The 54,997-nt window shown below is 61.8% G+C and carries 58 protein-coding genes and 1 pseudogene (1 of these 59 cut by a window edge); 32 read left to right on the top strand and 27 right to left on the bottom strand.

The window, feature by feature from the left end:
* Positions 1-455: 455 nt before the first annotated feature.
* The 3 genes from AMM41_RS18980 to AMM41_RS18990 are packed head-to-tail and all read right to left on the bottom strand — an operon-like array spanning position 456 to position 3,048.
* Positions 456-1,268: an enoyl-CoA hydratase gene (locus AMM41_RS18980; protein WP_089963217.1), complete on the bottom strand. Its 813-nt coding sequence runs from the start codon at positions 1,266-1,268 to the stop codon at positions 456-458.
* A 33-nt stretch (positions 1,269-1,301) separates the two neighbouring features.
* A complete protein-coding gene (locus AMM41_RS18985; protein WP_089963097.1) occupies positions 1,302-1,799 on the bottom strand; it encodes a nuclear transport factor 2 family protein in 498 nt (165 codons plus the stop codon).
* Positions 1,800-1,824: 25 nt separating this feature from the next.
* On the bottom strand, positions 1,825-3,048 hold the full coding sequence (locus AMM41_RS18990; RefSeq protein ID WP_194944874.1) for an MFS transporter: 1,224 nt from the start codon (positions 3,046-3,048) through the stop codon (positions 1,825-1,827).
* Positions 3,049-3,269: 221 nt separating this feature from the next.
* Here AMM41_RS18990 and AMM41_RS18995 point away from each other — a divergent pair, with 221 nt between their 5' ends.
* The 5 genes from AMM41_RS18995 (at position 3,270) to AMM41_RS19015 (ending at position 7,867) form a co-directional block, all read left to right on the top strand.
* On the top strand, positions 3,270-5,375 hold the full coding sequence (locus AMM41_RS18995; RefSeq protein WP_089963102.1) for an alpha/beta hydrolase domain-containing protein: 2,106 nt from the start codon (positions 3,270-3,272) through the stop codon (positions 5,373-5,375).
* Between the two features lie 373 nt (positions 5,376-5,748).
* A complete protein-coding gene (locus AMM41_RS19000) occupies positions 5,749-6,360 on the top strand; it encodes a DUF4377 domain-containing protein (RefSeq protein WP_089963104.1) in 612 nt (203 codons plus the stop codon).
* Positions 6,357-6,833, top strand: coding sequence for a hypothetical protein (locus AMM41_RS19005; RefSeq protein WP_089963106.1), 477 nt, complete (start codon positions 6,357-6,359; stop codon positions 6,831-6,833). The genes AMM41_RS19000 and AMM41_RS19005 overlap by 4 nt, the downstream gene beginning before the upstream one ends.
* A 99-nt stretch (positions 6,834-6,932) precedes the next feature.
* Positions 6,933-7,478, top strand: a complete 546-nt coding sequence (locus AMM41_RS19010) for a DUF1003 domain-containing protein (protein WP_089963109.1) — start codon at positions 6,933-6,935, stop codon at positions 7,476-7,478.
* Between the two features lie 89 nt (positions 7,479-7,567).
* Positions 7,568-7,867 (top strand): helix-turn-helix domain-containing protein, encoded by a 300-nt coding sequence (locus tag AMM41_RS19015; RefSeq protein WP_089963111.1) that lies wholly within the window; start codon positions 7,568-7,570, stop codon positions 7,865-7,867.
* Positions 7,868-7,926: 59 nt separating this feature from the next.
* Here the strand turns inward: AMM41_RS19015 and AMM41_RS22010 are convergent, their stop codons facing one another.
* Positions 7,927-8,127: a DUF3418 domain-containing protein gene (locus tag AMM41_RS22010; protein ID WP_228769362.1), complete on the bottom strand. Its 201-nt coding sequence runs from the start codon at positions 8,125-8,127 to the stop codon at positions 7,927-7,929.
* Between the two features lie 95 nt (positions 8,128-8,222).
* On the opposite strand from AMM41_RS22010, the gene AMM41_RS19025 reads away from it, so the two are divergent.
* Genes AMM41_RS19025 through AMM41_RS22500 form a run of 3 tightly spaced genes read left to right on the top strand, consistent with a single transcriptional unit; the run spans position 8,223 to position 10,158 of the window.
* The gene (locus AMM41_RS19025) at positions 8,223-9,845 is read left to right on the top strand and encodes a Fic family protein (RefSeq protein ID WP_089963113.1); all 1,623 of its coding nucleotides are present in this window, start codon (positions 8,223-8,225) and stop codon (positions 9,843-9,845) included.
* A gap of 6 nt (positions 9,846-9,851) precedes the next feature.
* Complete coding sequence (locus tag AMM41_RS22495; RefSeq protein WP_368664978.1) at positions 9,852-9,974, top strand: hypothetical protein; 123 nt, start codon at positions 9,852-9,854, stop codon at positions 9,972-9,974.
* Between the two features lie 37 nt (positions 9,975-10,011).
* On the top strand, positions 10,012-10,158 hold the full coding sequence (locus AMM41_RS22500; protein ID WP_368664979.1) for a helix-turn-helix domain-containing protein: 147 nt from the start codon (positions 10,012-10,014) through the stop codon (positions 10,156-10,158).
* Positions 10,159-10,282: 124 nt separating this feature from the next.
* On the opposite strand, the gene AMM41_RS19035 is transcribed toward AMM41_RS22500, so the two are convergent.
* From AMM41_RS19035 to AMM41_RS19055, 5 genes are read right to left on the bottom strand one after another with little or no spacing between them, the layout of a single operon-like run.
* Complete coding sequence (locus AMM41_RS19035) at positions 10,283-10,591, bottom strand: HigA family addiction module antitoxin (protein ID WP_089963221.1); 309 nt, start codon at positions 10,589-10,591, stop codon at positions 10,283-10,285.
* 12 nt (positions 10,592-10,603) lie between these two features.
* Complete coding sequence (locus tag AMM41_RS19040) at positions 10,604-10,885, bottom strand: type II toxin-antitoxin system RelE/ParE family toxin (protein ID WP_089963116.1); 282 nt, start codon at positions 10,883-10,885, stop codon at positions 10,604-10,606.
* Positions 10,886-10,945: 60 nt separating this feature from the next.
* Entirely contained in the window at positions 10,946-14,941 is a 3,996-nt protein-coding gene (gene hrpA, locus AMM41_RS19045; protein ID WP_089963120.1) for an ATP-dependent RNA helicase HrpA, read from the bottom strand.
* Between the two features lie 38 nt (positions 14,942-14,979).
* Positions 14,980-15,471: a GNAT family N-acetyltransferase gene (locus AMM41_RS19050; RefSeq protein WP_194944875.1), complete on the bottom strand. Its 492-nt coding sequence runs from the start codon at positions 15,469-15,471 to the stop codon at positions 14,980-14,982.
* The gene (locus AMM41_RS19055) at positions 15,464-15,736 is read right to left on the bottom strand and encodes a type II toxin-antitoxin system TacA family antitoxin (RefSeq protein ID WP_089963125.1); all 273 of its coding nucleotides are present in this window, start codon (positions 15,734-15,736) and stop codon (positions 15,464-15,466) included. Before AMM41_RS19055 ends, AMM41_RS19050 begins: the two co-directional genes overlap by 8 nt.
* Before the next feature lie 160 nt (positions 15,737-15,896).
* Here AMM41_RS19055 and AMM41_RS19060 point away from each other — a divergent pair, with 160 nt between their 5' ends.
* From AMM41_RS19060 to argA, 3 genes are read left to right on the top strand one after another with little or no spacing between them, the layout of a single operon-like run.
* Entirely contained in the window at positions 15,897-16,163 is a 267-nt protein-coding gene (locus tag AMM41_RS19060) for a hypothetical protein (protein ID WP_089963128.1), read from the top strand.
* Positions 16,160-16,597, top strand: coding sequence for a TA system VapC family ribonuclease toxin (locus tag AMM41_RS19065; RefSeq protein ID WP_089963131.1), 438 nt, complete (start codon positions 16,160-16,162; stop codon positions 16,595-16,597). The genes AMM41_RS19060 and AMM41_RS19065 overlap by 4 nt, the downstream gene beginning before the upstream one ends.
* Positions 16,598-16,603: 6 nt before the next feature.
* On the top strand, positions 16,604-17,950 hold the full coding sequence (gene argA / locus AMM41_RS19070) for an amino-acid N-acetyltransferase (protein WP_089963133.1): 1,347 nt from the start codon (positions 16,604-16,606) through the stop codon (positions 17,948-17,950).
* Positions 17,951-18,015: 65 nt separating this feature from the next.
* On the opposite strand, the gene AMM41_RS19075 is transcribed toward argA, so the two are convergent.
* Together AMM41_RS19075 and AMM41_RS19080 are read right to left on the bottom strand one after the other, a co-directional pair.
* Positions 18,016-18,672, bottom strand: a complete 657-nt coding sequence (locus AMM41_RS19075) for a DinB/UmuC family translesion DNA polymerase (protein WP_228769363.1) — start codon at positions 18,670-18,672, stop codon at positions 18,016-18,018.
* 139 nt (positions 18,673-18,811) lie between these two features.
* A pseudogene (locus AMM41_RS19080) lies at positions 18,812-18,985 on the bottom strand (addiction module antidote protein); the annotation flags it as partial.
* Between the two features lie 86 nt (positions 18,986-19,071).
* Between AMM41_RS19080 and AMM41_RS19085 the strand changes: the two are divergent.
* The 6 genes from AMM41_RS19085 (at position 19,072) to AMM41_RS19105 (ending at position 22,294) form a co-directional block, all read left to right on the top strand.
* Positions 19,072-20,316 (top strand): ATP-binding protein, encoded by a 1,245-nt coding sequence (locus tag AMM41_RS19085; RefSeq protein ID WP_089963136.1) that lies wholly within the window; start codon positions 19,072-19,074, stop codon positions 20,314-20,316.
* An 83-nt stretch (positions 20,317-20,399) separates the two neighbouring features.
* Positions 20,400-20,621, top strand: a complete 222-nt coding sequence (locus AMM41_RS19090; protein ID WP_194944876.1) for a hypothetical protein — start codon at positions 20,400-20,402, stop codon at positions 20,619-20,621.
* Entirely contained in the window at positions 20,591-20,719 is a 129-nt protein-coding gene (locus tag AMM41_RS22395; protein WP_255350451.1) for a hypothetical protein, read from the top strand. Before AMM41_RS19090 ends, AMM41_RS22395 begins: the two co-directional genes overlap by 31 nt.
* Before the next feature lie 155 nt (positions 20,720-20,874).
* Positions 20,875-21,402, top strand: coding sequence for an SOUL family heme-binding protein (locus AMM41_RS19095; protein WP_194944877.1), 528 nt, complete (start codon positions 20,875-20,877; stop codon positions 21,400-21,402).
* 87 nt (positions 21,403-21,489) lie between these two features.
* Complete coding sequence (locus AMM41_RS19100; protein ID WP_228769364.1) at positions 21,490-21,846, top strand: HNH endonuclease signature motif containing protein; 357 nt, start codon at positions 21,490-21,492, stop codon at positions 21,844-21,846.
* A gap of 40 nt (positions 21,847-21,886) precedes the next feature.
* Complete coding sequence (locus AMM41_RS19105) at positions 21,887-22,294, top strand: dihydroneopterin aldolase (RefSeq protein ID WP_228769365.1); 408 nt, start codon at positions 21,887-21,889, stop codon at positions 22,292-22,294.
* Positions 22,295-22,300: 6 nt separating this feature from the next.
* On the opposite strand, the gene AMM41_RS19110 is transcribed toward AMM41_RS19105, so the two are convergent.
* The 5 genes from AMM41_RS19110 to AMM41_RS19130 form a co-directional block, all read right to left on the bottom strand.
* On the bottom strand, positions 22,301-22,876 hold the full coding sequence (locus AMM41_RS19110) for a pyridoxamine 5'-phosphate oxidase family protein (protein WP_089963229.1): 576 nt from the start codon (positions 22,874-22,876) through the stop codon (positions 22,301-22,303).
* Positions 22,877-22,944: 68 nt separating this feature from the next.
* Positions 22,945-23,820, bottom strand: a complete 876-nt coding sequence (cho, locus tag AMM41_RS19115; RefSeq protein ID WP_089963141.1) for an excinuclease Cho — start codon at positions 23,818-23,820, stop codon at positions 22,945-22,947.
* Positions 23,821-23,840: 20 nt separating this feature from the next.
* The gene (locus AMM41_RS19120; protein ID WP_089963144.1) at positions 23,841-24,272 is read right to left on the bottom strand and encodes a LexA family protein; all 432 of its coding nucleotides are present in this window, start codon (positions 24,270-24,272) and stop codon (positions 23,841-23,843) included.
* A gap of 257 nt (positions 24,273-24,529) precedes the next feature.
* Positions 24,530-25,345: a 2-keto-4-pentenoate hydratase gene (locus AMM41_RS19125; RefSeq protein ID WP_089963147.1), complete on the bottom strand. Its 816-nt coding sequence runs from the start codon at positions 25,343-25,345 to the stop codon at positions 24,530-24,532.
* A gap of 117 nt (positions 25,346-25,462) precedes the next feature.
* Positions 25,463-26,356, bottom strand: coding sequence for an MBL fold metallo-hydrolase (locus AMM41_RS19130; protein WP_089963150.1), 894 nt, complete (start codon positions 26,354-26,356; stop codon positions 25,463-25,465).
* 96 nt (positions 26,357-26,452) lie between these two features.
* On the opposite strand from AMM41_RS19130, the gene AMM41_RS19135 reads away from it, so the two are divergent.
* From AMM41_RS19135 to AMM41_RS19145, 3 genes are all read left to right on the top strand, one after another.
* Positions 26,453-27,130 (top strand): transglutaminase domain-containing protein, encoded by a 678-nt coding sequence (locus AMM41_RS19135; protein WP_089963152.1) that lies wholly within the window; start codon positions 26,453-26,455, stop codon positions 27,128-27,130.
* Complete coding sequence (locus tag AMM41_RS19140; RefSeq protein WP_089963155.1) at positions 27,127-27,426, top strand: hypothetical protein; 300 nt, start codon at positions 27,127-27,129, stop codon at positions 27,424-27,426. Before AMM41_RS19135 ends, AMM41_RS19140 begins: the two co-directional genes overlap by 4 nt.
* 84 nt (positions 27,427-27,510) lie before the next feature.
* Positions 27,511-28,389, top strand: coding sequence for a dienelactone hydrolase family protein (locus AMM41_RS19145; RefSeq protein ID WP_158273318.1), 879 nt, complete (start codon positions 27,511-27,513; stop codon positions 28,387-28,389).
* On the opposite strand, the gene AMM41_RS19150 is transcribed toward AMM41_RS19145, so the two are convergent.
* From AMM41_RS19150 to AMM41_RS19160, 3 genes are read right to left on the bottom strand one after another with little or no spacing between them, the layout of a single operon-like run.
* Positions 28,355-29,590 (bottom strand): C45 family autoproteolytic acyltransferase/hydolase, encoded by a 1,236-nt coding sequence (locus AMM41_RS19150; RefSeq protein WP_158273317.1) that lies wholly within the window; start codon positions 29,588-29,590, stop codon positions 28,355-28,357. The genes AMM41_RS19145 and AMM41_RS19150 overlap by 35 nt on opposite strands.
* Before the next feature lie 51 nt (positions 29,591-29,641).
* Positions 29,642-29,965, bottom strand: a complete 324-nt coding sequence (locus AMM41_RS19155; protein WP_089963163.1) for a type II toxin-antitoxin system RelE/ParE family toxin — start codon at positions 29,963-29,965, stop codon at positions 29,642-29,644.
* Positions 29,962-30,402 carry an antitoxin PaaA2 family protein gene (locus AMM41_RS19160; protein WP_089963165.1) on the bottom strand — a complete coding sequence of 147 codons (441 nt, stop codon included), beginning with the start codon at positions 30,400-30,402 and terminating at the stop codon, positions 29,962-29,964. Before AMM41_RS19160 ends, AMM41_RS19155 begins: the two co-directional genes overlap by 4 nt.
* 179 nt (positions 30,403-30,581) lie before the next feature.
* Between AMM41_RS19160 and AMM41_RS19165 the strand changes: the two genes are divergently transcribed.
* The 3 genes from AMM41_RS19165 (at position 30,582) to AMM41_RS19175 (ending at position 34,237) form a co-directional block, all read left to right on the top strand.
* Entirely contained in the window at positions 30,582-32,084 is a 1,503-nt protein-coding gene (locus AMM41_RS19165) for a M81 family metallopeptidase (RefSeq protein WP_089963168.1), read from the top strand.
* A gap of 228 nt (positions 32,085-32,312) precedes the next feature.
* The gene (locus tag AMM41_RS19170) at positions 32,313-33,281 is read left to right on the top strand and encodes a 4-hydroxythreonine-4-phosphate dehydrogenase PdxA (protein WP_089963170.1); all 969 of its coding nucleotides are present in this window, start codon (positions 32,313-32,315) and stop codon (positions 33,279-33,281) included.
* Positions 33,278-34,237: a Bug family tripartite tricarboxylate transporter substrate binding protein gene (locus AMM41_RS19175; protein ID WP_089963173.1), complete on the top strand. Its 960-nt coding sequence runs from the start codon at positions 33,278-33,280 to the stop codon at positions 34,235-34,237. The genes AMM41_RS19170 and AMM41_RS19175 overlap by 4 nt, the downstream gene beginning before the upstream one ends.
* Here AMM41_RS19175 and AMM41_RS19180 read toward each other — a convergent pair.
* The 5 genes from AMM41_RS19180 to AMM41_RS19200 are packed head-to-tail and all read right to left on the bottom strand — an operon-like array spanning position 34,224 to position 41,317.
* Positions 34,224-35,897 (bottom strand): FAD-dependent oxidoreductase, encoded by a 1,674-nt coding sequence (locus tag AMM41_RS19180; RefSeq protein ID WP_089963175.1) that lies wholly within the window; start codon positions 35,895-35,897, stop codon positions 34,224-34,226. The two genes, AMM41_RS19175 and AMM41_RS19180, sit on opposite strands and share 14 nt — an antisense overlap.
* Positions 35,894-37,090 (bottom strand): FAD-dependent monooxygenase, encoded by a 1,197-nt coding sequence (locus AMM41_RS19185; protein ID WP_089963178.1) that lies wholly within the window; start codon positions 37,088-37,090, stop codon positions 35,894-35,896. The genes AMM41_RS19180 and AMM41_RS19185 overlap by 4 nt, the downstream gene beginning before the upstream one ends.
* Positions 37,087-38,088, bottom strand: a complete 1,002-nt coding sequence (locus AMM41_RS19190) for a Bug family tripartite tricarboxylate transporter substrate binding protein (RefSeq protein ID WP_089963181.1) — start codon at positions 38,086-38,088, stop codon at positions 37,087-37,089. Before AMM41_RS19190 ends, AMM41_RS19185 begins: the two co-directional genes overlap by 4 nt.
* Before the next feature lie 31 nt (positions 38,089-38,119).
* A complete protein-coding gene (locus AMM41_RS19195) occupies positions 38,120-39,862 on the bottom strand; it encodes a thiamine pyrophosphate-requiring protein (protein WP_089963183.1) in 1,743 nt (580 codons plus the stop codon).
* Positions 39,863-39,871: 9 nt separating this feature from the next.
* Entirely contained in the window at positions 39,872-41,317 is a 1,446-nt protein-coding gene (locus AMM41_RS19200; protein ID WP_089963231.1) for an aldehyde dehydrogenase family protein, read from the bottom strand.
* Positions 41,318-41,517: 200 nt separating this feature from the next.
* Between AMM41_RS19200 and AMM41_RS19205 the strand changes: the two genes are divergently transcribed.
* A complete protein-coding gene (locus tag AMM41_RS19205) occupies positions 41,518-41,976 on the top strand; it encodes a MarR family winged helix-turn-helix transcriptional regulator (RefSeq protein WP_089963185.1) in 459 nt (152 codons plus the stop codon).
* A gap of 28 nt (positions 41,977-42,004) precedes the next feature.
* On the opposite strand, the gene AMM41_RS19210 is transcribed toward AMM41_RS19205, so the two are convergent.
* The 3 genes from AMM41_RS19210 to tsaD all read right to left on the bottom strand — a co-directional run bounded on the left by AMM41_RS19210 (position 42,005) and on the right by tsaD (position 45,308).
* On the bottom strand, positions 42,005-42,616 hold the full coding sequence (locus AMM41_RS19210) for a hypothetical protein (protein ID WP_089963188.1): 612 nt from the start codon (positions 42,614-42,616) through the stop codon (positions 42,005-42,007).
* A gap of 233 nt (positions 42,617-42,849) precedes the next feature.
* Complete coding sequence (locus tag AMM41_RS19215; protein WP_089963190.1) at positions 42,850-44,130, bottom strand: branched-chain amino acid ABC transporter substrate-binding protein; 1,281 nt, start codon at positions 44,128-44,130, stop codon at positions 42,850-42,852.
* A 128-nt stretch (positions 44,131-44,258) separates the two neighbouring features.
* Positions 44,259-45,308: a tRNA (adenosine(37)-N6)-threonylcarbamoyltransferase complex transferase subunit TsaD gene (gene tsaD, locus AMM41_RS19220; RefSeq protein WP_089963193.1), complete on the bottom strand. Its 1,050-nt coding sequence runs from the start codon at positions 45,306-45,308 to the stop codon at positions 44,259-44,261.
* Between the two features lie 176 nt (positions 45,309-45,484).
* Between tsaD and AMM41_RS19225 the strand changes: the two genes are divergently transcribed.
* The 8 genes from AMM41_RS19225 to AMM41_RS19260 form a co-directional block, all read left to right on the top strand.
* The gene (locus tag AMM41_RS19225) at positions 45,485-46,174 is read left to right on the top strand and encodes a substrate-binding domain-containing protein (RefSeq protein WP_089963195.1); all 690 of its coding nucleotides are present in this window, start codon (positions 45,485-45,487) and stop codon (positions 46,172-46,174) included.
* An 88-nt stretch (positions 46,175-46,262) separates the two neighbouring features.
* Positions 46,263-46,889 carry an ANTAR domain-containing response regulator gene (locus tag AMM41_RS19230; RefSeq protein ID WP_089963196.1) on the top strand — a complete coding sequence of 209 codons (627 nt, stop codon included), beginning with the start codon at positions 46,263-46,265 and terminating at the stop codon, positions 46,887-46,889.
* Between the two features lie 430 nt (positions 46,890-47,319).
* Positions 47,320-48,564, top strand: a complete 1,245-nt coding sequence (locus AMM41_RS19235; protein WP_089963199.1) for a CmpA/NrtA family ABC transporter substrate-binding protein — start codon at positions 47,320-47,322, stop codon at positions 48,562-48,564.
* A gap of 11 nt (positions 48,565-48,575) precedes the next feature.
* Positions 48,576-49,484, top strand: coding sequence for a nitrate ABC transporter permease (gene ntrB / locus AMM41_RS19240; RefSeq protein WP_089963201.1), 909 nt, complete (start codon positions 48,576-48,578; stop codon positions 49,482-49,484).
* A complete protein-coding gene (locus AMM41_RS19245) occupies positions 49,481-50,287 on the top strand; it encodes an ABC transporter ATP-binding protein (protein ID WP_089963203.1) in 807 nt (268 codons plus the stop codon). Before ntrB ends, AMM41_RS19245 begins: the two co-directional genes overlap by 4 nt.
* A 10-nt stretch (positions 50,288-50,297) precedes the next feature.
* The gene (nirB, locus tag AMM41_RS19250) at positions 50,298-52,778 is read left to right on the top strand and encodes a nitrite reductase large subunit NirB (protein WP_304438338.1); all 2,481 of its coding nucleotides are present in this window, start codon (positions 50,298-50,300) and stop codon (positions 52,776-52,778) included.
* Positions 52,779-52,883: 105 nt separating this feature from the next.
* Positions 52,884-53,273 carry a nitrite reductase small subunit NirD gene (nirD, locus tag AMM41_RS19255; protein WP_089963207.1) on the top strand — a complete coding sequence of 130 codons (390 nt, stop codon included), beginning with the start codon at positions 52,884-52,886 and terminating at the stop codon, positions 53,271-53,273.
* Positions 53,274-53,382: 109 nt separating this feature from the next.
* Positions 53,383-54,997: the 5' portion of a nitrate reductase gene (locus AMM41_RS19260; RefSeq protein ID WP_089963233.1), read on the top strand. It continues 1,232 nt past the right edge of the window; 1,615 of the gene's 2,847 nt are visible here — the first part of the coding sequence; it begins with the start codon at positions 53,383-53,385; its stop codon lies off the right edge, out of view.

Genomic DNA, 54,997 nt, shown 5'->3' on the forward strand with positions numbered 1-54,997 from the left:
CCAAAACAACGCATGCGATGTGTTTCAGGCTTCGCCTTCTCCCAGCCAGCTCGCCGCCACTCCCTGCCGAATCGAGTTCGCTTTACTGCGCACCGCCAGTTCGCCTCCGGTTGCTCTCCACCCCGCTTCGCAGCGACGCAGTTACCTTCGACTACGGGGCCTTGGCTTACCCCGACATGGACTCTCACCATGCTGTGTACGCGCCTTCACGGGCGCACTAGGAGCCCCGCCCCCGGGGCGATGCTGGGTGGTCTGCGAGGCTTTTCGCGACGAGGGCGTCGCTCCTACAGGGGAAATGTCAGACCACAGAGGTTGGCCATGCATGTTGTAGGAGCCCCGCCCTCGGGGCGATTCTTGGTGGTCTGCGAGGCTTTTCGCGACGAGGGCGTCGCTCCTACAGGGGAAATGTCAGACCACAGGGGCCATTCAGTCTTTTGTGTGCCAGCCCCACCCACTCATTGGCCGGTAAATTGCGGTGCGCGCTTTTCCATGAAATGCGCCACGCCTTCGCGGAAGTCGTCGCTCGCAAAACTGAGGGCCATCTCGGCGTTGGCCTGGCGGGTGTTTTCTGCCAGCGTCTGAAACGGCGCATCGTACTGCTGGCGCTTGATGACGGCCATTGAGCGCGGCGACACGTTGTCCACCAAATCACGCGCATAGGCGTAGGTTGCGGCGGCCAAAGCATCGGGCGCAAACACCTTGTTGACCAAACCCATGGCCTGCGCCTCAGGGGCCAGCACCTTGCGGGCCGTCAGCAGCAAATCCATCGCGTTGGCGTGGCCCACGATGCGGGGCAGCATCCAGCTCAGACCATGCTCTGCAATCAAGCCGCGCCTTGAAAACGCGGTGGTGAACACCGCGTTGTCGGCCGCAAATCGGATGTCGCAATACAGGGCGTGCACCAGCCCAATGCCTGCGGTTGCACCGTTCAACATGCCGATCACCGGCTTGGGGATCGCCGGGTAAAACCCATATCGCGTCTGGTAGTCCAGCCGCTGGTTCACATCAAAAGGTTTTGTCCAGGTGGTGGCCGTGATGTCGCTCGGGTCCAGGCCCTTGAGCAAGTCCATGTCGGCCCCCGCGCAAAAGCCCCGCCCTGCCCCCGTGAGCACGATAGCCCGCACGTCCTCGTCTGCGGCGGCGGTGTCCATGGCTTCGCGCACCTCGCGCTCCATCACAGCGGTCCAAGCGTTGAGCTTGTCCGGGCGGTTCAAGGTGATGGTTGCGATGCGGTGCTCCACGTTGTAAAGAATGTCTTGGTAACTCATGGCAAGGCCTTTCAAAAAAACAATCAACCATTCCTACACGGTGCGCTTGCCCCGCGCCAGAAAAGCTTGAGTGGCGGGCTGGTCCAGCAGCTGCTGGCTCCAGCGCTTGAGCACCTTTTCCAGGCGTGGCGCGGCCACCCCCAGCTGCACCATGGCCACGCCACCATTGACCGATTCGCTGTAATCGCAAATCAGCCCGTCACGCAGCTCAAAGCGGCTGATGCCGTCGATCACCACCTGCCGCCCCGCAAACTCGGGCACCTTCGAGGTGAAGCTCGACAAAGACCGCGCATAGGCCAGCTGCCCGTTGCACACGGGCTCGAACATCTCCCAGCGGTAATCGGGCCCGGCATCGCGGTGGAACAGCTCGTTCATCATGTGGGCAATGTCGGCGCGGCCCGTGTGGTCGCCGTAGATGTAGTCGTGGTACACGCCGTCGGGCGTGAAGCACTGCGCAAAGGCATCACCATCGCCCGCCTCCGCTGCGGCTGAAAACCGCTTCAACAACGCTTCAAATTCGCTTGCTTGCATGGTGTTGTCTCCTCTGTTTTTAAAATCAATCGGGCAAAGGGTCGGGCAAGCGCTTGAGCGTGCGCACCTTGGATGCGGTGATGATGACCGCTTGCAGCCCAAAGCCCAGCACCACACACCACAGGCTCACCGAGGCCGGAAAATACACCCCCAACAAGCCCCCCAGCGCCGCGCCCAAAGGCCGTGCGCCGGTGCTCGCCACGATGATGATGGATGTGACCCGCCCAATCATGGCGCGTGGCGTGACGGTCTGGCGCAAGGTGGTCGAAGTGATGACCCACAGGATGGGACCCGCACCGTACAAGAAATAAGACAAAGCGGCCACCCAACCCTGGGGCCAAAACAGCGTCAAGGCCATGGTGAGCGCGGCCAGCACCGAAAAATAAGGCCCCACCAAAATCGCCTGTCCAAAGGGCAATGCCGCCACCACGCGTGGTGCCAACAAAGACCCCACGATCATGCCCACGCCGTAACACGCCAGCGTCACCCCCACACCACTCGCGTCCAGCCCCAAATCGTTGATGGCATAGGGCACGTAAGCCGCTTGCAGCATGAACCACGAGATGTTCCAAGCAACCGAGCAAAACACCATGGGCCTGAGCAAATCGCTTTGCCAAACCCACTTGGCCCCGTCTTGCAACTCCAACAAAGGGTGACGTGCGGGCATGGTCGGCCGCGCGGGTTCGGTGATGCCACGCAGGAACAACACCGCAGCCACCGACAACATGCCCGACAGCACAAACGCCGCCGACGCCCCGGTCCACGCAATCAAGGCCCCGGCCAAGGCAGGACCTGCTGCAAACGCCGCGCTGCGTGCCAGCTCCAGCCGACCGTTGGCTTGCGCCAAGCCATCGACCTCGACCAAAGCAGGCACCAGCGAAGGTGCGGCCACACTGAACGCCACCGTCCCCACCGCCGCCATGAAGCCGATGATGGCCAAAGCTGCAATCGACACATGCCCCGTGACGATCAGCGCCAGCAGCAGCAACAAAGCCAGGGCCCGCAGCGTCTCGGCCAGCGCCATCAAACGGGTGCGCGAGGTGCGGTCAGCCAGCAGGCCCAGCGGCATGGACAGCAGTAAAAAAGGCAGCGATTGAATCGATGCCAACAAGCCGATTTCGCCCGGCCCCGCCTTGAGCAGCAACACCGCCACGATGGGTACGGCGGCCAGGCTCAGCTGCTCGGCCGACTGTGCCAACAAGTTGGACCAGGCCAGACGGCGAAAAGAGGCAGAGAGCGCTTGGGACATCGATAACCTTTCAATGCAAGGCATCCTAAATCGTCTTGGGTCCAGAACGAGTCACGTTGGCTCAGGGCAACCACCTCGGACCCCCACGCCCGCTGTCACCCATGCGGCTTGAGCGGGCCGTTCTGGCGGACCTCTGCGGGTCTTCACCCTTGAAGCGCCACCCACATTCCTGTTGAATCTATGGACTGGCTTCCAAGCCCGTCCACACGACAGGAACACCCATGCAACTGAACCTCCAACACGGCCTGTGGGCCGCTGCCCTGCTCACTTTGGCCAGCCAAAACGCCCAGGCCCGAGTCACCCGCATCGTGATCGACGACACCCGGCCAGTGGCTTCAGCCCCCGGCAAGCCTACGGGTATGGCTTACGAGCAAGTCGCAGGCCGCGCCTTTGGCGAACTCGACCCCAAGCTCCCGCAAAACGCCATCATCCAAGACATTGACCTGGCCAAGGACGCCGACGGCAAGGTCCGCTACATGGCATCGTTTGTGATCTACAAACCCGTGAACCTCAAAGACGCCAGCGGTCTGATGTGGCACGACGTGCCCAACCGGGGCCGGGTGTTTCCCTATGCCGAACAAGAGTTAGCCAACGGCGACATTGGGCTGGCCAGCGCGTGGCAGGGTGACAACGCAGGCGCCACAACGGTCAAGCCCAAAGCCAGCATCGACGGCTTGCAGTTCTTGCAAGTGCCCGTGGCCAAAAACCCCGACGGCTCCAAAGTCAGCGGCCAGGTGTTCGGGCGCATCGTCAACCGCTCAGGTCCAGCCTCGCAGCCGCTCATGGTGCAGACCAACCCCGTGCCCTACAAACCCGCCAGCCTTGACACCACCCAAGCCACGCTGATCTCACGCGGGCGCGAAAACATGAACGGCGAAGTCTTTGACGAACAAGCCATCGCCCCGACCGACTGGGCCTGGGCCAAGTGCGATGCGCAAAACCCCTTTCCCGGCACACCCGACCCCACACAGATTTGCCTGAAAAACGGCTTTGACGCCAAGCGACTCTACCAAGTGGTGTTCACGGCCCAAGACCCCTATGTGCTGGGCATTGGCTTTGCCGCTTGGCGCGATGTGGGCACCTTTTTCAAGCATGCACAAGCCGATGACATGGGCACGCCCAACCCGGTGGCCCGCACCGTGACGCACAGCATTGCGCGGGGCGTGTCCCAATCAGGCAACTACCTGCGCGGCTGGCTGCATCTGGGTTTCAACCAGGACGAAATGGGCCAACAAGTGCACCAAGGCCTGTGGCCCATCATTGCCGGCCGCCGCATTGCGCTGAACTTTCGCTGGGCGCAACCCGACGGCGTGCTGGAGCTGTACCAAGCTGGCAGCGAAGGCCCACAGTGGTGGCTGCCGCACCCTGACCCGGTGCGCGGCACACCCGCAGCCGGCATCTTGGACCGCTGCACCCAAACGCGCACTTGCCCCAAAATCATGGAGCACTTTGGCTCAGCCGAAGTCTGGGCTTTGAAGCTCACCCCCGAATGGATCGGCACCGACGCCAAGCAAGACCTGCCGCTACCGCCCAACGTCAAGCGCTACTACATCGCCAGCAGCCACCACGGCGGTGGTGCAGGCGGCTTTGACACCAGCTTGCCGGGCGTAGGCCTGCCCAAAGCAGGCCCCATGTGTCCTGGCAACAACTTTGGTCAAGGCATCTTGCCTGCCAACCCGGTGCCCCACAAAGAGACCGTCAACGCCCTGCGCGTGCACTTTCGCAACTGGGTCATGAAAGGCACAGAACCTCCCGCCAGCCAATTTCCCACCTTGGCCAAAAACCAATTGGCCATTGCAGAAAAAACAGCTTTGGGCTACCCCAACTTGCCCGGTTTGCGACCCTCCGTGCCCGAGCGCGACTTCATCATGCCCGTGCACGATTACGACTGGGGTCCCGGCTTTAAAGCGGTCGACGGTTCGGGGGTTCCGAGCCATGCACCACCCAAAATCAAACAAGTGCTGACCATGTACGCCCCCAAGGTCGATGCCGATGGCAACGAAGTCGGTGGTCTGCCGGTCGTGCTGCTGGATGCCCCGCTGGGAACCTATCTGGGCTGGAACGTGACCGCAGATGGCGCACGGCCCTTCCACAAAGGCGAGATTTGCAACTATGTGGGCGGCATGGTGCCTTTTGCAAAAACAGCCGCCGAACGCCAAGCCAATGGCGACACACGCTTGTCTTTGCAAGAGCGCTATGGCTCACACGACGGCTATGTTCAAGCCGTGGTCAAAGCCACTGAACGCGCCATGAAAGCCGGCTTTCTTTTGAAGGACGATGCCGATGCGTTGATCGAAGCCGCAGCCAAAAGCGCGGTGCTGCGCTGACCTGATTCGCAAGAGCCCACGGAGTCAGGGACCGTTTTTGGCCCCTGAGGCAAGGGTTGTGGGCTCATGCGGGTTGACCTTGGCGGGGATGCCACCCACACCCTCGAAGTACGCTGCAACTTTCATGGGGGCTGGTGGATGGACCTGGCAAAGGCATACCCACATTTTCAAGTGGTTACACAAATCTCCATCACAAAACCACAACATCAACATCAACGGTGCACCAGCTCTCTAAACCACTAAATTCATGATGTCGCTTTTCGTAAACTGAGCAGGAGCTTGCGCACCGAGGGCAGGCTCAGGTCAACCCAAGCGCTGGAACAGTCTGGTGCCCCGGGATCAAACCCATGCCCTTGCTCAAATTTCAAAAGCCATGACAGAACACCCAACGGTTCGACGGCATTCAGTCCAGATCTTGGCCGCGCTCGGCTGGCTGTGCACGGCCACAAGCATGGCCCAAGTTTGTACCCGCGAATTCGCACCCGTGTGTGGCCAAGTGACGGGTGAAACGACGACCCAAACCTACCCCAACCGTTGCATGCTCAAAGCTGCCCAAGCCCAACATCTGTTTGACGGCGAGTGCACCCACACCACGCCCCAAGCGCCGCCCCAAGCGCCGCCCTCTATCCCCCCAACACTCCCGGGCAGCACCGTCGATGCACACGGCTGCATCCCCTCTGCGGGCTACCTGTGGAACCCCGAACTGGCCCGTTGCATTCGCCCATGGATGACCAGCGTTGTCACGCTGCAAGTGGCAGCACAGCGGCGCAGTTGTACCGCCCTGGTCGAGATGCAATGTCTGCAAGTGCGCGAAATCGAATCCGGTGTCCCTCCCCAAAAATGGCAAGCACTTTTGACAGAAATTGAAGGCTTCCAACACATCCCCGGCAAGCGCTACACACTCCGTGTGCGCAAAGACCGCGTCGAGACGCCCCCTGCAGACGCACCCGACACACGTTACACACTCGTGAAGGTTCTGCCATGAAAACCCGTCTTCTCAAATGGGTCGTGGTGCTGATCTGCCTGGCCACAGCGGTGCTCAGTGTTTATGTATTTCGTCTCAAAGAATTCATGGCCATAGACCGTTGCATGGACGCGGGCGGAGCTTATGAAAAATCTTGGAAAGTTTGTGACAAAAGCCTCACCGAAACCCCTGACACGCGATTTTCTGGCCCCGTGTTTGCAGGCATGCTGGATGGTCAAAAAATCAGCCTGCAACTGCGTGACGACCAAATGGGCTACCGCATGATCGACAACGGACTGCGCGTGGTGGGCGACATGAACACCGAGCGAGGCTTCCAAAACGATGACAACGCTGTGGTTTATGTCCTCAATTGGACCCAAGATGAGGCGCAGCAAATTCGATTTCTGCGTGTGCTGGCCCATGGTGAAGAAGTGCTTCGAAGAATTGGACCTGACCAGCAACTGCAAACAGGTGCAGCACTTCGTGCCAAATAGTCGGCCAAATCAAGGCCCTTGAACGCTCAGGGCAACGCCCACCCCATGAGAGACCTCAGATCAGCTGTTAACCTGAATGAAACAGCCCCGAAGGTCATCATGACAAACACCCGCAGCATCACCCCCCACAGCGCCGAGGAAACCCGCCAACTTGAACTGCTGCGCCAACACCGCAAGGCCCATCGACAAAAAAACGAGTTGACCACGGCGCTGGCCGTTGAGGCCATTGCCCTCCCAAGCCAAGCCACACGGGGCGAACGCCTGGCCGACATCGTGGCCAGCACCGTGGGTTCGTGGCGATTCATCGTCCTGCAAAGCACAGCCATCGTGTTTTGGATCACAAGCAACGCACTGACGGGCACACACGCGTGGGACCCTTTCCCCTTCATCCTGCTCAATTTGTTGCTCTCGTTTCAAGCAGCCTACACGGCACCGGCCATCATGATGAGCCAAAACCGACAATCCGAAATGGACCGTCGCCACGCCCAAAGTGATTACGCCATCAACGTCAAAGCCGAACTCGAAATCGAACTCCTGCACCAAAAAATTGACCTCTTGAAAGCACAGGAACTTCTGGAACTCACTCAAGCTGTGCGCGAACTCTCCTCCCAAGTGAAAGTTCTCACTCAAAAATACGACCGTTGAGCCTCAAGCCATCTGTGGCGATCGGATCGGTCGAATCAAGGTCTGCCAACGGGAGACCAACGACACGACTGAAAATTGAACCAGAAAAAATGGTCGACCAACCCATTGGACGGATCAACGTGGCCCAAGTGGATGCCACCACAGAAACGCAAATTACCCTACAAACAGCGCAAGACGAAGCGCTGGCCATGCAAGACGCAGCCAAGTCTGCACGCCGGGTGCGCCGCCGTTTGGGGTTCAGCCAAGCCGAATTTGCCATCCGGATTGACGTGTCACTCGAAACCATCCGCAATGGGGAACAAGGCAAACGCAGCCCCACGGGCGCGGCCAAGGCATTGCTCAAAGTCTTGGACAAAGCGCCCGAAGCTGCGCTGGCGGCATTGCATTGAACCAAAGACCTCGCACGCGACATCATCGATGCCCTCAGTGTGTCCAAGGCATTGACAACTCAATGATTCAACTGTCCCCAAGCCTTCTCCAGCCGCTTGATGCTCACCGGCTGCGGGGTGCGCAGTTCTTGCGCGAAAAAGCTCACGCGCAGCTCTTCCAGTAGCCAGCGGAACTCCAGCATGCGGGCGTCTTGCGCGCCTTTGCGTTCGGCCACCGGGCGCCAGTAGCGTTGTTCTTGAGGTTTGGGTTGGGTGCTCATGGCCAAGAACCTGAAGCTCAGACTAAAAAATATTGTTTTCACACGAATTTTTGATTTATATAGCAAAATACAAAATCCACTAACGAAACCACACCATGCCCCCCACTCTTTTAGGCTTTCAGCGTCTGGCGCAAATGCACGGCATCTCGCTGGTGCAGCCGCTGCGCACACGCAGCCAAGTGGGGTCATCGCGCCAGCGCACCGTGGTGGAAGGGCACGAGCTGCAGACCTGGCCTGCACGCTACCAACCGGCCGACAGTTTTCGGGGGCATTTTGAATTTGGGCTCAAACACGAGCGCCTGAACCTGGAGTTTTTATCGCGCCTCTTTGCCCGCCTGCCTGCAACCGAAGTGGCCGCGTGGATCGCCGAAGAGCCCACGGGCGGCTATGCACGGCGCGCTGCTTTTTTCTATGAATGGTTGACCGGCCAGCCGCTGGATGTGCCCAACACTGCCGCCAATGTGGGTTATGTGAACGCCATCGACAGCACCCAATACCTGGCCGCCCAACGCCCCGACCGGGTGCGGCGCTGGCGGGTCAACAACAACTTGCCGGGGGTGCGCGACTTCTGCCCCATGGTGTACCTGGGGCACGAGGATGCGCGTGACTGGCTTTACAACGTGGCCGAGGGTGTGCGGCAACTCGACGACGCCTATGGCCCCGAGCTGCTCTTGCGCAGCGCCGCATGGCTGACCTTCAAGGAGTCTCGCGCCAGCTTTGCCATCGAGCACGAGGGCGACCAACAAGACCGCGTGCGCCGCTTTGCCGCCGCCATAGGTGAGTTCAGCGGGCGCATGGCACAGCCCTTGTTGCACGATGGGCTGCACACTTTGCAAAAAGCGGTGTTGGGCGAACGCGCCTTGCGGCTGGGCATCAGGCGCTCGCCTGTGTTTGTGGGGCAAAGCACGTTTTTGGCGCAGGTGGTGCATTACATCGCCCCGTCCGAGGCGCTGGTGAACCCGATGCTCAGCGCACTGGCGCAGCTGGAAGAGCGCACACGCGGTGCAGATCCGGTGGTGCGTGCGGCGGCTGTGGCGTTTGCCTTTGTTTACCTGCACCCTCTGGTGGATGGCAATGGCCGCATCCACCGCTTTTTGATCAACCATTTGCTGGCCGCAGACCAGGCCGTGCCCGCCAACATCGTGGTGCCGGTATCGGCCACCATTGCAGGCACTGCCAGAGGGCGAGCCAACTACGGCCAAGTGCTGGAGGGGTTTTCAAGGCCGTTCATGCAGGCGCATGCGGGCGACTACCGCTTTGGCACGCAGCGCACCTGCCCCGATGGAGTGGTGACGAATTTTGAATTTTCGGCGACCGACGAAGCCCAGCACGCTTGGCGCTTCATCGATTTGACCGAACACGCACATTACTTGAGCGGCGTGTTGCGCCAAACAGTCGAAAACGAAATGGCCCAAGAAGCCCAAGCCCTGGGCCGCAACGACGCCGCACGCGCCGCCATCAAGCAAGTGCTGGAACTGCCCAACGACGAAGCCGACTTGATCATCCGATCGCTCAGTCAAAGCGATTGGACCGTGAGCAACAAACTGCGCAAAACACTGCCCGAAATTTTTGACGAAGCAGGCGAGCATCACGCATTGCATGCGCAAATCGTGGCGGGGGTGCGTGAGGCGCTGGAAAGCGGGCGGGGTGGCGACAAATCCACACAATCGGACGACACTGCCCGCGCCATTGCATTGAGCCAAACCCGCACGGAGTGATTGAACATGACGCTAAAAATCAAAGCGCCCGACCTGCCCGACTTCGACATGGCCGAATACTTCAAGACAGACGAGGACGTGGCCAATGACCTGACCCTGGTGCTGGAAAAAAAGACCCCACCGAGTTGACCCACGCGCTGGGCACCATCGTTCGCGCACGCGGTGCATGACCGAAGTAGCCCGCGCCTCAGGCCTGACCCGCGAAGCCCTCTACAAAGCCCTGCGCCTCACATCGCACCCGCGCTTTGACACGATTGCCCATGTGTGCACCGCACTTGGGTTGAAGCTGGTGGGGCAGCCAATGCAGGCTTGAGTTGCGACTTAGCGAACACCAATGCCCCTTGCGCAAAGTCATCGGCGGTTCGCCCCTGTTGTATTGCCGGACACAGCACGATTCAGATTGACGAATAAGTCGGTCTCAGGTTTCAAGGACTCACTCATGCCACCGACAACAGGCGCACATCTTTCAAACTGTCTTTCATTTGAATCTGCGCCACTTTCAGGTCATAAGCAGATTGAAGGTTGAGCCAATATTGCGGCGTTTGCCCCAGCGCACGGCCAAGGCGAAGAGCCAACTCGGCCGTGACCGAGCGATCGCCTTTAAGTAAATGCGACACACGCATGGCGGATACCCCAATCGCTTCGGCGAATGCAGCCTGCGTCATGGCCAGATCTTCCAGCGTCTCACGCAAAAACTCACCGGGGTGAATAGCTGGCAGGCCATCCACAGGATTTTTGGCAGTCATCTTCATCACTCCTCAGTGGTAGTCCACAATTTCAACGTCATGCGCATGCCCATGCTCAAACCGAAAACACAAACGCCAACGGTCATTGACACGGATGCTCCATTTGCCAGCCAAATCCCCGGCCAACGCCTCCAAGCGGTTGGAAGGCGGCATGCGCAAGTCATCCACTTCAACTGCTGCGTGAAGCTGAGCAAGGCGCATCACCGCCCGCTTGAGGATCTCCGGTGGCAGACGGCGCGATTTGCCCGTCGCAAACAGTCGCTCGGTTTCGTCGCTGGCAAAGCTTTCGATCATGTGCCGATCATAAACAATTTGTTTATTTAGAGCAATGCATGAGGAAACTCAAAAGCCCCCTCAATGACTCAACTGCCCCCAAGCCTTCTCCAGCCGCTTGATGCTCACCGGCTGCGGGGTGCGCAGCTCTTGCGCGAAGAAGCTCACGCGCAGCTCTTCCAGTAGCCAGCGAAACTCCAGCATGCGGGCATCTTGCGCGCCTTTGCGTTCGGCCACCAGGCGCCAGTAGCGTTGTTCTTGGGGTTTGAGCTCGGTCAGGCGCTGGGCGTCGCGGGCGGGGTCGGCGCGGTATTTGTCCAGGCGCTGGGTGATGGCCTTGAGGTAGCGGGCGTAATGCTGCAGCTGCGGCCACGGGGTGGCGGCCATGAAGTTTTTGGGCATCAGGCGTTGCAATTGCTGCGTGCAGTCTGCCGTCGCGTCGGGGGCGTTTTTGGTGTCCTTGATCTTGCGGGTGGCCGCGCCAAACTCCAGCAAGATGGTGCCCGCCAGTCGGGCCACTTCGTTGGCAATCAGCGTCAGGCGTCCCCTGCCCTCTTCGATGCGGCGCTTGAAGGTGATTTCGTCATTGGGCAGCGGGTCGAGCAAGAAGGCGCGGTCCAGGGCCACATCAATGATCTGGGTTTTCAGCTCATCGGCGGTGCCCAGCGGCATGTAGGCCACGGCCATTTTTTGCAGGTCGGGGATGTTTTTCTCAAGGTACTTGAGCGCGTCTTTGATTTGCAGCGCAAACAGGCGGCGCAAGCCAGCGCGGTTTTTGCTGGCGGCCACGTCGGGTTCGTCAAAGACTTCGATGGTCACGGCGTCTTGCACGTCCACCAGCGCGGGAAAGCCGATCAGGGTCTGGCCGCCTTTGCTGATTTCCATCAACTCGGGCAGTTCGCCGAAGGTCCAGGCGGTGTAGCGCTGGGGGGCCAGGGGCTTGGGCGCGGCTGGCTTTTCACCGCGCGCTGACGTGTTGCGTCCACCCGCTTCACGCGGAGGCAAATGGGGGTCTGACCCCGATTGTTTTGCATCCCCGCTTTTGGGCGCTTCAGACATTGCGGCAGGCGCTGCAGCGACTTTGAGCTGCGCCAGCGCCTGGAATGCGCCTCGCGCTTTGGCCCCCAGCTCGCCTTTGAGTGCGCCCAGGTTGCGGCCCATGCCCAGTTGGCGGCCGTGTTCGTCCACCACCAGCAAGTTCATGAACAGGTGCGGGCTGAGCATCTCGTGTTTGAAGTCGGTGCGCTTGATGTCCAGGCTGGTTTCGTCGCGGGCTTTTTTGAGCAGCACGTCGGTGAGCGAGCCGCTGCCAAACAGCTCGGGCACCGACAGCTCGGCGGCCAAGCGCGTGGCCGATTCGGGCAGCGGCACAAAGCGGCTGCGCGGGCGCTGCGGCAGGCTTTTGAGCAGGGCCTGAATTTTGTCTTTGAGCAAGCCGGGCACCAGCCATTCACAGCGGTCTTCGCTGACTTGGTTGAGCACAAACAGCGGCACCGTCACCGTGACGCCATCGCGGGCGTCGCCCGGTTGGTGCAGATACACCGCCGTGCAATCGGTGCCGCCCAATCGAATCTGTTTGGGGAAAGCCTGCGTGGTGATGCCTGCGGCTTCGTGGCGCATCAGCTCTTCGCGGGTCAGCATCAAAAGGCGTGGCTGCTTGGCGCTCTCATGCCGGTACCAGTCTTCCAGCAGGCGGCCACTGCACACCTCAGGCGGGATTTGCTGGTCGTAAAAGGCGTAGATCAGTTCGTCGTCCACCAGCACGTCTTGGCGGCGCGACTTGTGTTCCAGCTCTTCGACCTTGGCGATCATTTTGTGGTTGGCGGCCAAAAACGGCAGCTTGGTCTCCCACTGGTCGCCCACCAGGGCTTCGCGGATGAAGATGTCGCGTGCACCGTGCAGGTCCACCCGGCTGTAGGCCGTGCGCCGCCCGCTGTAGACCACCAAGCCATACAGCGTGGCGCGCTCCAGCGCCACCACTTCGGCCGATTTCTTTTCCCAATGCGGGTCGAGCACTTGTTTGCGCAGCAGGTGTGCACCGACCTGCTCCAGCCACTGCGGCTCAATGGCGGCTATGCCCCGACCAAACAGACGCGTGGTTTCCACCAGTTCGGCCACCACGATCCAGCGGCCGGGCTTTTTGCTCAGGTGTGCGCCGGGGTGTTTGTGAAACTTGATGCCGCGCGCGCCCAGATAGGCCTCTTCGTCTTCGAGTTTGTAGCCCACGTTGCCCAGCAGGCCTGCCAGCATGGACAGGTGCAACTGCTCATAAGTGGCAGGCTGCGTGTTGATGCGCCACTTGTGTTCGGCCACCACGGTGAGCAACTGGGTGTGTGTGTCGCGCCACTCGCGCACACGGCGAATGTTGATGAAGTTCTGGCGCAGCAGCTGCTCGTATTGGCGGTTGCTGAGCTTGTGCTGCGGCGCTTCTTGCGCGGGCCTGCCTTTAATTGGGGTCAGATCCCGATTGTTTTGTCCCGGTTGAGCTGGCGAATTTAATTGGGATCTGACCCCGATTGTTTTAGTGGGTCCACCTCGGGCGTCGTGAATCCATTTCCACAGCTTGAGGTAACCGGTGAACTCGCTTTTGTCGTCGTCAAACTTGGCGTGCTGTTGGTCGGCCTGGGCTTGCGCGTCCATGGGGCGGTCACGCACGTCTTGCACGCTCATGGCGCTGGCAATGACCAACACTTCATCGAGCGCGTTGCGGCCACGCGCCTCCAAAATCATGCGGCCCACACGCGGGTCCAGCGGCAGGCGGGCCAGCTCTTGGCCAATGGGGGTGAGTTCGTTGTCGTCATCCACCGCGCCCAGCTCGGCCAGCAATTGGTAGCCGTCAGTGATGGCGCGTTTGGACGGCGCTTCGATGAACGGAAAGTCTTCCACCACGCCCAGGTGCAGCGACTTCATGCGCAAAATCACGCCCGCCAAAGACGAACGCAAGATTTCCGGGTCAGTAAAGCGCGGGCGGCCTGCAAAGTCTTTGTCGTCGTACAGGCGAATGCAGATGCCGTTGGCCACGCGGCCACAGCGGCCCGCACGCTGGTTGGCCGCAGCCTGGCTGATGGGCTCGACCAGCAGCTGCTCGACCTTGCTGCGCAGGCTGTAGCGCTTGACCCGCGCCGTGCCGGCGTCGATCACATAACAGATGCCGGGCACCGTGAGCGAGGTTTCGGCCACGTTGGTGGCCAGCACGATGCGGCGGCCGTTCGATGCTTCAAAAATCTGGTCTTGCTCGGCTTGCGACAGGCGGGCAAACAGGGGCAGCACTTCGGCACCCCGCGTGAGCGGCTGGTGCGCCAGGTGTTTGCGCAGGTGGTCGGCGGCTTCGCGGATCTCGCGCTCACCGGGCAAAAAGATCAGGATGTCGCCCCCTGCCCCGCCCTGCCAGAGTTCGTCCACCGCATCGGCCATGGCCTCGTTCAGGCCGTAGTCACGCGACTCTTCAAACGGGCGGTAGCGCTGCTCCACCGGGAAGGTGCGCCCCGACACCATGATGACCGGGGCCGGGCCATGGCGAGACGCAAAGTGTTTGGCAAAACGGTCGGCGTCGATGGTGGCCGAGGTGACCACGATTTTGAGGTCCGGCCTGCGCGGCAGGATCTGGCGCAGGTAGCCCAGCAAGAAGTCGATGTTCAGGCTGCGTTCGTGCGCCTCATCGATGATGATGGTGTCGTAGGCCTGCAGCAGCGGGTCGGTCTGCGTTTCGGCCAACAAGATGCCGTCGGTCATGAGCTTGACCGAGGCGTTTTTGGAGAGTCGATCCTGAAACCGCACCTTGAAGCCCACCACCTCGCCCAGCGGCGTCTTCAACTCCTCGGCAATGCGCTTGGCCACCGAGCTGGCCGCAATCCGCCGGGGCTGGGTGTGGCCGATCATCCGCGCCCGCTCGCCCGGCTTGGCGTTGAGCTTGCCACGCCCCAGCATCAGCGCAATCTTGGGCAGCTGCGTGGTCTTGCCCGAGCCGGTTTCACCGCAGACGATGATGACCTGGTGCTGGTCCATGGCGGCCATGATTTCGTCACGGCGGGCCGAGACGGGCAGGCCTTCGGGGAAGTCGATTTGGAGTTCAGACATGGGTCAAGTGAAAAGGTAATGGCGCGAACAAGCAGTGCTTACAAAGTACGACCCAAAGGCAGATACAGCGTCATGGGCTTGTCGGCACAAAGCGTGAAGCCGTAATGCAGGTAAAAATTTTGCGCAGCTGTGTCTTTGGCGTCCACCAGCATGGCGAAGGCCGCCACATGCTGTCGCGCTTGCAGGCAACGCTGCACCGCCAGGCCCACCAGCACCTGGCCCAATCCCCGCCCACGAAAGCGCAGATCGACCGCCAACCGCCCCAGTCTGAAACAGGGCACGGGGTATGCGGGCAAGGTTTTACGGGTTTCGGCGGGCAGCGCTTCATGGGCCACATGGGCCGCGCTCAGGCTGTAATAGCCGAGGATGGTTTGCGGAGTTTCGCTCTCGACCAGCACGCGCACGGTGCTGATGCCTTTTTTCTGGTGCTGCGCGGCCAAGCGGTGCACGTAGTCGTTCAGCGGCGGCACGCCGCAGTCAAAAGATGAACGGTCGTGGCGCTGGGCTTCGAGCAGTTGCTCTTCAAGCACGCTTGACCTTTGCCGCATCGGCCAAGGCACCCTGCAAGGCGGCATTTGGCGCGAAGTCGCCATTCAGCGCGGCCGCAAAGGCCTGAAAGTCCCGGTCGCTCAAGGTGATGCGCGACTCGCGCTCCAGCAATTCCAGCGCCTTGTCTTTGGCCGCCGCCCGCATGAAGGCCGACATGGTGGTGCCCATGAGCGCCGCCGCACGCGAGACCACGTCTTTTTCAGCGGCGTCCATTTTCAGGTCCAATCGGGCAGCAGAGGCGGTCATGGTACGGTCCTTTGAAGCGGGGTGTGAGGGGCTTATGGGTCAATTGGTACGGAATTTTACCGTATGGATTTGTTACCCCAGGGGCATATTTTGTTGTGAAAAAAGTTCACGTAAACACGTGCTACACTGATTTACGTGTTTTTCTAGAAAGAGATTTTTCATGAGCAACATCACCCTATCCATTGACGATAACCTGATTAAGCAAGCTCGCATCAAAGCCATCCAAGAAGGCACATCGCTGAGCGCAAAGATGCGCGAACTGCTGTCCTGGTATGTCCGGCAAGATACACCCGCTGCCCCCATCGTGATTCCCAAACTGCCTGTCTCCAAAGCTCGGGGCGGCCTGCAACCGGGCATTGACCCGGGCAGCAATCGCTCTATGTATGACGCAATGGACGCGGACATGGTCCTGACTCGGCTGTCATGACGCCTGATGTCAACGTGCTGGTGGCCGCTTACCGGCCCGACCACCCGCACCACTTGCCGGCCCGCGCCTGGCTGGACGATGCCGTTGTGCAAGCAGCCAACGGACGCACCAGCCTGATGCTGCTGGGCATGGTGGTGACAGGTTTGATACGGATCACCACCCACCCCAAAATTTTTCAACAAACAGATCCTTTACAAGACGTGACCGACTTTGTGGACAGCCTGCTCAGCTGCCCGAGCGTGCAATTTCAGTCACAGGGCACGACCTGGCCCAACCTCAGGCAAGTCTGTCTGGAGCAACAAGTCAGCGGCAACTTGGTCACCGATGCTTGGATCGCCTCAACGGTGATGCAATCCGGTGAGACACTCTGCACATTCGACCGCGATTTTTTGCGTCTGCTGCCCTCCAGCCAACTTCTTTTGCTCAAGCCCTGATTGCCCATGTCCACAGTCTTCAACTTCACCTTCGTGCCCTGGTTCCGGTCCGTGGCGCCTTACATCCACATGCACCGGGGCAAGACCTTTGTGGTGGGCATTGCGGGCGAGGCGATTGCGGCGGGCAAGCTGCACAACCTGGCGCAAGACTTGGCGCTGATCCAGAGCATGGGCGTCAAGATCGTGCTCGTGCACGGCTTTCGCCCGCAGGTGAATGAACAGCTGGCGGCCAAGGGCCACACGCCCAAATATTCGCACGGCATCCGCCTCACCGACAGCGTGGCGCTCGATTGCGCCCAAGAGGCGGCGGGCCAGCTGCGTTACGAGATCGAAGCGGCGTTCAGCCAGGGCCTGCCCAACACGCCCATGGCGGGCTCCACAGTGCGGGTGATTTCGGGCAACTTCATCACGGCTCGGCCGGTGGGCATTGTGGACGGCGTGGACTTCATGCACTCGGGTCTGGTGCGCAAGGTGGACGTGCAGGGCATCACCAACACACTGGACATGGGCGCGATGGTCCTGCTCTCGCCCTTTGGTTTTTCACCCACAGGCGAGGCTTTTAACCTGACCATGGAAGAAGTCGCCACCAGCGTGGCCACCGAGTTGCAGGCCGACAAGCTGATCTTTTTGACCGAGGTGCCGGGCATTCGCATCGAGCCGCACGCGCCGGCCAGCGACGACAACCCGATTGACACCGAACTGCCACTCGCCGCCGCCAAGCAATTGCTGGCCTCGTTGCCCAACCCGACCGAGCCCACCGACATCGGTTTTTACCTGCAGCACTGCGTCAAAGCCTGCGAAGAGGGTGTGGAGCGCAGCCACATCCTGCCGTTTGCGGTTGATGGCGCGTTGCTGCTGGAAATTTATGTGCACGACGGCATCGGCACCATGGTCATCGACGAAAAGCTCGAAGAACTGCGCGAAGCCACCTCAGACGACGTGGGCGGCATCTTGCAGCTGATTGAGCCGTTTGAAAAAGATGGCACGCTGGTCAAGCGCGACCGCACCGAAATCGAACGCGACATTGACCACTACACCATCATCGACCACGACGGCGTTATCTTTGCCTGCGCGGCGCTCTACCCCTATCCCGAAGCCAAAACCGCCGAGATGGCGGCGCTGACGGTGTCGCCCCAGTCGCAAGGCCAGGGCGATGGCGAAAAGGTGCTCAAACGCATCGAGCAACGCGCCCGCGCCATGGGCCTCAAAAGCATCTTTGTGCTGACCACACGCACCATGCACTGGTTCATCAAGCGCGGCTTTGCCCAGGTGGACCCCGACTGGCTGCCCGAAGCGCGCAAACGCAAATACAACTGGGACCGCAAGAGCCAGGTGTTGGTGAAAAAGCTCTGAGCTAAGCAGGCCTCCGTCACGGCCCAAGGGGGTCACTGTGGCATGGCCTCCCTCATGACCAGGCTTCATGACCAAGCATTGGGCAGGCCCAGCCAATCCGTGGTGTAAGCCGACGTCTTGCGCTCCTGCTTCATCCCCCAAACCGGCAGTGCGCCAATGCCGCCCGCACTGGCCAGCTTGAGCGTCCCTCGCCCATAGCGCTGGTTCAGCTGGTCCATGGCCAGCATCAGGCGCACGCGGTTTTCGGGCATGGTCTCGTCAAAGTCCAGTGTCAGTTGTTCGCGGGTGGCCGGTTGCAGGTCCATCAGCATCACGCCAGCTTTCGCGTATTTGAAGCCGGGTTTGTACAGGCGTTTGACGATGGCGTTGGCCGCCTGGGTGATGTGGGCGCTGTCGCTGGTGGGGCTGGGCAGGGGGATGCTTGCGCTGCGGCTGTATTGCGGGTCTTGTTGCCGGAAGGGGCTGGTGCGGATGAAGGCCATGATTTGGCCGGTGTGGCTGCCTTGCTTGCGCAGTTTTTCTGCGGCGCGGCAGGCAAATTCGGTGATGGCTTCTTGCAGTTCGATCAGCTCGGTCACCGGGTGGCCAAAGCTGCGGGTGCAGGCGATTTGTTGTTTGGCCGGGGGTTCGTCTTCGAACTCGATGCAGGGGGTGCCGTTCAGTTCGCGCACGGTTTTTTCCAGCACCACCGACCAGCCCGCTTTGGCTGCGGCCGGGCTCATGCGTTGCAGGTCGAGCGCGGTGCTGCAGTCCGAACCTTGACGAATGTTTGAAGCCGAATGCTCAGGCCCACATGCATGACCGCGCTTGTGGCCATGTTGACCAAAATATGGGCCTGCAATCGGGTACTTGGTTAGCGGTTTAAACCACCACCCGTTGTGCCACCAGCTTCACGCCCAAGGGCTTGCTAACTCGGGCCACGGTGTCAAAACGAGGGCTGGCGTCCGGGCGAAGCGCCTTGTACAAGGCTTCGCGGCCAATACCAGCGTCTTTTGCGATCTGCGGCATACCACGCGCTTGGGCAATTTCGCCCAAATTGACGGCACAAATTTCCCAAATTTACGAAATGATATTCCCAAATATTTGCACAAATAATCCCAAAATTACGATAGCATCAGGCCATGGCTAACCTTGAAATTTTCCCGCGACTTATCGCGCCGCACCTCCTTGAAGCCATGCGCGACACGCCAGTGGTTCTTTTGGCTGGTCCACGACAGGCAGGCAAGACGACACTGGTCAAGGAGATCGCTGGCAACAGCGGCGAATTTCGTTATCTGACCCTGGATGACGCGCTCACCCTTTTGTCGGCCCAAGAAGACCCGGTGGGCATGATACGCAGCTTGGACCGTGCGGTGATCGACGAGATTCAACGCGCCCCAGGTTTGTTGCTGGCGATCAAAAAAAGCGTGGACGAAGACCGTCGTCCAGGGCGTTTTCTACTCACAGGCTCAGCCAACTTGATGGCCCTGCCCACGGTGGCCGATTCTTTGGCGGGGCGCATGGAGACTTTGTCACTCCTGCCTTTGTCACAAAGCGAAATCGCAGGGCAGTCTGCCAACTGGTTAGACCGTGTGTTTGCTGACCACCTGCCTCAAGCGGGCTCATCTGCCCGAGACGATGACCTGATTGGCCGTGTGCTGCGCGGCGGCTACCCAGAGGCGTTGACGCGATCCACCGACAGGCGTCGCACAACTTGGGCGCGTCAATACCTCGCGGCCATCGTGGAGCGCGATGTCCGCGACATCGCCAACATCGACAAACTGGACCAACTGCCGCGTTTTTTGCGTGCCCTGGCTCAGATGGCCGGACAAATGTGCAACTACTCTCAACTCGGCGGCCAAGTGGGCATCGACCACAAAACCGCCGCCAAATATCTCGGCATCTTTGAGCAAATGTATTTGCTCAAACGCGTGGATGTATGGGCGCGCAATCGCCTCAAGTGCATGGTCAAAATGCCCAAACTTCAATTCATCGATGCAGGTCTGCTGGCCACCCTTTTGGACTTGACCGCTGAAGAAACCCAAAAAGACAAAACACGCTTTGGCCATGTGCTGGAAACCTTTGTCTATGCAGAATTGCTCAAGCACGCCAGCACCGCCGAGGGTGACTACCAACTGCTGTACTACCGGGATGCCGACCAGGTGGAAGTCGATGTGGTGATTGAAAACGCCGCAGGCCAGGTGGTCGGGGTTGAAATCAAGTCATCGGCCACCGTCAAAGAAAGCGACCTGCGTGGCCTGCGAAAACTCGCCGGACTGGCGGGGGCTGATTTCAAAATGGGCGTGCTGCTTTATGACGGCGACGAAACCCTGCCGCTGGGCGACAACATCTGGGCGGCCCCGTTGTCGACACTTTGGGGCAAGTGATATTTCGCACACACCCGACACGAATCCGCCGAATCACCTCAATCCCAACTTGGCCAAATGCGCAGCGCCCGCGCAAGCACGCCGTGGACAGCGCCGCCATCGACCGCTCCATCCTCAACTACGCCATCTTGAACGGCGCACTGGCGTTGCTGCCCCAGTCCTGGGCGTCGATGGCCATCATTGCGCTGCCAATCAAAATGGTCTACCGCGTGGGCCTGGCCCATGGCGTGTCGCTCGACCAAGGCCACATCAAGGAGTTCATTGCCGCTGCGACTTGCTGCGCCAAACCTACCAAGGCCTGTTGAGCAGCGGCAAAACCCTGCAACAGCAGCACTTGGGCGACATCCAGGCCCGGGCGTCCACCCTGGATGCGGGCGAGGTGATGCGCATGGTCAGGGGCTGATCAAGCGTCCGCAGGCGTGCGCCAGCGGACCGAGGTGCAGGCCTGAATTTGCTGTAATGGCGTCACACGCCACATGAAAGACCCTGATGCGCTGGCTTTTTTCCCTCTTGCCCTCCCTCTTGTTGCCCGTCTTGTTCCTTTTTTCTGGAGCCGCCATGGCCGTTGAAGAACCGCGTTACACCGTGCTCGTCTCTGACCCGCCTTTTGAGGTGCGCCGCTACGCCGCCTTCACTGTGGCGCAAACGCAAATCCAGGGGGACTTCGATGCAGCCAGCCGCAGCGGCTTTCGGCGCATTGCTTCTTACATCTTTGGCGACAACCTGCAAGCCGGGCTGGGTGCGCAGCGCAAAATTTCCATGACCGCGCCCGTGACCGTGGTGCCAGACGACCAGGGTTGGCGCGTGCATTTTGTGATGCCGTCGGCCGAGAGCGTGCAGACCCTGCCCCAGCCGCTCAACCCGCAAATCCAGCTGCGCCCCGTGCCCGAGCACGAAACGGTGGCGGTGCGCTTCAGCGGCTTCACCACACAAGCGAGCATTCAGGAGCAGACCGAGCGCCTGCGGGTTTGGGCGCAGGCTCGCCAACTCAAGCTCAGCCCCACCGCCCAAATCGCCCGATACGACGACCCTTTCACCCTGCCTTGGAATCGGCGCAACGAGATCTTGATTGACCTGATGCCCTGAAAGCAAGCGGGATCAATCGCCCTGTGCGGCCTGTGCCGTTGTCGGTCTGTTGTAGCCTTGGGCGATGGTTCAAACAGTCTTGTTGCCGTGACAGGGCGCATTCGCAAAAAACTCATTCAAGCCCAGCTTGAAGCCCTGCCCGCACCGCGCAGCGACGCCGTACTGTGTCCGCTGTGCGAGCGGCCCATTCCGCCCAGCCAACAAGACGCACACCATCTGGTGCCCAAGTCCCACGGGGGCGCACAGACCGTGGTGCTGCACCGCATTTGCCACCGCCAAATCCATGCGCTGTTCACCGAGACCGAATTGGCCCGCACCTACCCCACGGTCGAGGCCCTGAAGCAACCCGAAGAGATGGCTCGCTTCATCCGCTGGGTACAAACCAAGCCCGACGCATTTTTTGAAAAAAGCCGCAAGAGTCAGCGGCTCAAAAGCAAGCGCTGAGCCCCAGAACACCAACCCACGAACTTGCCCCTCAACACCCATGACCATGCCAACCTCGACCGCCAGCCGGATCGAACTGAAAGATTTTCATCTGGTGACCCGCATCGGCACTTATGCGCCCAGCGACACCGTGCCCGAGTACCACGCGCTGGACTTGACCCTCTGGGTCGACTCTGATCTGGTGCTGATTGCCCAAGACGGCATGGCGCATGTGTTCGACTACGACCCGTTGGTGGTCGAGATCGAACGGCTGGCGGCCGACGGGCTGTATGAAACCCAAGAGCGGCTGATGACGCGCATCGTGCAGGCCTGCGCGGCTTACCCCGCCATCGAGGCGCTTGAGGTGGCTCTGCGCAAATTTCCGGTGCGTGCGGACAGCGGCTCTTTGGGCGTGCGTTTGGTGGTGGACGGGGCGCGACTGAAGCGCATGCGAGACGACCTGAGCTGAAAGCATTCAGGGCGTAAGCCACTCCCAGGTGTTGGCGCTCAGCTGCGCCCGGCGGTGCCCGTCGCGCGACAGCGCCAGCCAGTCCATCTGAAGCACCTGCGCACGCAGCAGGGCAAAGCTGTGCGTTGGCGCGGGGACGCTGGACTTGGGTGCATCGGCCATGCCACTGGCTGGTGGCAACAGCGCACCCGGCGGCAGTGGCGACAAATAATCACCCGCAGCCGCCGACTGTTTGACCCCCTGCCAAAGCGCCTCGACCTCTGGGCCAGAGGTGATGACCGAGCAAGTCACCCGCACCCGCAATTGCCAGCTCAAACGCGCACTCCAAAACACCAGCATCGCTGGCGCTTTCGCTTGCAGTTGAGCCACCTTAGGACTGCGGCTGTCGGTGTAAAAAGTCAGCAGCCCAGCTCCCGCGTCCACCTGCCGCAGCACCACGGTGCGTGCATCGGGCAAGCCGTCTGCGTCGGCGGAGGCCAGCACCGGCGTGCGCCATTCGTGGTGCCGGTCCAGACTGGCCCGGCCCAGCTCTTTCCAAATTTGCGGGCGAATTTCTTCGGGCGTTTGCAGGTGGATTTTCATGATGATGGGGTCGGGTTGCGTTGAGTAGGGTGGGGCTTCAACCGAATGGTCTGACGTGTCGTGCGAGCTCACAACAACACAATCTCCACACTTCCCGTGAGCACCGGACGGCACAAAATCTTGTAGCCATCGGCATCAAAGTTGGCGGCCACTTGGCTGGCCGTTTGGCCCAGTTGACGGGCCGCTTCGGGGGTGGGGGCGCTGCCCAAATAGCACCAGTGCTTGACGACATGGATTTGCGTGAGTTCGGCATCGCGCTCCACCAAGCCCACAGCACCCGGGTAAGGCCAGCATTCCACGCGCAGCGCCAGCAAGCTGCTGAACAGGCGTTCGCGGTGGGCCTCGGGGGTTTCGTCGCCCCGGCACACACCGGCGCATTGGCGAATGGCAGCCCTGAAACAGGCTTTACCAAGCGGCAGTTTTTCCAAGCCCAGCGGGCCGTAGCACAGCTTGTTTTGGTCGGCGATGGCGCGCAGCGCATCCAGCGCCGCATGGCGGCTGGCGTACAGGCCATACAGCTCGGGCTGGCGGGCAAAGTCGATGTCACGGGCGTAGACCACTTGCGGCACCTCGCCCGTCAGTTGCAAGCTGCACAGCTGTTGGTTGCGACGCAGTTTTTGGTTGAACAGGGGGTGCTGGGCCTTGATCATTTGCGCCTCCAGCAGCAACGCGCCGATCTCGCCGGCCGTGCGGATGTGGCTGATGCGTTGGGTTTGGCGCAGCATGCGGGCCTCGTCGGGCGTGCGCAGGTGCGACAGCAGTCGCGAGCGGATGTTGATGCTTTTGCCGATGTACAGCGGCAAGTCGCCCTCTTGGCCATGGAAGGTGTAGACGCCCGCCCCAGTGGGTGCGTCTTCGATGGCTTCGCGCAGGTGCTGCGGGTATTCGTAGACCCGGCTTTCTTCAAAGTCGTCGCGGCGGTGGCGGGGGGAAATGGTGGCCATGTCAAACAGAGGAAATCATGTCAAGTGGGGTGCTGGTGAATGGTAGCGATCACCACGCCCCAGATGTCCACGCTTTGGCCTTCTTTGGGCACGATGTCGGGGTAATCGGGGTGGGATGCTTGCAAACGCAAGCCCGTACCGAGCAAGCGCAGGGTTTTGCAGGTGAAATCACCGTCAATCACGGCCAGCACGATGTGCCCATCGGCAGGCTCAATGGCGCGGTCCACCAACACCACCGAGCCATCCAAAATGCCCGCATCGCGCATGCTTTCGCCGCGCACCCGAATGTAAAACGTGGCCTGAGGGTGTCTGACCAACTGCTGCATCAGGTCGATGCACTCGACCTGATGGTCTTCGGCGGGTGACGGAAATCCCGCCGCAATGCTGGCGGGCAAGGCCTGAACCCACCAGTGTCCGGGGGGTAAGGCTTGGGGGGTGTCGGGGGCATGCATGGTCAGGGTCTGGCAATGGCGTGATTCACTCAAATACTGTTTATATTTACAGTATACTGACCCCGTCATGCTTCTTGCAGTTGTCTGACATTTTTGTTGATTCACGCCCCGGGCTTTGCGACCCGGGGTATTTTTGGGGGCACGGCACCCAAACCAAGCGTGCCATAACAGAAAGCACTGAGCTGCAGGACCTCTGCCTCAGCGGCACAAATCCCCATCAAGTTCAGGCCGCCGAACCGCTGACCCGGTGGCGGCGTTCAGCGCATTTGGGCGCTCAGACTGCCCAGCGGCGCAGAAAACTCGGCGCGCCAGTTTTCGCCCGCCAGCAAAGGCCAGGCGTCGGTCCAGGTGCCGGTGGTGATCACGTCGCCTGCCTGCAGGTCCACCGCGCCGGGGCATTGGCGCAGTTCTTTCAAAAAGTGGTGCAAGGCATTGAGCGGGCTGTCGAGCACGTTGGTGCCGCTGCCCTGCTCCACCGCCTGGCCATTTTTGAACAGCGTGACGCGGGCCTGCGCCAGCAGGGTGTGCAAAGCCTGTGCATCGGCGGCCAGTTGCTGAACGGGCAGGCGTTGGCCCACCAGCAGGCGGGCGTGCAAGCCGCTGTCGGCCATGGTGTCGGTGGCGGTGAACTTCCAGTCCAGGCAGTGCGACTGCACAACCTCAAAACCGGGGGCCAGCCACTCGATGGCTTCAAACAATTGCTGAAGGCTGGCGTTGGCTGGGGGCGTGGCCTTCATGCCGAAGACGATTTCGGGCTCCAGCCGGGGCTGGCAGGTGGGGGTCAGGTCGATGCTGCCTTCGGCCGTCCCTGTTGCCGTGGGCTCGGCAAAGCCCAGACCTGTGTCCCAGACCGTGCCCCACATGGGGCCAAACACCTCGTAGCGCTGCCACAGCGTGCGGTTGGTGAAACCGATCTTGTAGCCCTTGGGCACTTCGCCGCGCTGCTGGCGCAACTGGCGCACAGCCAAGGCTTGTTGGTAGGCCGCTGCCGTGTCAGGGCCGCCCACCACGCCGGGGGCCTGGCCCCACAAACGGGCTTGGTCGTGGTGCTGCAAGAGTTGTTCGGGGGTCATGGGGTGTCTCCTGATGAAAAGTGAAATAGACCGATGCTGACGGGTCAAGCGCGTGCTGCATCAGCGCTGCAAAAAGCCTCGCAGACCCAGGCCACATCGCCGTGACTGCGGGTGGACTCACAGGGCCACATAACGACCGTCGCCTTGACGGGCAATTTGCCCCTGCGCCAGCAGTTCATCCAGGTGCATGCCGATGGTGTTGCGCTCGGCGCAAGGCACAAAGGGCACGTCGTAGCCTTGCGGGTACAGCAGGCGGCGACTGACCAGCTCATCCAGGCTGTGCGGGGTCTGCAAATAGCCCAGCAGTTGCGCGCTGCGCTCGTCAATCTTGCTGGCAAAGCGCGCCAGATCGTCCAAAAACTGCGCCCGGTCTGTGATGACCGCTTTGTGGTGCGAGGTGGCCCAGATGCGGGCGTCCAGCTCGGCCACTTTCTTCAGTGTTTGCCGAAAGTCGCTCAGGCTGGAGGTGGCGTCGCCGTAGTAAGGCCCAAAGCCGCTCAGGTCGATGTCGCCAATGAAGGCCAGGCCTTCGCTTTCGACCACCAAGGCGCAGTGGCCTGCGGTGTGGCCTGGCAAGTGGTGCGCCCGCACGCGCACGCCGCCGCCCAGGTCCCAGACCGCGCCGTCGCTGTAAGCCGTGGCGTCGGGCCGGGGCTGGTAATGGAAGTCCTTTTGCACGATGGCGTGCATGGCGTCCAGCACCTCGGCGGGGTAACCGTAGTGTTGGCACAAGCCATCCCACGACTGGGCGGCGGCCAGGTCGGCCTCGTGCACCTGCACACGGGCATGCGGCAGGCGGTGCAGCCCGGCCATGTGGTCTTCGTGCACATGGCCCAGGATGACCAGGTCCACCGTGTCCAGCTCGGGGCCGATGCGGTTGGCCACCTCGGGCGTGTCAAAGGCCACGCGCATGTCGGCCCCCTGCACAATGAGCTGGTTGCCGTCGGGGTACTTGCCCGACTTTTCACCCAGGTGCACACGGACCGCACCAAAATTCAACACCGAGGTCATGGTTGCCTTTCCTGAACTGCGCCCCATCCAGGGCGCGACAGGCCACTATAGCCAGCGTGACACCCCAATGCTGCCGCGCGCGCTACAGTGAACCGCATGACCGACCTGCCCTCCCCCGCCACCCTGGCCGCCACGGCCTTGATCGACAGCGACCACCCCGATGTGATCGCCTTGGCGCGCCAGCACGCGCAAGGCGCTACCGACCGCGAACGCGCGGTGGCGCTGTACCTGGCGGTGCGCGACCGCTTTCGCTACGACCCGTACCGCATCGACCTGTCGCCCCAAGGCATGCGGGCCAGCTCGGTCATCGCCCAAAGCTCGGGCTGGTGTGTGCCCAAAGCGGCGCTGATGGCCGCAGCCTGCCGGGCAGCGGGCCTGCACGCCCGCCTGGGTTATGCCGATGTGCGCAACCACATGAGCACCGAGCGCTTGCGCCAGACCATGCAGACCGATGTGTTCATCTGGCACGGCTATGCCGACATCTGGCTGGACGGCCAATGGGTCAAGGCCACACCGGCCTTCAACATCGAGCTGTGCGACAAATTCGGCCTGCTGCCGCTGGAGTTTGATGGGCGAAACGACTCGATTTACCACCCGTTCGACAAATCAGGCAACCGGCACATGGAGTACGTGAACCAACGCGGCACCTTTGACGACATGCCGCTGGCGCAGATCGTGGTCGACTTCCAAACCGTTTACCGAGGCTGGATGGCCGAAAAAGCCCCCTTGAAGGAAGCCAGCTTCGAGCAGGATGTGGCCAGAGAAACGCGATGACCCAACGCGCACTGGTTTTGCTGGACTCGATTGCGCTGGTCAACGCCACGCATGCGGGAACGGTGATCGTGTCCGGCTCGCACGGGGGCTTGTCGGCCTCGCATTTCGTCACAGCACAAACCCACAAACCTTTTGCGGTGGCTTTCAACGATGCAGGTGGTGGCAAAGACGATGCGGGCCGCGTGGCGCTGCGCGAGTTACAGGCCGTGGTGTGCTGGCCATTTTGTATGCGCACACTTCGGCCCGCATTGGCGAGGCACAAGACGGGCTGGACAACGGCGTGGTCAACGGCCTGAACGCTCTGGCGCTGGCGCAGGGCCTGCAGCTGGGCATGCGGGTGTCTGACGCCGTGCGGCACCTGACTGAAAGCGCAAACGGCCGTGCCCGCTCTTGAGTACCTGCGCCGCTGGCGTCTTTGGCTGTGCTTGAGTTTGGGACTCGGGGTTTCGGCCTACGGCCAGCCTGTGCCGGAACTTCTGCCGGGTGCCGACGGTTTGGCTCTGAAAGTTTGGGTGTTTCACCCTCCTCAAAAAACACATGACACACAGCGCCCAGTGGTGATCGCACTGCATGGGTGCGGCGGCATTTACGCCACGATCGGTTCGCGCAAAGGCCAGCTCAGTGCTCGCCATCAAGGCATGACCGATTTGCTGCTGGCGCAAGGCTACAGCGTGGTTTGGCCCGACAGCCTCACACCCCGACAAGAAATCAGTTTGTGCGAACAGCGCATGGCATCACGCCAGGTGCGGCAGAGCCATCGGCGCAATGACGTGCACACCACCTTGGCTTGGCTTGCCCAACAAACCTGGACAAATCACCAACGGGTTGCCTTGCTGGGTTGGTCCCATGGTGGGAGTGCCGTGCTGGCCAGTTCAGACAGCACACAAAAACTCCCTCCGTCCAGCGTGACGCCAGACATCGCTTTGGCCTTTTATCCGGGCTGCGCCGATGCACTGCGGCGTGCCTATCAGCCGACTTGGCCCGTGCACATGCTGCTTGGAGCCTTGGACGATTGGACCCCTGCCGAGCCCTGTGTGGCTTTGGCCGAGAAAGCAAGCATGAGCTTCAAGCTGTACCCGGACAGCCACCACGGCTTTGACAACCCGGTGGGACAAGTCCAACACTTGCCCCGTGTGCCCAATGGCCAACACCCGAGCATGGGTGTTCACGCTGGGCGCAACCCCGTGACCGGCCCGCAGGCCTGGCAGGATGTACTGGAGTTGCTCAAGAAACAGTGGCCGGATCCAGTCGCTCACTGAGCTGACGAGACGCAGCGGCCAAAGGCACAGCCTCGAAAGCCACGCGACTGGGCACGTCGCAGGCCACCCACATGGCGGGCGGCTGGGTGTGCATGACGATGCCGGCCACGCTTTCGACGCGGCTTTCGGGTGGCACGCTCGGGTCAGGGCTGCGGCAGATGGACAAAAAGCCGTCGGATTCGTCGCGCAAAAAGTGCTCCAACTCGGCTTGCCCAATGGGCGTTTGCAGCGCGTGTTGCCCGGCGGTGCTCAAGCGGTTGTGGCTCGACAAACCCGGGCCCATGGGGGCTTGTTCGGCCAACAAAGATTCACACACGAAATGGTTGGTGTGCACCACCACGCCGTCGGTGGGCGTGACCTCGGCCCAGCCTGCGGGCGAGACTTCAAAGCAGGCGGCCTGGCCCTGGGCGTCGGCGCAGGGCACGTTAGAGGCCGCGCCAAAGCCCAAGCCCAGATCAGTCTGCAAAGCCTGCAAACGCTCGCGGGCGTGCGCCACAGAGCGGCAGTCCAGCAAATGCCGCAGCAACACATGCACCGGAACGCCCACGCGAGTGCCGTCGCGGTTGGAGCGCAAGATGTTCAGGCCCAGCGCAAAGCCCGATTGGTTGATGCCGATCTTGGCCAGCATGCCCGCCTCGGTCAGGGTGGTGATGCTCTGGCCGCTGGGACCTTGGGTGTGCAGCACGACCAGGGCTTCGCGTTGGCGGCCCATCCAGTCCCAGTTTTGCGCGAGCCAGGCTTGGCCTGTGCGGCTGGCGGCGGCGGTGACGCCCATGGCCGTGCATTCGCCGTCGCGCAAGGCACTGTCCCAAGCGGCTTGCTCCAGCCAGTCGGGCAGGCCTGCGGCGCGGTTGGCGGCCAGGGCCGCTGATGCAGCGTCTTTCAGGTGCGGCGCATCGGCCAAAAACGTGGGCGGCAAAATTTCGGTGCGGCAGTTCAGCGCCATCAGGCTGCCCAAGCTTTGGCCACTGCCTTGGGCCATGCCGCGCAACTCTTCCATCAGATCGGCGTCGACCTGTTCAATCACCGGCTCAAAGCGCATGGCGCGCTCGCAGGCGCTGGCCCAGTCGATGCCACAGGCGGCAAACAAACGGGCGTAGGTGACCACGCTGTGCTGGATGCGGTCTTGGGCCTCGCGGCCATAAATCTGGCCGCGTTCATGGGCCGAAGCGGCGCCCAGGGTGTCGATGCAAGGGAACATGGGAAGGTCTCCAGAAATTGGGTTGCAGTGCCAGATGGGCATCTTCAGAAATTACTCGGCATCAAGACCCGAAGCAATGGCCGGAAACTGCCGGGCCACATGCACCACCGCGCGCACAGTGGCGGTGCAACGGACCGGGTCCTGATCGAAGTAGACAATGTAGTTTTCATGGGCCACCAATTCATGCGCATCGGCGACACGCTGGCTGGCCCTGCGCGGGAAATTGGGATCGCTGAGACCATCGACTTGGGTGTCGATCCAGAGCCACAAATCGAGCGCTGCAAGAGGGTTGTCTTTGGCAACCCAGGCTTGTATCGCGTCCAGATCTGCTTGGTATTCCGGACGACGGATGATTTGCCAATGTTCACAGCTCATGGCTGGTGCAGGGCTTGCCGTTGGGCGAGCTTGGCGGCACGAACGGCTTGCCATTCTTCGTGCGACACGTCAGGGCGCGGGTCATCACGGCTGGCCTTGACTTTGGCAGCGACCCAGCGGTCGTATTCGGCAGCGCGGGTCAAGGCCTGCGCCCTGTCAGGCCGGGAGCGCTTTTGCAAAGCCGCTTGTTCGGGCTGCCACTCCTCCAAATGGTCCAGCACGATGCGTTGCACACCCAGCTTGTGCAGCAATTTCAAAGCACTGTCGGTGGTGCCAAACAGGCGCGGCACCGCGCTGCGCGCCTGCACCAACAAGGCCTCGCCTGTGCGGGTCACCAACTTCACACAAAAACGGGGGCCTTGGGGCACCAGCGCCACCGACTCGATGGCACCGTGCGCCAATGCGGCTTGAAATTGGGTTTGGGTTAGGGTGAGCATGATGGGACAATTAACGTTAATCAAGCGCATTTTATACATTAAAAATACGCCCCCACAGCACCCTGCAAAACCCCAACACACGATCGAACCAAGTTGCCCAGCGCACCCTTTGGCACCTCGGTGACTGTGGGCGGCAAGCCAATGGGTTCATCATGAAAGTCTGTTGAATTGGAGACCCTATGCGCTTGCTGATCGCGATGATGATGCACGAAACCAACACTTTCTCGCCGGTGCCCACCGACCTGCAGCGCTTTGCGCTGGGCCCGGGCGAAGCGCCGCCACGAGGCGAGGCGGCCATTGCGGCGTTTCGTGGCACGGGAACGGCCACCGGGGCCTTCATTGACTTGGCCGAGCAAGCGGGCGCAGAGTTCGAGCTGGCCCTGGGTGCGCACGCCGCGCCCAGCGGGCTGGTGTTTGACGATGCCTACGAGTCCATGAGCCAGGCCATTTTGCAGGCCGTGGCGCGGGGCGGTTTTGACGGCATTTTGCTGGACCTGCACGGCGCGATGGTGAGCGAAAGCCACGAAGACGGCGAAGGCGAGTTGCTGCGCCGCATCCGCGCCATCAACCCCAAAACGCCGATTGGCGTGGCCTACGACATGCACGCCAACGTGTATGCCGACATGGTCGAACTGGCACAAACCGTGGCGGGCTACCAGACCTACCCGCATGTGGACATGTATGGCACCGGGGTGCGGGCGGGCTCGGCCTTGATCAAGCTGCTCCAGGGGCAGGCCAAGCCCACCACAGCTTGGGGGCGCTTGCCCATGATCCCGCACATCATGCGGCAAAGCTCGCTGGACGAGCCCAACCGCTCCATCCAGGCCCGCGCCCAGCAAATGGAGGCCGAAGGCGCTTTGTGCGCCAGCGTGTTCACCGGTTTTCCGCATGCAGACATCGAAAACGCCGGCATGTCGGTGGTGGTGGTGACCGACAACGATCCCGCACTGGCCCAGCGACTGCGCGACGAGCTGATGCAAATGGCCTGGGACAGCCGCGCCCAATGGGTGTACGAACTGGAGCCACTGGCCGCTTCGGTGGCCCGCGCCAAAACGCTGACCGACTATCCGGTGATGCTGCTCGACCATTACGACAACGCCGCTTCGGGCGGCACCATGGACACCACCGCTGTGCTGGCCGAGGTGCTGCGCCAGGGCTTGCGCAACGTGGCCGTGTTTGCGATTTTTGACCCGCAAGCGGTGCAAGAAGCCATCGCGGCGGGCATCGGCGCGCAAGTGCGCTTGCAAGTGGGCGGCAAGATGGCCATGCCGCTCATGCCGCACCACAGCTCACCCATCGAGTTGTCGGGCGTGGTCAAGCTGATCTCGAACGGCAAGTACCGCAACAAAGGCCCCATGAGCCAAGGTGCCCGCCAGAACATGGGCCAGGCGGTGGTGATCGACACGGGCGATGTGGAGGTCGCGCTGATCTCGCGCCATGTGGAGCCTTTTGACGTGAACGCCCTGCTGTGCCTGGGCATCGACCCGACACAAAAGCATTTTGTGGTGCTCAAAAGCCGGGTGCACTGGCGTGCTGGCCTGGGGCATCTTGCCGGTGCCACGGTGGAATGCGCCGGGGCCGGAGCCTGCACATCGGACTACAGCGAGCTGCAGTTCAAAAAACTGCGTCGGCCGATTTACCCGCTGGATGCGGGGGTGGATTGGTCAAAGGCCGCGCAGTAAACACCAAACTTCAGCCACGGGCAGAAGCTTTTTTTGCGCCACAAAGGCGCAATCGGTTTTGCGTGGCTGGCATGGGCGAGCGCCACACTGGCTGAAGGGGTTTTGTGAAGGCAAGGGTTGAAGATACGGGGGAAAACCAGAGCTTGACCGGCTTGAATCGCCTGCCTAGCATGACCCGTCATATGGGATGACACCTGTCTACCCGCGCACTTGACCGAAAGCCTTCACATGACTCTGCCCACCCTCGCCCTCTTTACCGGTGACCCTGCAGGCATCGGCCCAGAACTGGTCGAAAAAATGCTGCAAAACCCCTCGTGGACGACGCACGCCCGGGTGATCCTCATCGGCCAGAAAGGGTCGATCCAGGCCCCTGACAACGTGGTCTGGCACGACTGGTCTGGCATGAACGCCCCTTCTTTTGAGCGCGGCGTGGCCAACGCCCACAACGGTCGCTACATGATCGAGGCCCTGGCCGCCGGGGTGGATTTGGTCATGGCAGGCCAGGCCGATGCATTTTGTTTTGCCCCACTGAACAAGTCTGCCCTGCGCCAAGGCGGCATGACACAAGAAGACGAACTGCGCTGGTTTGCCGAGCACATGCACTTCAGTGGCGTGTGCGGCGAGCTCAATGTGCTCAAAAACCTCTGGACCGCGCGGGTGACCTCGCATGTCCCACTGAACGAAGTCTCCAGCTTGCTGAGCCCGGACAAAGTAGCGAACGCCATCCGCATGATTTCGCAGGCCCTGCAGGCATCGGGCGTCGCCAGTCCTCGCATCGCGGTGTGTGGACTCAATCCGCACAACGGGGACAACGGCAACTACGGTGACGAGGAAGGCCGCATCATCACCCCCGGCGTGCAGCAAGCTGCCGCCATGGGTTTTGCCGCCGATGGGCCCTTTCCGGCCGACACCGCCTTTGTTCGCGCCATCCGCTCGCCAGGCGGCTACGACGGCGTGGTGACCATGTACCACGACCAAGGCCAGATCGCCATGAAGCTGATGGGGTTTGAGCAAGGCGTCACGGTGCACGGCGGCCTGCCCTGCCCCATCACCACCCCGGCCCACGGCACCGCCTACGACATTTCGGGCCAAGGCGTGGCCAACCCACAAGCCATGACCAACGCTTTCGAATTGGCCGCCCGCATGGCCACCTCTCGCCGTTCATCACAACCACAAGCTGAGGAGACCTTGTCATGAAGTTGAAAAAAATCCTGCTCACGGCCCTGCTTGCCACGCCCTTGCTGGGCTTGGCGCAAAGTTATCCCAGCAAGCCGGTGCGCATCATGGTGGGGGCCAACGCAGGCGGCGGCACCGACATCATTGCCCGCATGCTGGCCGAAAAAATGGGCGAAGCCTTCAAGGGCTCGTTTGTGGTTGAGAACAAACCCGGTGCGTCCAACACCATTGCTGCCGACCTGACGGCCAAAGCCCCGGCCGACGGCCACACCCTGCTGGTCGCCACCAACACCGGCCAAGCCATTGCCCCGCACCTGATCAAACTCAGCTTTGACCCGATCAAGGACCTGACGCCTGTGGGTCTGATCGTGACCGTGCCCAATGTGCTGGTCGTAGGTGCCAATGTGCCCGCCAACAACGTGGCCGAGTTGGTGAGCTTGATGAAGGCCAAGCCCAATGAGTTCAAGTACGCGTCGTCCGGCGTGGGCAGCACCCAGCACATCGCGGGCGAGGGTTTCAACCTGGCTGCGGGCGTGAAAAGCATCCATGTGCCCTACCGGGGCAGCAGCCAGGCGCACCTGGACATCATCGGCGGCAACGTGCAGATCATGTTCGACACCACCTCCTCGGCCATGGGCCAGATCAAGGCCGGCAAATTCAAACCCCTGGCCCTGACCACCGCCACCCGCAGCAGCGAGTTGCCCCAAGTGCCGACATTGGCCGAGGCCGGTGTGAGCGGCTTCGAGATGAGCACTTGGTATGGCATGTTCGTGACCAGCGGCACCCCACCCGAAGTGACGCAGCGTCTGCAAACCGAGCTGGCCAAAATCCTGAAAATGCCCGACATCCAGACCAAACTCAAAGGCCTGGGCGGCGAGCCGGGCAACATCTCGCCCGATCAATTTGCGCAAATGAACCGTCAGGAATTCACGCGCTTTGGCGATTTGATCAAGAAGGCCAACATCAAGCTGGAGTGAGGCTGCGCCGGCCACACAAAGTGGCCACCAAGGCCTGGGCCGAGTTGTCGTCCAGGCTGTGCCCACGCCACACGGTGTGGGCATCGGCACGCACCATGAGCAAGGGGTGTTGGTATTCGGTCGGCAAGTCTTTCACGCCCGACACATCGAGCACCCGCAGCGGCATGCCTTGGTGTTCGGCCGCGGCTTGCAGGGCCTGCAGCGCATCGTCCAACCCCGGCTTCAGGCACAGCAAGGTGTAAGCAGGACCCAGAGCGTCGTACAGCGACTGGCCCTCACCCAGCCAGAAATGCGGCGCACGGCAACCCGGCACCGTGGACGCCGTGAAGCTGCCCATGCTGTACTCGGGCGCTTTGTCGCCGTCGTACACCATCACCGGCGACTGGTCGTAGTAATAACCAAAGTTCAGGCCCGCGCAGCAGTATTGCTGCACGTTCAAGTCGTACAAATTTTGACCAAAAGCCTCGCGGGCGGCCTGCCCCTCAGGGCTGTCGTCTTCCAGATTCAGCGGAATCTCGCGGCGACGCTGGCTCATGGCGTGGGCGTGGTTCATGGCAAAACGCGAGACCTGTTCGGTGATCGGGTGGCGTTCATTTTCGTAGGCCGACAAAGCTTCGGGCGCGGCCCAGCCTTCGATTTGCGCCGACAGGTGCCAGGCCAGGTTGGCCGCATCGGCCAGCCCCGCGTTCATGCCGTAACCGGCATAGGGCACCCACAGGTGCGCGGCGTCTCCGGCCAAAAACACGCGGCCTTCGCGCAGCTTGTCACTGACCAAGCGGCGGCCGATCCAGTCTTCGCGGCTCATCTGTTCGTATTCAAAATCCTCACCCACGCCCAAGATGGTGCGGATGGCCCAGTCGCGGTCCACCGCGTCAAAGTCGGCTTCGTGGTCGCGCAGGTAGTTGTGGATCAACCAGACTTCTTGGCCGTCGATGGCGTAGATGTTGCCGCTGCGCCGGGGGTTGACGGTGAACATGGCCCAGGCCGCCGGGGCCTTCAGCTGTGCCAGCAGACCCGGCGCACGGATGCAGGTGCTTTGCACGCGTTGCACCACCTCGTCACCCACCAGCTTGGCCCCAATGGCTTTGCGCACCGCCGAGCGGCCACCGTCGCAGCCCACCAGATAGGCCGCTTGGATGAGCAGCGGCGGCGCGTCGGGCGTGTCCAGGTTTTGAATGCGCACGTTCACCTGGCCGTCGGTTTGATCGAAGTCCAGCACTTGGTGCCGGTACAGCGTGGTGACCAAGGGTTGCTGGGCCACATGCCCCGCCAAAATCGGCTCGATGTAGCGCTGGTTGATGCGGTGCGGTGGCTCGGCCGTGGGCCAATCGCCGTCGGGGCCGCTGTGGTCGGTCAGGCGGGTGCTGCGCCCGGGAATGTGGATGCGTGCGATTTCTTGACCGACGGTGCTGGTTCGGTACGACACATCGTGCGGGTAATCGTCGGGCAGGCCTGCGGCGCGCAGGTCTTGGGACACGCCCAAAGCGCGAAACAGCTCCATGCTGCGCGCCGAGATGTGGTTGCATTTGACGTCGGGCAGCGCATCGGCTGGCCGCATTTCCACCAAGGTGCAGGCGATGCCGCGACGCGCCAGACACAGGGCCAGGGTCATGCCCACGGGGCCTGCACCCACCACCAACACAGGGGCATTCAGGCTCATAGCGGTACTTTCAAGGGGTCGTATTCAAACAGCCAGTCGTAGCGGCGGCGGACTTTTTCGGGCTCCCACTCGCTGCTGACGTAGTCCACCGCTTTGGCGGGGTCCGACAGCTGGGGGTTGTGAAAGCGCTGAGCGTTGTCGCGCGACCGGTTGACGATGTCGGCCGTGCGCTGCCAGCGCAGTTTTTCAAAGCGGGCCAAGGCGTGTTCGGTCGGCTCATCCAAGGCCAGGCAACGCGCCATGACGGCAGCGTCTTCGATGGCCATGTTGGCCCCCTGCGCCAAAAACGGCAAGGTGGGGTGCGCGGCGTCGCCCAACAGGCAGATATTGCCCTTCGCCCAGCCGGTTTGTGGGGCACGGCCGAGCAAGGCCCATTTGAAGGGCTGCTCGATGGCCGACATCAACTCACACACATCGGCATGCCAGTGGCCAAAGTCTTGCAGCAGCTCGGCGTGGGTGCCCGGCTCGGTCCAGGACTCGCTGCGCCAGCCTTCGCGCTCGATGATGCCCACCACGTTCATCAAAGCCCCACCGCGCACCGGGTAGGTGATGACGTGCGCCCCCGGCCCGACCCAATTGGTGCCAACCTGCGCCTGCAAGTGTTCAGACACGCGCTCCACCGGCACCAGACCGCGCCAGGCCAGCAAGCCTGTGAATTGCGCCTTGTCTTCGCCCAACAACTTTTCACGCAACACCGAGTGCACCCCATCGGCGGCCAGCAATGCTGCGGCACTGTGTTGCGAGCCGTCGTTCAACTCAAACGACACGCCCACGTCGGTGTTTTGGGCCTGGACCACCCGGGCGTTCAAGCGCACAGGCCGGTCTGATCGCGCCTCAAAGGCGTCCAACAGCACCCGGTGCAAATCGCCCCGGTGCACCATCCAGTAAGGCGCACCAAAACGCGCCAGGCAATCGTCGCCCAGGTCAAACAGCTTCCAGCGCTGGCCCGTGTTCCACATGCGGATTTCTTTGCCCCGGGCTTGGCAGACACAGGCTTGCAAAGCCTCACCCAGACCCAGCGCCAGCAAGACGCGCGAACCGTTGGGTGAAATCTGCAAGCCCGCACCCAACTCGCCCAGCTGCGATGCTTGCTCGAACACATCGACCTGGAAGCCCTGTTGCAGCAAAGCCAGCGCCGTGGTCAGACCGGCAATTCCCGCCCCGGCAATGGCGATGCGTTTCGGTGCCGTCATTGCGCTTTGATGTTGTTGTCTTTGGCCACCTGGGTCCACAGAGGGATTTCGGTGGCAATGGTTTTGGCAAAGTCGGCACTGCTGCCGCCCACGGGACGGATGTCCAACTTGGCCATGCGCTCGGCCACATCAGGCAAGGCCATGATGCGGGCCATCTCTTCTTGCAAGCGCTTGACGATGGGCGCTGGCGTGCCGGCCGGGGCCAACAAACCGCTCCAGAAGTTCACTGCCAAATCAATACCCTGCTCCTTGAGCGTGGGCACCTGCGGGTAGCTGGCCAGGCGCTGCTCAGAGGTGACGGCCAAGGCACGCAGCTTGCCCGACTTGACCAGCGCAGCGATGGGGCCGGAGTCAATCAGGGTCATTTGCACTTCTTGCGTGAGCACCGCGTTGATCGATGGGGCGCTGCCCTGATAGGGCACGTTCAAAGCCTTCAGGCCGGACTTGGCCTTGACAAGCTCCATCACCAGCTGAAAAGAAGCCGAGGGGTAGGAGTAATTGCTTTTGTCGGCGTTGGCCTTGGACAGGGCAACCAAGTCGTTGAAGGTCTTGGCAGGCGAAGCCTCATTCACCGCCAGGATCATGGGGAATGAGCCCGCCAAAGAAATAGGCACCAGGTCGGTGATCGGGTTGTAGGACAGCTTGGCCACCAACGCCGGGTTGAACACGATGGGGCCACTGGCCGCCATGAGCAAGGTGTAGCCATCGGGGGCGGCTTTGACCACGAATTCGGTGCCGACTGCAGCACCTGCGCCGGGTTTGTTTTCAACCAACACCGGCTGGCCCAAGGCGGGCGCGAGTTTTTCAGCGACCACGCGGGCCAGGATGTCGTTGGCACCACCCGGTGCATACGGCACCACAATGCGCACAGCCTTGTTGGGCCAAGCCGCTTGCGCCCAGGACTGGGCTGGGACCAAAGTGGCCAAAGATGCGGCCAAAGACAAGGCGGCAGCGGCCACCAGCTTGCGGCGTGCGGGGGATGTGAAGCGGGTTGTCATGGTTTGTCTCCTGTTTTATGGGGTGTGAAAATCAAATCTTGGCTACCGAAGCCACCAGCAAAGCGGCACGGCCTTCGTCCAGGGCCTCCAAACAGCGGGTGATGGCCGCAGGCAAGTCTTCGGCGCGGGTGACGCGTTCACCGTGCGCACCAAAGGCTTGGGCCACTTGTTCAAAGCGGCGCTGCTTGCCCCTCAGGCGGGCCTGAAACTCGCCCGCTTGGGCCGCAGGCCCGTCGGGGTGCACGCGCAATACGGCTTCTTTGACAGCCTGCCAGCCGCCGTTGTCCAGCACCACGGTGAGGATGGGCAGGCCTTGGGCTTGCGCCACGGCATACACCGACGTGGGCGTGGAGAAGTGAAAACCGCCATCGCCTTCGATGTGGACTACCCGGTCATTGGGCCGTGCCAGCTTGACACCCAGCGCCATGCCGCCGCTGTAGCCCAGGCCGCCACCTGCGCCCCCCAAAAAACTCATGGGGCGGGTGCGCGGTATTTGCTGCAACACGGCGGGCGAATTGCGGATGGCTTCGTTGATGACCACGTCGTCAGGGCGCAGCTGCAGGCCAATCTGGGCGCACACCCAAGCCGGATTGAGCGCGTCTTCTGTGCCCGGGTTTTGTGCAGCGGCGGCCACACGCGCCAGCCGCTGCTGGCGCTGTGCGGGCCAGTGGGCCATGCGCTCGGCCACGCGTTGGTGAAAGGCCTCGTCGGCCAAGTCCATGACGGCTTGGTGCAGGTCGCGCAAGGCCTGCGCACAGTCGGCCGGCCAGCGCACATCACTGGCAAAACCCCAGGCTGGAAAATCTTTCTTGATCGGGTCCACGTCGATGTGCACCCAGCGGGTGTCTTCGCGGGGGCGGGTCTGGTGCGGCAGCCAGGGCACGTCGATGTCCAGCAGCAAACCCCAATCGGTCTCATGCAAGAGCGGGGTCGGGTCAAAGCCAAAAAAGCACGGCGATTCGCGCGAGATGCACAGCCAAGTGGGGCTGAACTCCACCACCCGAATGCCACACAACTCGGCCAACGCTTCCAGCGCCTGCACCGCCTCGGGCTTGCGGCCCAAATAGGAAGTGATGACCAGAGGATTCTCGGCCGCCATCAACTCGCGGGCAATCTGCAGCGTGGCCTCAAAGGGCAAGGCCCCCATGCGCACCGCGCCGTAGCGGGCCGCGGGATACGACTTGACCTGCTCAGAGGACCACGACTCGGCCAGTGTCTCGCGTGGCAGCGTCATGTAAACCGGGCCCGCAGGCTCGGTGTGCATGACGCTGTGGGCGCGGCGCACCACCTCTTTGGCCACCACGCCCGAGGGCAGGTTGTAGTCCCACTTGACGTAGGGGCGCACCAAAGAGGCGATGTCGAACGGGTCCTGCACATAGTGCACATAGTTGTCGCGGGCACCGGGCACTTCGCCGTGCAGGGCATAGGGGGCTTTGCCCGCCATCAGCAGCACCGGCAAACGCGCCCGCATCAGGTTGTGCATGCCCATGGCCGCGTTGGCGGTGCCAGCGTCCACATGCACCATGACGCCCTGCCCTTGCCCCGTGACGGCGGCGTAACCCCCGGCCATGTGGATGGCCACGTTTTCATGCGGACAGAGCACCACTTCGGGCATGGCCTGGCCCTCGGCTTGCAGGCGGGCCATCTCGTCGATCAGGGTCACATGGTCGGTGCCCAAGTTGGAAAACAGGTAGCGGATGCCTGTCTCTTGCAGGCCCTCCAGAAAATAACGGGCGGTGGTGTGCTGTGTCTCAGGCGTGGTCGAATCGGTCATCGGTGGGGGTCAATCGTTGCAAGGCATGAACACATGCTTGGTTTCCATGAAGTCGTTCAGACCTTCGACGCCGTGCAAACGACCAAAACCGCTTTGGCGGTAGCCCCCGGTTTCGATCTCGGCAAACAAGCGGTTGTGGGCGTTGACCCACACATTGCCAAACTTGATGTGCCGCGCGATCTTGCGGGCGGCGCGGTGGTCCTGGGTCCACACCGAAGCGGCCAGGCCGTAACGCGTGGCGTTGGCCCGATCGACCGCTTCGGTGTCGGTGGCAAAGGTTTCCAGCGTGACCAGTGGGCCAAAAATTTCGTCCTGCACAAAATGGCTGTTCAGGTCTTGTGTGGCCACGAGCGATGGCGTGATGAACGCGCCGCCCCTGGGCGTGTCATCGGGCACACGACCGGCCAGCAGCACGCGACAGTCTTGCGCGGCAGCCCTGACTTCGTCCAGCAAACGGGCTTGGTTGCGCGGATCGATCAGCGGGCCCATGCCCGAGCTGGGCTGGTCGCCCGGCCCCACTTTGACCTGCGCCAAAGCTTGGGCCAGTTGCACCGAAAAGTCGGCAGCCACCGATTCGTGCACCAGCACCCGGCTGATGGCGGTGCACATTTGCCCGGCCATGACACAAGCGCCACCCACAATGCCGCGCACAGCGGCAGTCAAGTCGGCGTCCGATCGCACGATAGCCGGGGCTTTGCCCCCCAGCTCCAACGACAAGCGGGTCAGGTTCTTGGCGGTGGACAAGGCGATTTGTTTGCCCACATGGGTCGAACCGGTGAAGCTGATGACATCGACCTCGGGGTGCGCACACAGGTGCTGCGTGGCCACAATGTCTTGCTCGATGAAGGAGTTGATGACACCGGCCGGAATGCGCTCGTCGGCCACCAAACAGGCCATGACCTGGGTGTGCACCAGCGCGGTCTGGTGCGCGGCCTTGATGACCACGGTGCAGCCTGCCGCCAGCGCCGGGGCCAAAGAGCGCACCAGCAAAGTCACGGGCGCGTTCCAGGGCACGATGATGGCCGCCAAACCAATGGCTTCGCGCTCGATGTGCGAGTACACCTCGGGCTCCATCTCGATGACACGGCCAAACAGATTGCGGGCCAGCCCTGCGTAATAACGCAGCTCCGAAATGCCGGCCATGACTTCGCCCTCGGCCTCGCGCTGCAACTTGCCGTTGAGCTGCACCAGGGTCTGGACGACTTGCGCCTTGTTGTGCTCCAAGCGGTCTGCAAACAAGCGCAGCACGTCCGAGCGCAGTTTGGGCTGCTGCGACCAGGTGGTGGTTTCAAAGGCGGTGCGGGCGCAGGCGATGGCGGCGTCCACCTCTTGCACGCTGGCGGCCACAAATTGGGCGGCTTTTTCGCCCGTGGCGGGGTTGATCGAATCGCCGCGCTGAGCGGGGGCATGGTCCTTGACCCATTGGCCAAAGATGTAGTTTTCTGCGATGGGCATGGTGCAAGGCATTTCGATGAACAAGGGGTTCAACAAGCGCCCTGTGGCAGGACAGCTTCAGACACCCAGGCAAGGGTTTTCGGGGAGGCCAATCGTGCTGTTATTGGTTAGCATGCTAACGATATCAACCGTGTAGATGCTACCCCTCGATCCGATGCCGCCTATTGGGTCAAACCCTGAACGCTTGAAGAGGCCCTGCCGTGACCCCCTTGTACCGTCGCCCTGGCTTTTTGCTCAGACGGGCCCACCAACTGTCGGTGGGTTTGTTTGAAAACGAATGCCAAAGCCTGAAACTGACCCCGCCGCAGTTCGGCGTCTTGCACATGCTCATGCACAGCCAAACCATGGACCAAGCCCGCTTGGCACGGGCCTTGGGTCTGGACAAAGTAACGGTCTTGCATGTGGTGCGCGGGCTGGAAACACGCGGCTGGTTGACCCGTCAGGCCAGCACCACCGACCGGCGCAAATGGACGATCAAGGTCTCGGCCTCAGGGCAGGAGGCGTTTGCCCAAGCGCAACATTTGGCGCAGCAAGCTTCAGATCGGCTTTTGTCACCGCTGAGCCCAGACGAGCAGCAAGTGCTGACCGGCTTGCTGGAAAAACTCTGCCAAGGTCTGGAGTCCAAGGCCCGCACCCCCTTTGAGCCGGGACAGGCTTGAACGCAGACGTATCGGCTTCAGGCGGCCATCAAGCCGCCATCAGGTAGCCATCACCGGCATCGCTTGGACAGGCATCGGCCTGCATCAGGGTGTACATGGCCTGCTTGAATGCGGGCACCAGCGTGCCATCGTGCAGCTCAAAAATGGCGTCTCGGCACAACTGGCCAAAGAAATGCTCGGCCGTCAGTTCGGGGCAGTGCTGACGGACGTAATCCTGGATTTGCTGGCGGTAAAAGGTCGTGAACTCCGGAAGCAAGGCGGTGCTGAGTCCGACATCCACCAACCCGGCCACATCGGGCACCGAAAGAAGCTTCAATGGGTTTTCGTTGTAAAGGCCAAATCGCGTCCAGCCAAATTTGGGGTAACCCGTCTGGCTGCGCCAGTGAGCGTAGTGGGCTTTGAAATAAGACTGCATGCACTGGTCTGTGGCCACCAGCGCAAAAAGGCAAAGTATGAACTGAGGCCGATTTTCGGGATCGATGAGGGCCAGGTCTTCTTCAACCGTTGACCAATTTTTGCCCCCAAACAGCACCAGCTCCTGGTCTTGAAGAATGTCTTTGAGCACTTGAGGGACCCAGCGAAATTGCAACTTGGCAACGTCGGATTGAAAACTGCTGTTGAAGTAATTTTCGAGCGTCATGACTTGGGCCTTTGAGGGGTTCAAACAGATTCAAAAAGATGTGCCCAGCGCATGGGGGGCGGATGAAAACCAGATATGTCGACTTTTTCGGAAAGTCACTTAAACACTGATTTCAAAGTTTTTTACATCTTAATAATCAATTTTGAATTCAAAAAGACTGTTGGATGACTTATTACATCCTGTTTCAATTGGCCAAAAACGCCCTCCGGGTGGGCCTGAAGGGGTTCGCCCCATCAAGCACCCGCTGGGCGCTGCATCTTGCAAGTGGTGGGCAAACGGGCCTGCTCCGCTGGAATTTGGCGCACCACTTTGAAACCATAACCCGAGCCCTCCACATCAAAAGGCACGCCCGGTGTGCCCTGGCGTTGCATGAGGCCGACCACCAGGGCTTGCTGAAATTGGTGGTCTTGCGCACGCATTTGGCCCGTTTGCCCGGCGGTGCTGACACGGGATTTTTCAAGCTGCAAGGCCACGGCCAGGGGATCGGTGTGGCCGGCCTTTTCAATGGATTGGGCCAAAGCCTCCACCATCAGCTGCATCCGCACATGGACATAGTCTTCGGTCGGTTTGGGAAATCGCTGGCGAAAGGCTTGGTAAAACGCCTCACTGGCCTTGCCCGGCACATTGGGCAGCCAATCGGCCACCGCAATCACCCGGCCCACACCGGCTTCGCCAATGGCCGCAGGCGCACCCAAGGCATTGCCATAAAAGGTGTAGAACTTGCCCTCGTAGCCCGCCTCTCGGGCCGCCTTGACCAAGAGCGTCAGGTCATTGCCCCAGTTGCCGGTGATGACCGCTTGCGCCCCGCTGGCCTTGATCTTGGCCGCATAAGGCAAAAAGTCTTTGACCCGGCCCATGGGGTGCAACTCGTCCCCCACGATCTTCACATCGGGCCGCTGTTCGGCCAACTGGCGCTTGGCCTCACGCAGCACAGCTTGGCCAAAGCTGTAGTCTTGACCGATCAGGTAGGCCGACTGGACTTGTTGGTCTTCGCGCAGCACTTGCATCAACGCAGCCATGCGCATGTCGGCATGCGCATCAAAGCGAAAGTGCCAAAAGCTGCATTTTTCGTTGGTCAAAACGGGGTCAACGGCCGAGTAATTCAAAAACAACACACGTTTGGCCGGTTCACGCTCATTGTGTTTGTTGATGGCATCGATGAGGGCCGCTGCGTTGGCCGACGAGTTGCCCTGCAACACCACTTGTGCGCCATCGTCGATGGCCGACTTGAGGGCCGACAAAGCTTCTTCGCTTTGGCCCTTGCTGTCATAGCGCTCCAGCACCATGGGCCGCAGGCCCTGCGATGTCTTGACGCCACCCCGGGCATTGACACGCTCCACCGCCCAAGCGATGTTGCGCACCACGGCCTCGCCCGTGTTGGCAAAAGGGCCACTGAGCCCCTCGATCAAGGCCAAACGAATGGGTGCGGGCGACTGGGCATGGGCACCGACCCCACACAGCGAGACCACACAGGCCAGCAATGCGCGACGCAAGAAAAAAGGGAATGAATACATGGCAACAGGGGCGCAGGACCGTGACCCGGCCCTGGCAAGCAAAGGGCGGGAGTTTAACCAGTCAGCGCACAGGCCATGGGGTTAACCCGCATTCCAGCAGGGCTTGTTTCGGCAGATTCAGGGGCGCTTCAAGAACCGGCGAGCTCGTGCAAAGGCCAACGCGGTTTCACATCGAAGCTGTAACGCGCCTCGGCCGTTTGCGCCCCGGCTTGCAAACGCATGGCGGCGGCCATGGCGATCATGGCCCCGTTGTCGGTGCACAGGTGCAACTCGGGGTAGTGCACGCGCACCTGGGCCTTGGCGCAGGCGGCATTCAGTTGCGCCCGCAGTTCGCGGTTGGCCCCCACGCCACCGGCCACGACCAGGCGCTTCATGCCGCTGGTTTTGAGGGCCGTCATCGACTTTTTCACCAACACCTCGACAATCGCCGCCTGGGTCGATGCGGCCAGGTCGGCCCGCTCGTGTGCGCCTTCGGTGTGAGCGGCAGGGCCGATTTTTTGGCTCTGCGTGAGCACTGCTGTTTTCAGGCCCGCAAAGGAAAAGTCCAAATCGCCGCTGTGCAGCAGCGGGCGCGGCAACTTGTAGGCTGCCGGGTTGCCCTGCTCGGCCAGGCGCGACAGGCCCGGGCCACCGGGGTAAGGCAGGCCCATGAGCTTGGCCGACTTGTCAAAGGCTTCGCCTGCGGCGTCGTCAATCGTCTCGCCCAGCAGCTCGTAGCGGCCTACGGCGTCCACCCGCATCAGCTGCGTGTGGCCGCCCGACACCAGCAATGCGATGAAGGGAAACTCGGGCGGGTCGGCACTCAAAAAAGGCGAGAGCAAATGCCCCTCCAAATGGTGCACGCCCAACACCGGCTTGCCCAAAGACGCAGCCAGCGCACAGGCCACGCCCGACCCCACCAAGAGCGCCCCGGCCAGTCCCGGCCCGCGGGTGTAGGCCACCACGTCGATGTCGGCCAAAGTGGCCCCCGCCTCGGCCAGCACTTGGCGCGTGAGCGGCAAGACCCGCCGAATGTGGTCGCGGCTGGCCAGTTCGGGCACCACGCCGCCATAGGCCTGGTGCATCTCGATTTGGCTGTAAAGCGCGTGCGACAACAAACGCGGCATGGCGCTGCCCGTGGTTTCCACCAAGGCCACACCGGTTTCGTCGCAAGAAGATTCGATACCCAAAATTTTCATAGCAGCGAGTTTAAGCGGGGCATGGCTCACCGCAGGGGGCTTGGCGATAATCCTTGTGGGAGCGACGCCCTGGTCGCGAGGGTGCCTTGGCATACGCCATTCGACGCGAATCCATCGCGAATCCATCGCGACGGGGGCGTCGCTCCCACAAATTCACCCCATTCCAACACCTCACCATGACCACAATCCGACTGATTTCTTCCATGGCCACCAAGGCCTTACTGGCCGACTTGGTGGCGCTGTACACCGCACAAGCGCCTGATGTTCAGGTGCTGGTCGAGTCGGTGGGCGGTGTGGCTGCGGCCCAACGCGTGCAGGCGGGCGAAGCCTTTGACTGCGTCATGCTGGCCAGCGATGCCATCGACAAATTGGTCGCCAGCGACCATGTGCAGGCGGGCAGCCGGGTGGACCTGGTGCAATCGAGCGTGGCCGTGGCGGTGCCAGCAGGGGCTCCAGCGCCCGACATTTCCAGCGAAGCCGCGCTCAAGGCGGCCATCCTCTCGGCCCGCACGCTGGGCTACTCCACCGGGCCCAGCGGTGTGCAACTGGCCAAGCAGTTCGAGGTTTGGGGCATTGCCGACCAGATCAAAGACCGCATGGTGCAAGCCCAACCTGGCGTGCCCGTGGGGCAGCTGATCGCGCAAGGCGAAGTGGCGCTGGGCTTTCAGCAACTGAGCGAAATGCTGGGCGTGCCCGGCATCACCATCGTGGGCGGCCTGCCACCGGGGGTGGAGATCATCACCACGTTTTCAGGCAGTGTGGCGGCGACCAGCCTGCAAGCACAGGCGGTGCAGGCCATGCTGGCGTTTTGGGCATCGGCCGCTTGTGCCGACACCAAGGTGCGGCACGGGATGGTGGCGGCCTGAAGCGGCCTGTTCCATCGTTGGTGGCACCCAAGCACGGCATGGGTACCCCGTTTCAACAATCCGGCGCGTTTCTTGCTCAGGTCTGCCCATGCAGGAAGCCTTGAGAATCGTCGTCATCATTTCAGACCCGGCCTTGGTGGCCGAGGGGGATGAGCAGGCACAGGCCATTGAAGAGCGCTCGCGGCTGCTGCGCATCGGACTGCTGCAAGCGGGTTACAACCTGGTGGCCACTTTGCCCGCCGATGTGTTTTTGACCGAGCGCCTGGCCCAGTTACAAGCCGACATGGTCATTGTGGATGCCGAAAGCGATGCCCGCGATGCACTGGAGCATGTGGTCATGGCCACGCGCGACGAGCGTCGCCCCATCGTGATGTTCACCAATGACAGCGACACCCGGCCCATGAACGAGGCCGTGGCCGCAGGCGTGACGGCCTACATCGTGGCCGGGCTGGCACCCGAGCGCATTCACCCGATCCTGACAGTGGCCATGGCCCGCTTCAAGCATGAGCAGGCTTTGCTGGCCGAGCTGAACAACGCCCGTGGCGAGTTGCAAGACCGCAAGTTGATCGACCGCGCCAAGGGCTTGCTGATGCAGCGCCAGGCCTTAAGCGAACCCGAGGCTTATGCCCGTTTGCGCAAGGCGGCCATGAACAAGGGCGTGAAGCTGGCCGACATCGCGCAGCAGATGATTGAGATGGCTGAACTGCTGGGCTGAAGCAGCACAGCCAGATTTTTTGTAGGCGTGAGCATTGCTCTCGGCACAGTTTTTTGTAGGTCGACGGCTTCAGCCCCGACATTCCGGCTGCGCCAAAGCACGCCATGTCGGAGCTAAAGCTACCGACCTACCAACATGCCCTCATACCGCCGCCCACGCATTCAGGCACCGACGATGTGCGCCGGCACCACCAAGGTGCACTTCAGGGCACCAAATCTGAGGAACTCATGCACGCCACCCCAGGAAAACCCTGGCACGCGGCTTGCAATAGCTGAAGCAAGACCAACGAAGGTCAAACGTGACAACACCCAAGGGCGGGTGAAGTCACACCGGACAAAGGCGTCCCCATGCGTTCACGCACTGCACTGCAGGCGTAGACGACATGAGGACGCCTTTTTTGTTTTTTCAAAACCTCTCCAGGAGTTTCGCCATGACCGACATTCTGAAAACCAGCTTCAACCGCCGCACCGTGTTGCAGGCCGCCGCCGTGGGCGCGGCTGGCGTGTCGCCGGCCCTGCGCTCCATGGTCTATGCCGCGGGGTCTGACGCCCCAGAGAAAAAGGAAGTCAAGATTGGCTTCATTCCCCTGACCGATTGCGCCAGTGTGGTCATGGCCTCGGTGCTGGGCCTGGACGTCAAGCACGGCGTCAAGTTTGTGCTGAGCAAAGAAGCCAGCTGGGCCGGGGTGCGCGACAAGCTGGTCAACGGCGAACTCGACTTTGCCCATGTGCTGTACGGCTTGGTCTATGGCGTGCACCTCGGTCTGTCGGGCCCCAAAAAAGACATGGCCGTGCTGATGAACCTGAACCACAACGGCCAGGCCATCACGCTGTCCAAAAAGCTGGCCGACAAGGGTGCTGTGGATGGCGCAGGGCTGGCCAAGCTGATGCAAAGCGACAAACGCGAGTACACCTTTGCACAGACCTTCCCCACCGGCACCCACGCCATGTGGTTGTACTACTGGCTGGCCAGCTACGGCATCAACCCCATGAAAGACGCCAAGGTCATCACCGTGCCGCCCCCCCAAATGGTGGCCAATATGCGCGTGGGCAATATGGACGGCTTTTGTGTGGGCGAACCCTGGAACCACCGCGCCATCATGGACGGCATCGGGGTGACAGCCGCCACCACGCAGGACATCTGGAAAGACCACCCTGAAAAAGTGCTGGGCACCACCGCTGAGTTCGTCAAAAAATACCCCAACACCGCCCGCGCGGTGACGGCCGCCATCATCGAGGCCGGCCAGTGGATCGACGCCAGCTTGCAAAACAAGCTCAAGATGGCCGAAACCGTGGCCGACAAATCGTATGTGAACACCAGCGTGGACGCCATCAACCAGCGCATTTTGGGCCGCTACCAAAACGGCATGGGCAAGACGTGGGACGACCCCAACCACATGAAGTTCTACAACGAGGGCACTGTGAATTTCCCTTACCTGTCCGACGGCATGTGGTTCCTGACCCAACACAAGCGCTGGGGCTTGCTCAAAGACCACCCCGACTACCTGGGCGTGGCCAAGCAGATCAACCAGATCGCACTCTACAAAGACGCCGCCACCGCTGCCAAGGCGCCTGTGCCCAAGAGCGAGATGCGCAGCCACAAAGGCATCGATGGCGTGATCTGGGACGCCAAGGACCCGAAAAAGTACGCCGACGGTTTCAAAGTCAAAGCCTGAAGGACAACACCATGGTCAGCGCCGTTTTCCATTCACCGACCAGGGGGCAATCTGCCCCTGAAAAGCTGGTGCCCCCGACCCCTGCAGAGGTCGCCGCCGCCACCGCTGCAGCCGCCGTGCAAATGCAACGCGCCCGCCAGTGGCACAACTTCTGGATGGCGGTGTTGCCGCCGCTCATGGGTCTGGGCCTCTTGATCGGGCTGTGGTCGCTGGTGTCCATCACCACCAAAGGCAGCATCCCCAGCCCTTACGAAACCGGCGTGCAGGCGATCGAGATCTTCAGCGACCCGTTTTACCGCAAGGGCCCCAATGACCAGGGCGTGGGCTGGAACGTGCTGATGTCGCTCGAGCGCGTGGCCGTGGGCTTTGGTCTGGCGGCGCTGGTCGGCATTCCGGCGGGCTTTGTGATTGGGCGCTTCACCTTCCTCTCGCGCATGTTCAACCCGCTCATCAGCTTGCTGCGTCCGGTCTCGCCACTGGCTTGGCTGCCCATCGGTTTGCTGGTGTTCAAAGGGGCCAACCCGGCCGCCATCTGGACGATTTTCATCTGCTCCATCTGGCCCATGATCATCAACACCGCCGTGGGGGTGCAGCGCGTGCCGCAGGATTATTTGAACGTGGCCCGGGTGCTCAACCTGTCGGAATGGAAGATCGCCACCACCATCTTGTTCCCCGCTGTGCTGCCTTACATGCTGACCGGTGTGCGCCTGGCCGTGGGCACCGCATGGCTGGTCATCGTGGCAGCCGAGATGCTGACAGGTGGCGTGGGCATTGGCTTTTGGGTCTGGGACGAGTGGAACAACCTCAACGTCAAGAACATCATCATCGCTATTTTTGTGATTGGCGGCGTGGGCTTGATCCTGGAATACGCCCTGATCCGCATCGCCACCGCCTTCACTTTTGAGGATGTCAAATCATGAACAGCGACAGCAAGTACATCCAAATTCAAAGCGTGGAGCAGACCTTCAAAACCAACAAGGGTTTGTTTCCGGCACTGCGAGACATCCACCTGGACATCGCCAAAGGCGAGTTCGTGGCCTTGATTGGCCACTCGGGCTGCGGCAAGTCCACCTTGCTCAACCTGATCGCCGGGCTGACCACCCCCACGGCCGGTGTGCTGCTGTGCGCCAACCGCGAGATTGCAGGCCCCGGCCCCGAGCGTGCGGTGGTGTTCCAGAACCATTCACTGCTGCCCTGGCTCACCTGCTTTGACAACGTGCACCTGGGCATCGAGCGGGTGTTTGGCAAAGCCGAAACCAAGGCCCAGTTGCGAGCCCGCACCGACGCGGCGCTGGCCATGGTGGGCCTGAGTCACGCCGCGCAAAAGCGCCCCGGCGAAATCTCGGGCGGCATGAAGCAACGCGTGGGCATTGCCCGTGCCCTGGCCATGGAGCCCAAAGTGCTCTTGATGGACGAGCCCTTTGGCGCTCTGGACGCGCTGACCCGCGCCAAGCTGCAAGACGAATTGCTCGAGATTGTGGCCCGCACCCAAAGCACCGTGGTCATGGTCACCCACGACGTGGACGAGGCCGTGCTGCTGTCCGACAAGATCGTGATGATGACCAACGGACCTGCCGCCACGATTGGCGAGGTGCTGAGTGTGGACTTGCCACGCCCGCGCCATCGCGTGGAACTGGCCGAAAGCGCCGAGTACCAGCGCTACCGCAAAGCGGTGATCGACTTCCTCTACACGCGCCAGGCGCATGTGGAAAAAACCGCTTAAGGAGAAGACCATGGACATGCGTACCCCATTCACATCCGGTGCCAAAGAAAAAATGAAACTGGTCATGGTCGGCAACGGCATGGCCGGGGTTCGGGCCATCGAAGAGCTGCTGAAACTCGCGCCCGACCTGTACGACATCACCGTGTTCGGCGCCGAGCCGCACCCCAACTACAACCGCATCCTGCTGTCACCCGTGCTGGCCGGTGAGCAAACGCTGGACGAAATCGTGCTCAACGACTGGGCTTGGTACAACGACAACGGCATCACGCTGCATGCGGGTTGGAAGGTCACGGCGGTGGACCGCCTCCAACGCACCGTGAGCGCCGAAAACGCCACTGGCGAAAAAATCGCCACGCCCTATGACCGCCTGGTGATCGCCACCGGCTCCAACCCTTTCATCCTGCCTCTGCCCGGCAAAGACCTGCAAGGCGTGCTGGCGTACCGCGACATTGCCGACACGCAGGCCATGATCGACGCGGCCACGCAGTACAAACACGCGGTCGTCATCGGCGGCGGCCTGCTGGGCCTGGAAGCGGCCAACGGCCTGATGAAACGCGGCATGCAGGTCACGGTGGTGCATGTGAGCGATTGGCTGATGGAGCGCCAGCTCGACAAGGTGGCCGCGCAGATGCTGCAGGCTTCTCTCGAAGCACGCGGCATGCAGTTCCGCATGAGCGCACAAACCGCCGCGCTGGTGGGCAATGACACCGGCCGCGTGAGCAAAGTCGAATTCAAGGATGGCACCCATGTGCCCGCCGATCTGGTGGTCATGGCCGTGGGCATCCGACCCAACACCGCGCTGGCCGAAAGCATGGGCCTGCATGTGAACCGCGGCATCGTGGTGAGCGACACACTGCAAACCGTGACCGACCCGCGCATCTGGGCGGTGGGCGAATGCGCCGCGCACAGAGGCATTGCCTACGGTCTGGTGGCTCCGCTGTTCGAACAAGGCAAAGTGCTGGCCAATCACCTGGCCGAATTCGGCATTGGCCGCTACACCGGGTCACTCACTTCGACCAAACTCAAGGTCACCGGCATCGACTTGTTCAGCGCGGGCGACTTCATGGGCAGCCCGGAGTGCGAAGAAATCGTCATGAGCGACCCGGCCGGCGGTGTCTACAAAAAGCTGGTGCTCAAGGGAGACCAGCTGGTGGGTGCCTGCCTGTATGGCGACACGGTGGACGGCAGCTGGTATTTCAAGCTGCTGCGTGATGGCCGCAGCGTGGCCGACATCCGCGACAAGCTGATGTTTGGCGAATCCAACATCGGCGACGTGGGCCACCAGGGCCAGAGCAAAGCCGCTGCCATGCAGGATGCCGACGAAGTGTGCGGCTGCAACGGCGTGACCAAGGGCGCGATCTGCAAGGCCATCAAGGACAAGGGCCTGTTCACGCTGGACGAAGTGCGCAAGCAAACCAAGGCCAGCGCCAGCTGCGGCTCGTGCACCGGGCTGGTTGAGCAGATTTTGATGTTCACCGCCGGTGGCGACTACTCGGCTACACCCAAGCTCAAGCCCATGTGCGGCTGCACCGAACATGGCCACCAGGCGGTGCGAGATGCGGTGCGCGACCACAAACTGCTCACCGTGGGTGGCGTGTTCAAGTTCATGGGCTGGCGCACGCCCAACGGCTGCGCGAGCTGCCGCCCGGCCGTCAACTATTACCTGATCAGCACCTGGCCCAAAGAGGCGCAAGACGACCCGCAAAGCCGCTTCATCAATGAACGCAGCCACGCCAACATCCAGAAAGACGGCACCTACAGCGTGATCCCTCGCATGTGGGCGGGCGAGACCACCGCCGCCGAGCTGCGCCGCATCGCCGATGTGGTCGACAAATACCAAATCCCCACGGTGAAGGTCACGGGCGGTCAGCGCATCGACTTGCTGGGTGTGAAAAAAGAAGATCTGGTGGGTGTGTGGAAAGACATCGGCATGCCTTGCGGCCACGCCTACGCCAAGGCCCTGCGCACGGTCAAAACCTGCGTGGGCAGCGAGTGGTGCCGCATGGGCACCCAAGACAGCACGCAAATGGGCAAGGACCTGGAGAAAGCCATGTGGCGCATGTATGCGCCGCACAAGGTCAAGTTCGCCGTCTCAGGCTGCCCGCGCAACTGCGCCGAAGCGGGCATCAAGGACGTGGGCATCATCGGCGTGGACAGTGGCTGGGAGATGTATGTGGGCGGCAACGGTGGCATCAAAACCGAGGTGGCGCATTTTTTCACCAAGCTCAAGACCGCCGAAGAGGTGCTGGAGTACACGGGCGCTTTCATGCAGCTGTACCGCCAAGAAGGCTGGTACCTGGAGCGCACGGTGCACTACATCAACCGGGTGGGTCTGGACTACGTGAAGAAAAAGATCTTGGAAGACGCCGCTTTGCGCCAAACCTTATGGGCCAAGCTGCAAGCCGCGCTCGACGGCGAACCCGACCCGTGGTTTGAGCTGCAAGAAGCCAAAGTGGACACCCGCCAGTTCGAGCCCCTGACCACCGCCTGACCTCTTGTGTAGGAGCCCACCCCGTGGGCGATTGCACGCACACCACCAAGCCACGCCATCGCCCACAGGGGTGGGCTCCTACAAATGCTAACCAAGGATTGAAAAATGACCGCATGGAAAGAAATCTGCCGGGTGGAAGACATCCCGGTGCTGGGCTCGCGCCGCGTGGCGCGTGACCAGGGACTCGACGTGGCCGTGTTCCGCAACGACGCTGACGAAGTGTTTGCCCTGCTCGACCGCTGCCCGCACAAGGGCGGCCCCTTGTCGCAAGGGATTGTGTTTGGCACCAGCGTGGCCTGCCCGCTGCACAACTGGACGATTGGCCTGTGCGACGGCCAGGCGCAAGCACCCGACGAGGGCTGCACACCGCGCTTTGAAGTCAAGGTGGAGCAAGGCGTGGTGTTTTTGAATGCCGATGAACTGCTTGGCCACGCGACGGATCTGACGCGGCCCATTGCGGGCCCGGTATCGCGGAAAACAGCGAGGACCTCGTAGGTCGGTGGCTTTAGCCCCGACAGGAGCCTTCGATGAACCGGTCATGTCGGGGCTGAAGCCACCGACCTACAAAATCCCAAAGCCCCACCCCACCACTACCCTGTTGCCCATGATCCCCATCACCCACGAAACCAAATCCACCTGCCCCTACTGCGGCGTGGGCTGCGGCGTGGTCATCGCATCGCAGGGCACGCAGATCACCGGCGTGCGCGGGGACCCGGATCACCCGGCCAACTTCGGCCGTTTGTGCACCAAGGGCCAGTCGCTGCACCTGACGGCCGCACCGCAGGTCACGGCGCAAACCCGTTTGCTCACGCCCCAGTGGCGGCCCGTGCGTGGCCAGACGCTGCAAGCCCTGGGCTGGAGCGCCGCCATGGACATGGCCAGCCAACGCCTGGCCGCCATCGTGCACAACCACGGCCCTGACGCTTTGGGCTTTTACATCTCGGGCCAGCTGCTCACCGAGGACTATTACGTCTTCAACAAACTGGCCAAAGGCCTTTTAGGCACCAACAACATCGACAGCAACTCGCGCCTGTGCATGAGCAGCGCCGTGGCAGGCTACAAGATGACACTGGGGGCCGACGCCCCACCGGCCTGCTACGAGGACATCGCGCACGCGCAGTGCCTGTTCATCGCGGGCAGCAACGCGGCCTGGGCGCACCCGATTTTGTTTCGCCGCATCGAAGACGCCAAACGCGCCAACCCGGCGCTCAAGATGGTCGTGGTAGACCCGCGCCGCACCGACACCGCCGACATGGCCGACCTGCACCTGGCCATCCAGCCCGGCACCGATGTGATGCTGTTCCACGGCCTGCTGCACATCATGCTGGCCCAGGGCTGGACACAAGCCCACTACATCGCAACCCACACCAATGGCTTTGAAGCCCTGCAGGCCCTGGTGGCCGAGTACACGCCGCAGCATGTGGCGCAGATTTGTGGCGTGCCCGAAGCCGACCTCTACACCGCCGCCCGCTGGTTTGCAGGCGTGCAAGAGGGCAGCTCTGACCGCACCCCCACCCTCAGCCTGTATTGCCAGGGCCTGAACCAGTCCAGCAACGGCACCGCCAAAAACGCGGCGCTCATCAACCTGCACCTGGCCACACAGCAAATCGGCCGCCCCGGTGCAGGCCCCCTGTCGCTCACAGGCCAGCCCAACGCCATGGGCGGGCGCGAAGTGGGTGGCATGGCCAACCTGATGTCGGCCCACCGCGACCTGGCCAACCCGCAGCACCGCGCCGAAGTGGCCGCGCTTTGGGGTGTGGCCGACGTGCCCGCCAAGCCCGGCCTCACGGCCGTAGAGATGTTCGAAGCTGCGGCCGACGGGCAAATCAAAGCCCTGTGGATCGCTTGCACGAACCCCGCGCAGTCCATGCCCGACCAGACCACCGTGCGCCGCGCACTGCAACGCGCCGAATTCGTGGTGGTGCAAGAGGCCTTTGCCACGGCTGCGACATGCGACTACGCCGACCTGCTTTTGCCCGCCACCACCTGGGGCGAAAAAGAAGGCACAGTGACCAACAGCGAGCGGCGCATCAGCCGGGTGCGTGCCGCTGTCGCAGCGCCTGGGCAAGCCCGAGCCGATTGGGCCATTGCAGCAGACCTGGGCCAGCGCCTGGCCTTGGCGCTGGGCCGTCCGCAAGACGCCCGTCTGATGCACTACCCCGCGCCCGAGTCGGTCTGGAACGAGCACCGCGAAAGCACCCGAGGCCGCGACCTCGACA

The sequence above is a fragment of the Limnohabitans sp. 2KL-3 genome, from assembly GCF_001269405.1.
Taxonomy (GTDB): Bacteria; Pseudomonadota; Gammaproteobacteria; order Burkholderiales; family Burkholderiaceae_C; genus Limnohabitans_A.

Coding starts and splice junctions, on each gene's coding strand:
- AMM41_RS18980 (WP_089963217.1), bottom strand. CDS start 1,268: ATGAGTTACCAAGACATTCTTTACAACGTGGAGCACCGCATCGCAACC.
- AMM41_RS18985 (WP_089963097.1), bottom strand. CDS start 1,799: ATGCAAGCAAGCGAATTTGAAGCGTTGTTGAAGCGGTTTTCAGCCGCA.
- AMM41_RS18990 (WP_194944874.1), bottom strand. CDS start 3,048: ATGTCCCAAGCGCTCTCTGCCTCTTTTCGCCGTCTGGCCTGGTCCAAC.
- AMM41_RS18995 (WP_089963102.1), top strand. CDS start 3,270: ATGCAACTGAACCTCCAACACGGCCTGTGGGCCGCTGCCCTGCTCACT.
- AMM41_RS19000 (WP_089963104.1), top strand. CDS start 5,749: ATGACAGAACACCCAACGGTTCGACGGCATTCAGTCCAGATCTTGGCC.
- AMM41_RS19005 (WP_089963106.1), top strand. CDS start 6,357: ATGAAAACCCGTCTTCTCAAATGGGTCGTGGTGCTGATCTGCCTGGCC.
- AMM41_RS19010 (WP_089963109.1), top strand. CDS start 6,933: ATGACAAACACCCGCAGCATCACCCCCCACAGCGCCGAGGAAACCCGC.
- AMM41_RS19015 (WP_089963111.1), top strand. CDS start 7,568: ATGGTCGACCAACCCATTGGACGGATCAACGTGGCCCAAGTGGATGCC.
- AMM41_RS22010 (WP_228769362.1), bottom strand. CDS start 8,127: ATGAGCACCCAACCCAAACCTCAAGAACAACGCTACTGGCGCCCGGTG.
- AMM41_RS19025 (WP_089963113.1), top strand. CDS start 8,223: ATGCCCCCCACTCTTTTAGGCTTTCAGCGTCTGGCGCAAATGCACGGC.
- AMM41_RS22495 (WP_368664978.1), top strand. CDS start 9,852: ATGACGCTAAAAATCAAAGCGCCCGACCTGCCCGACTTCGACATGGCC.
- AMM41_RS22500 (WP_368664979.1), top strand. CDS start 10,012: ATGACCGAAGTAGCCCGCGCCTCAGGCCTGACCCGCGAAGCCCTCTAC.
- AMM41_RS19035 (WP_089963221.1), bottom strand. CDS start 10,591: ATGACTGCCAAAAATCCTGTGGATGGCCTGCCAGCTATTCACCCCGGT.
- AMM41_RS19040 (WP_089963116.1), bottom strand. CDS start 10,885: ATGATCGAAAGCTTTGCCAGCGACGAAACCGAGCGACTGTTTGCGACG.
- hrpA (WP_089963120.1), bottom strand. CDS start 14,941: ATGTCTGAACTCCAAATCGACTTCCCCGAAGGCCTGCCCGTCTCGGCC.
- AMM41_RS19055 (WP_089963125.1), bottom strand. CDS start 15,736: ATGACCGCCTCTGCTGCCCGATTGGACCTGAAAATGGACGCCGCTGAA.
- AMM41_RS19060 (WP_089963128.1), top strand. CDS start 15,897: ATGAGCAACATCACCCTATCCATTGACGATAACCTGATTAAGCAAGCT.
- AMM41_RS19065 (WP_089963131.1), top strand. CDS start 16,160: ATGACGCCTGATGTCAACGTGCTGGTGGCCGCTTACCGGCCCGACCAC.
- argA (WP_089963133.1), top strand. CDS start 16,604: ATGTCCACAGTCTTCAACTTCACCTTCGTGCCCTGGTTCCGGTCCGTG.
- AMM41_RS19075 (WP_228769363.1), bottom strand. CDS start 18,672: ATGAGCCCGGCCGCAGCCAAAGCGGGCTGGTCGGTGGTGCTGGAAAAA.
- AMM41_RS19085 (WP_089963136.1), top strand. CDS start 19,072: ATGGCTAACCTTGAAATTTTCCCGCGACTTATCGCGCCGCACCTCCTT.
- AMM41_RS19095 (WP_194944877.1), top strand. CDS start 20,875: ATGGCCGTTGAAGAACCGCGTTACACCGTGCTCGTCTCTGACCCGCCT.
- AMM41_RS19105 (WP_228769365.1), top strand. CDS start 21,887: ATGACCATGCCAACCTCGACCGCCAGCCGGATCGAACTGAAAGATTTT.
- AMM41_RS19110 (WP_089963229.1), bottom strand. CDS start 22,876: ATGAAAATCCACCTGCAAACGCCCGAAGAAATTCGCCCGCAAATTTGG.
- cho (WP_089963141.1), bottom strand. CDS start 23,820: ATGGCCACCATTTCCCCCCGCCACCGCCGCGACGACTTTGAAGAAAGC.
- AMM41_RS19120 (WP_089963144.1), bottom strand. CDS start 24,272: ATGCATGCCCCCGACACCCCCCAAGCCTTACCCCCCGGACACTGGTGG.
- AMM41_RS19125 (WP_089963147.1), bottom strand. CDS start 25,345: ATGACCCCCGAACAACTCTTGCAGCACCACGACCAAGCCCGTTTGTGG.
- AMM41_RS19130 (WP_089963150.1), bottom strand. CDS start 26,356: ATGACCTCGGTGTTGAATTTTGGTGCGGTCCGTGTGCACCTGGGTGAA.
- AMM41_RS19135 (WP_089963152.1), top strand. CDS start 26,453: ATGACCGACCTGCCCTCCCCCGCCACCCTGGCCGCCACGGCCTTGATC.
- AMM41_RS19140 (WP_089963155.1), top strand. CDS start 27,127: ATGACCCAACGCGCACTGGTTTTGCTGGACTCGATTGCGCTGGTCAAC.
- AMM41_RS19150 (WP_158273317.1), bottom strand. CDS start 29,590: ATGTTCCCTTGCATCGACACCCTGGGCGCCGCTTCGGCCCATGAACGC.
- AMM41_RS19155 (WP_089963163.1), bottom strand. CDS start 29,965: ATGAGCTGTGAACATTGGCAAATCATCCGTCGTCCGGAATACCAAGCA.
- AMM41_RS19160 (WP_089963165.1), bottom strand. CDS start 30,402: ATGCTCACCCTAACCCAAACCCAATTTCAAGCCGCATTGGCGCACGGT.
- AMM41_RS19165 (WP_089963168.1), top strand. CDS start 30,582: ATGCGCTTGCTGATCGCGATGATGATGCACGAAACCAACACTTTCTCG.
- AMM41_RS19170 (WP_089963170.1), top strand. CDS start 32,313: ATGACTCTGCCCACCCTCGCCCTCTTTACCGGTGACCCTGCAGGCATC.
- AMM41_RS19175 (WP_089963173.1), top strand. CDS start 33,278: ATGAAGTTGAAAAAAATCCTGCTCACGGCCCTGCTTGCCACGCCCTTG.
- AMM41_RS19180 (WP_089963175.1), bottom strand. CDS start 35,897: ATGAGCCTGAATGCCCCTGTGTTGGTGGTGGGTGCAGGCCCCGTGGGC.
- AMM41_RS19185 (WP_089963178.1), bottom strand. CDS start 37,090: ATGACGGCACCGAAACGCATCGCCATTGCCGGGGCGGGAATTGCCGGT.
- AMM41_RS19190 (WP_089963181.1), bottom strand. CDS start 38,088: ATGACAACCCGCTTCACATCCCCCGCACGCCGCAAGCTGGTGGCCGCT.
- AMM41_RS19195 (WP_089963183.1), bottom strand. CDS start 39,862: ATGACCGATTCGACCACGCCTGAGACACAGCACACCACCGCCCGTTAT.
- AMM41_RS19200 (WP_089963231.1), bottom strand. CDS start 41,317: ATGCCCATCGCAGAAAACTACATCTTTGGCCAATGGGTCAAGGACCAT.
- AMM41_RS19210 (WP_089963188.1), bottom strand. CDS start 42,616: ATGACGCTCGAAAATTACTTCAACAGCAGTTTTCAATCCGACGTTGCC.
- AMM41_RS19215 (WP_089963190.1), bottom strand. CDS start 44,130: ATGTATTCATTCCCTTTTTTCTTGCGTCGCGCATTGCTGGCCTGTGTG.
- tsaD (WP_089963193.1), bottom strand. CDS start 45,308: ATGAAAATTTTGGGTATCGAATCTTCTTGCGACGAAACCGGTGTGGCC.
- AMM41_RS19225 (WP_089963195.1), top strand. CDS start 45,485: ATGACCACAATCCGACTGATTTCTTCCATGGCCACCAAGGCCTTACTG.
- AMM41_RS19230 (WP_089963196.1), top strand. CDS start 46,263: ATGCAGGAAGCCTTGAGAATCGTCGTCATCATTTCAGACCCGGCCTTG.
- AMM41_RS19235 (WP_089963199.1), top strand. CDS start 47,320: ATGACCGACATTCTGAAAACCAGCTTCAACCGCCGCACCGTGTTGCAG.
- ntrB (WP_089963201.1), top strand. CDS start 48,576: ATGGTCAGCGCCGTTTTCCATTCACCGACCAGGGGGCAATCTGCCCCT.
- AMM41_RS19245 (WP_089963203.1), top strand. CDS start 49,481: ATGAACAGCGACAGCAAGTACATCCAAATTCAAAGCGTGGAGCAGACC.
- nirB (WP_304438338.1), top strand. CDS start 50,298: ATGGACATGCGTACCCCATTCACATCCGGTGCCAAAGAAAAAATGAAA.
- nirD (WP_089963207.1), top strand. CDS start 52,884: ATGACCGCATGGAAAGAAATCTGCCGGGTGGAAGACATCCCGGTGCTG.